Source organism: Cetobacterium sp. NK01, assembly GCF_024506395.1.
Taxonomy (GTDB): domain Bacteria; phylum Fusobacteriota; class Fusobacteriia; order Fusobacteriales; family Fusobacteriaceae; genus Cetobacterium_A; species Cetobacterium_A somerae_A.
The window spans coordinates 1210639-1268309 of sequence record NZ_JANIBO010000001.1 but is presented as its reverse complement, the minus strand read 5'-3'; the positions used below and the strand labels follow the sequence as shown (position 1 = coordinate 1268309).

The window sequence follows — 57671 nt, the reverse complement described above, 5'->3', positions numbered from 1 at the left end:
AGGTTCTCTTCCAACTCTAAATACTTCATCCTTTAAGTGTGGGTTCTCAAATCTAGTAAGTATCTTATTGATATACTTTTCATGAACATCCTTTTCAAAGTTATATCTTTTTATTAAAACCTCCCCACTCTCTTTCATTGCATCTATCACAACCTCTCTAATATCAGGGTTTTCAATACTCTCTTTCACTGTATTATGTCCATTTAATACTCCAAGATAAGCAGTTATAGCGTGCCCTGTATTTAGAGTAAATAGCTTTCTTTCAACAAAAGCCATAAGGTTATTTGTTAGCTCCATTCCCTCAATTTTAGGAATCTCCCCTTTAAAAGCAGCTTGCTGCACTATCCACTCTCTAAACTCCTCAACCTTAACATCTAAGATATTCTCTTTACTATCCATTGGAGGAACTATTCTATCTACAGCAGAGTTAGGAAATCCCACATACTTTTTCATATAACCATCCACTATTTCTTTTGATAGATATTTCTCTATCTCCTCTTTTAAAAATGATGTTCCATTTATCATATTTTCACACGCTATTATATTCAGGTACTCATTTATTCCAGCTGCCTCTCTAGCCTCTATTCCCTTAGCTAAAGTCTTAGCAATTATCTTTAAAACATTTGGTCCAACAGCAGTTGTTATAAGTTCTGACTCTTTTATTTTTTCAATTATCTCATCACCATTTGACATAACACCTAAAACATTTTTCACTTTTACAACTTTCCTATTAGCTCCAACAATCTCAACATTATACTCATGATTTTTATTTAACTCATCTATAATATCCTTTACTACATCTGCAAAACATACCTCATATCCACTTTGAGATAGTATCTTTCCAATAAATCCTCTACCAATATTTCCTGCTCCAAACTGTATCGCTTTTTTCATCTCTATCCCTCCATTAAACATTAAATATCTTATATATTTTTTCAGCTTTTTTCTCATCTTTTAAAACTAAAACCTCATCTTCATCCTCAATTACATCTGCAATTTTAGAGATTATCTCCACATGTTCATCATTTTTTCCAGCTATTCCAATTAGGAAATATGCCTTGTTTCCATTTCCAAAATCTATTCCATTTGGATACTGTAAAATTACAATTCCAGATTTTAGTACCTTTTTTTTCCCTTCTACTGTCCCATGAGGAATAGCCACATAGTTTCCAATATACGTAGTTGAAACCTTCTCTCTCTCCTGCATATATTTCCCATAACCTTTTCCAACATAACCTAACTTCTCTAAGTGTGCTGCTACTTCATCAATAGCTTTCTCTTTACTAACACTCTCTAATCCTATTAAAACCCCATCTTTTCTTAAGATATCAGGATTTACACTACCTTTTTTAACTATTTTTTTCTCATTATTTTCAATTTCAATATGAACATCTTTAAATCTCTCTTTTAAATTTTCAACTAAATGATCATAAAACTTATGATTCATAAAGTTATCTATTGATATATGCATTGGTGAAGACACAGTTTTCTTCGCTCTCTCTGTTAAATCCTTATGAGTTATTACTATATCCATATCCTCTGTTAAATTTGAGATTGAACAGTTTGCAACCTCTATTGGTAAGTTAGCTGCTTCTATCTTCTTTCTTAAAACTCCAGCTCCCATAGCACTTGATCCCATTCCAGCATCACATGCAACTATTATTCTTGATATTGTTTCTAAGGTTTTACTTTCAGCTACAAAACTCTTTATAGATTTCATATCCTCTTCTATCTCTTTTGAACTTTTTAAAACTATTGCTGCTGTTACAAAAGTAACTGCCGTAGCTCCAACCACTGATAAAAGTACTGGTAACATCTCACCCTTTGGTGCTAAAGCCATTATTGCAAAGATACTTCCTGGTGATGGTGGTGCTACTAACCCTCCACCAAATAGAACATTTATAAATACCCCTGTCATTCCTCCAAATACTAGTGATACTATTAGCATTGGTTTCATTAAAATATATGGGAAGTAGATTTCGTGTATCCCTCCAAAGAAGTGTATTATAGCTGCTCCAGAAGCTGAATCTTTCGAAGCTCCCTTACCAAACATCATATAAGCTAAAAGTACTCCTAATCCTGGACCTGGATTTGCTTCAATTAGGAAGAATAGTGATTTTCCTGTTTCTGAAACTTGTTGAATTCCAAGTGGTCCAAATACGCCGTGATTTATAGCATTATTTAAAAATAGAACTTTTGCTGGCTCAACAACTAATGATGTTAATGGTAATAATCCCGCTTGAACTAGTCTATTTACTCCAACTCCAAGAAGTGTATTTAGCTGCTCTACCACTGGTCCTACACCATAGAAAAATATAACTGCTAGGATTAGTCCCACAATTCCTGCTGAGAAGTTATTTACTAACATCTCAAATCCTGACTTTATCTTTCCTTTCATCTTTTCATCAAACTTTTTAATTACATATCCACCAACTGGACCTGCAATCATAGCTCCTATAAACATAGGAATTGATGTTCCACAGATAACTCCCACAGTTGTTATAGCTCCTACAACTGCTCCTCTATCTCCTGCTATTAACTTTCCTCCGTTATACCCTATAAGTAGTGGAAGTATATATGTAATCATTGGTCCTACCATCTTTGCTAACTGCTCATTTGGAAACCAACCTGTTGGTATAAATAGTGCTGTTAAAAGTCCCCAAGCTATAAACACCCCAATGTTTGGCATAACCATTCCACTTAAGAATCTTCCAAAAGCTTGAACTCTCACTTTAAACTCTGAACTTTTCATTTTTTCTCCCTCCTGTTTCTCTTTGATCTTTCTGTCCCAATGATACTAAAAACCTTGAAAACCTTCAAAGTTCAATAGCTTCAAAGAAAATTTACCTCTTAAGTTTCAAAAAAAATGGAAATAAAAAAGCTACCAAAAATTGGTAGCTGAAAAATTCATATTTTTTTACTTTATTTAACACTATTTAAAAACTTCTCTGTATCTAAGTTATCCTTTTCTATATCTTTAAAATATCTATATGTTGAAACTTTTAGTTCACTACAAGCTTCCTCTGTTGCAACTATAATACCCTTTCTATGAAGTTGCAGAGCTGACACTGTCCACATATGGTTTATTCCACACTCAACAGCTTTATGTAAAGCAAGAGCTTTAGCATGAGTATCAACTAAAATCATAACCTCCTCTGAATCTAAAACTGTAGCAACTCCAACTGTCATTGCAACCTTTGGAACTCTATTTATATCCCCACCAAAAAATCTTGAGTTAGCTATAATTGTATCTTGAGTTAGCTCCTTATCTCTAGTTCTTGAACTTAAAGATGATCCTGGTTCATTGAAAGCTAAGTGCCCATCTGGCCCTATTCCTCCAACAAAAAGGTGAATCCCTCCAACTGACTTTATCTTTTCCTCATACCTTTTGGCTTCTGCTTTCAAATCTTCACAAAGTCCATTTAAAATATTTATATTCTCTTTAGGTATATTCACATGATTAAAAAAGTGCTCATGCATATAGTAGTGATAACTTTGCTCATCGTTAGGTCCTAATCCAACATACTCATCCATATTAAATGTAATTACATTTTCAAAAGAGATAACTCCCTCTTTATATAGCTCAACTAATCTTTTATACATCTTCTCTGGTGTACTTCCCGTAGGTAGTCCTAAAACAAATGGTTTCTCCTTTGTTGGATTAAACTCTTTTATCTTTTTCACTACATAAGCTGCTGCCCAATCTCCAATATTTGCTCCTGGAATTATTAATCTCATACAAACACCCCTTTTGAAATTTTATTACTTTTAACTTTAATTGATTTGAATTAAAATATCAAGGTTAAAACCTTTCACTTTTTTTTGAAATAAACAGTCACACTTTTTTTGAAGCAATATGTTAAAATATTTTATAATTTATTTGGAGGTAGCACATTTTGATGATTTATAAAATAGGAAATTTCTTTAGTAAACTTATTTTAAAAAATATATATCTATTTATAGCTCTTGGAATTATCCGTTGGAGCTTATATTATTTTCCAAACTTAGAGTTATATGGAACATATTTTGAAATCTATCTTTTACCTATGGCTCTTGCTTATAGTGCTGGAAACATTTTAGAAAAAAATGGAGGAGGTATTGTAGCTATTATCTCTATGAGCATATCTATATTTTTATATCCAGATTCCACTATTAATCAGGGGATTGTTGTGGGAGTTACATCTGGTTTTTTAATTAAATATCTAAATATATTTATAAAAAAATATGTGTACAGTGGTTTTCAAATGTTTCTTTTTAATTTTTTATACCCTCTAATTGCACTTATTACAGGTGAAGCTTTTTACTTTATTTTAAAGCATGCTAACTACTACCTTGAAACTATCTCTAAGTTTTTAATAGGAGTTGTTCAAAATATTTATGGCTTAATTATTCTTACACCTATTTTAGAGATTGGAAAAGTTTTCTTTTTCAATAACATTATAAACCATGGAATACTTTCTATTTTAGGTTTTAATGATCTGAGTGAAAAGGGAAAATCACTTCTTTTTCTACTAGAAACAAATCCTGGTCCTGGATTAGGAGTTCTTTTAGGACTACTTTTAATAAGATCTAGAACATCTCAAAGAGTAAATCTATTATCAAATATATTTGTTCAAGTTATTGGTGGAATACATGAGGTTTATTTCCCATATATTCTAAAAAATTTAAAGCTTCTTTGGGCTGTATCTCTAGGGGGACTAGTTGGTAATCTGATTTTTTATATTTTTAAAACTGGTCTTATAGGGGTGGCCTCTCCTGGAAGTATTTTAAATCTTATTCTACTTTCAAAGGATAGAGATTATATCTATATACTTTTGGGTTTTGGAGTTTCAACAGGAGTGTCATTTTTTATAACCTATATTATTTTGAAAAAACCTAAAGTAGAGACTACCTCTTTAAAAGTTAAAAAAGAGGTAGATGATATACCAGTACCTAATGTACAAAATATTAAAAAAATAGTTTTTCTATGTGATGCAGGAATGGGATCTAGTGCTATTGGAGCTAATATGTTAAAAACTATTTTTGAAAAAACTAAGTTTAAAGATATAGATATTACTAATAGTTATATAGGTGATAGCCTCTCTGAGGTTGATTTAATTATTACCCATGAAAAACTAAAAAATCGTGTAATTCAAGAGTATCCAAATATACCTAAACTTTATTTAGAGGATTTTTTAGATAAAGAGTTTTATATAGATAGATTTTTAAAAAATGAATGTTTAGAGATGAGGTTAAAACTCTCTTTAAAGTCTACTTCTAAATCTGAAGCTCTTAAAGCTTTAGGGGAGGATCTTGAAAACTTTGGTTTTGTTATGAGTGGTTATAAAGATAGTTTGGTAGAAAGGGAGATAACTTGCTCTACATATATTGGTAATGGTATAGCTATTCCTCACGGTTCACACTCATCTTTAAATCTCATTTGTAAAAATGGAGTGGTTATTCATCACTACCCATATGGAGTTGATTTTGAAAATGGTGAAAAGGTTTATATTTTAATTGGAATCACTATAAAAAATCAAAATCTTCGTTTAGATTATATAGCTAATATTATAAATAGTATTGAAGATGAGGAACTGATTGAAAACCTTATACTTTCAGATTGTGAAGAGGATTTTATAAAAGCGTTTAATGGAGGTATATATGTTAAATAAACGTTGTATTGAAATAATAAAATATTTAATTGATAATGATTTACAGCTTTCTTTAAAAGAGGCTGCTAGTTTTTTTAATATTAGTGAACGTAGTATTAGATATGATATTGATAATATAAACTACCACTTGGAAAAAAGTGGGTATATGGAGATTGAAAAACTTCAAAAGGGCATCTATTCAACAAAAGAGAGTGTTAAAAATCTAGAGCTTTTTTTAGAAGAGATACTACATAGATTCTATGTTTTCACCTCTGATGAAAGACGAGAGTTTTTAAAAATTAAATTTCTTTTTAGTGAAAATAATAGACTTTTAGAAATTGGTGAAGATTTAGATGTAAGTTTGAGCACTATAAAGTTAGATTTAAAAGAGGTTAAAACTTTCTTTGATACTAACTCTTTAGAGTTAAACTTTATCTCTAAACAGGGAGTAGTTTTAGAAGGAAAAGAGGAAAGTATAAGACAACTTCAGCTTAGATATATAACTAGATATGTAGAAATCTATAAAAATAGATATAGATCAAGATACCTTTCAGGTGGAACCTATGGTTTAAACTTTATAGCTGATACTATTATAGAAAGTTTAGACGATTCTATTTTAAGTTTAATTAAGTTCTTTATTAAAAGGATAGAAAAGAAACTTGATATTATAATATCTGATGAAGCTTTTAATATTTTAACATTCTATATAAATCTATGTATTGAAAGAATAAAAAGTAGTCACATTATTGATAACCGTCAACAAAATCGTGAGTTTTTATTAAAAACTAGTGAGTATAGTGTTATATCTCAAGAGATATGTCACCTTGAAAATGAGTTTTCTATAACTTTTAACGAAAGTGAAGTTTTAGTTTTAACAGAGTTATTTTTAGGAAGTCACTCATATAACTTTAACTCCTCTTTTTTAGAGAACTGGATTGAGTTAGAAACTACTGTAGTTGAGATTATTAAAATTATGGGATATCAACTAAATATGGATTTAACAGGAGATAAAACTCTTATAGATGGGCTGCTTAATCATTTAAAACCAGCTTACTATAGAATTAAAAACAATATCTCTTTGGAAAATCCAATAGCTAAAGAGGTGGAAACAACATATTTTGATCTTTACTCAACAGTTAAAAGAGTAAGCAAACCTATTTTAGAAAAATACCTTGGAAAAGATCTTCCAGAGGAGGAGATTGCATATATAACTCTACATTTTAAAACAGCTACAGATAGATATTTAAGTAGTAATAGAAAGACTAAAAATCTACTTTTAGTTTGTGGACTTGGATATGGAAGTTCAAAGATTTTAGCTCATAAGTTAACTGAGTTATATGATGTTAATATAATTGATACTATTCCATATCATAAGTTTTTAGAGTTAAAAAACTTTAAAGATGTAGATATTATAATATCTACAATGGATTTAGAATCACATTTAGATATACATGTACCTATAGTTAAAGTTCACCCAATACTTTCTAAAGAAAACAAGGAGAGACTTCTATCTCTAGGATTAAGTGAGCAAAAGAGAAAGGTATCTTTAAAAAGTGTTCTTGAAACAATTAAAGAGACTTGTAATATCTTAGATGAGGAAAAACTCTTAGCTGGACTAAAAAGAAATCTTAGAAACTTCTATATCAATGATTTTGAAGATAGGAAAAATCCAAATTTGAAAACTCTTTTAAATTTAAAATCTATCTCTTTTTCTGAAAGTGCAAGTAGTTGGGAGGAAGCTATTAAAAAGGCTGGAGCTATTTTAATGAAAAATGGTTCTGTTAATGAGGAGTATATTAAAGATATGATTGAGGTTATCAATAAAAATGGAAGTTATATGATTATGAATAACAAAATTGCCTTTCCTCATGCTAGAGCTAGTCAAGGGGTTTTTAAAACTGATATGAGTTTGGTACGTTTTGATACTCCAATAGAGTTTCCTGGAAATAAGATTGTTAGAGTTATTCTATGTTTTTCAAGTAAGGATAAAAAGGAACATATGGATGCTCTAAATGATTTTATAACTTTAATTGAACGAAAAAATATTCTAGATAAAATAGAGTACTCCACTCAAAGTGAGGTACTTCAAATAATAGATGAGTTTTATAAGGAAAGCTAGGCAACAGTTGCCTAGCTTTTCTCTACAAATTAATACTTTTTAAATACTCTTTTAAATCTTCACTAGTTTCACTATTACGTAATCCAAACTCTATATTAGCTTTTAATAATCCGATTTTATTTCCAATGTCATACCTTGTTCCATCAAAATTATAAGCTAAAACTTTTTTATTGTCATTTATCATAGCTAATATTCCATCTGTAAGTTGAATTTCTCCACCTGCACCTGGAGCAGTGTTTTCTAAGTATTGGAACACATCAGGAGTTAATAGATATCTTCCTAAACAAGCTTTTAATGATGGAGCTTCTTCTAACTTTGGTTTCTCTACAAAGTCACACATAACTACAGTTTTAGAATCTAAATCTTCCACTGGTTTTATAACTCCATATTTTGATACATCTTTTGGTTCAACCTCTTGAACTCCAATTATAGAGTGTCCGTACTCTTCATATTTCTCTATTAATTGCGCAGTTACCTCTTTCTCTGGATTATACATAATGTCATCTCCAAGAGCTATAACAAAAGGATCATCTCCTATAAAAGATTTTGCTTTTAGTATTGCGTGTCCAAGCCCCAATGGGTGATTTTGTCTAACATAGTATATATTTGCCATTCCATGAATAGTTTCTACTTTTTCTAAAAGTTCATCCTTTCCATGTCTCGCTAGCGTATTTTCTAGCTCATAAGAGTGATCAAAGTGATCCTCTATAGAATTTTTATTTCTTCCAGTTACAATTAGTATATCTTCTATTCCTGATTCTACTAACTCCTCTACTATATATTGTAGCGATGGCTTATCAACGATAACTAACATCTCCTTAGGCTGTGCTTTTGTTGCAGGTAAAACTCTAGTTCCTAATCCTGCTGCAGGTATAACTGCTTTAGTTACTTTTTTCATTCTTTTCTCCTCTCTTTACTTTTTATAAATTCTATATAAATTTCATTAATTATTTCTTTATAAAAATATAAAGTTAATATTAATAACACGCATCCATAAATATAACCTTGAAAATTTGATAAATTAAATGATAAATATATTGAATAGAACAAAAGTAATATACTTAAAATCACAAACTTTTTTATATTGTATTTACAATCAAAAGATTTCTTAGAAAAATATGTTCTCAATAAAAAAAATAGAAAAAATGATGTTCCTGTTGAGATTGCAGCACCAATAGCTCCTAAAATAGGAACTAATAAATAATTTCCAATTAAATTAACTATTGTTATCATTACCGATATTATTAAGTGATATTTTGTTTTCTTTTTAAAATTTATTCCTACAACTGTAACTTCAGAAACGGTATTCATTATAGGCATAAAAATTAAAACAGGAAATATTTTCACAGCATCTTCGAATTTTTTACCTAATATCAATATTAAAAGATCCTTTCCTAAGAGAATACAAATACCAACAATTAACATTGCAAAAGATATCAATTTAAATATTTTTTGAAAAAATTCTATATTTTCTTTTTCTTTTTCATATTTTTCAAAAGAAACTGGAATCCAAAATGTATTAAAACCACTTTGAATAATATTTAATAATGCTATTATTTTAAAGGCTGCTGCATATAACCCCAACTCCTCCAAATTACTATAGTATTTTATAAATAGTTTATCTGCTGATTGAAAAAGCCAGCTTACAACAACAGTTATTGCAATAGGATAGCTATATTCTAATAACTCTTTGTACTTTACTTTAGTTTTATTTTCAAAAGAAAACCACATTTTTTTTTCAAAAAATATAGAAACTACAGCTGTTATCATAGTTGAACCTATTAAAGATAATACTAAAACTTTATAATTATCTCCATATATTTTATATATTACTAAAATTAATATAAAATTTCCTATCTGATTTAACACTTGAATAAACGAATATAACTTACCTTTTTGTTGCATTCTTACCGCTAAATTTGAAAATCTATTTAAAATTGAAAATAATAATCCTATAAATATATAAAATATTAAAACTCTTGAATTTTCATTATCAAATATAATCTTTACTAAAAAAATTCTAAAAGTCCATAAAATTGGTAGTAAAATAATTAATATCCCCATTGGAAGTTTGAGCGATTTTTTTAATAATGCACTTTTAGCATTAAATGTATCTTCTTCATAAAAAAATCTAACAAATCCTTGATCTAATCCTAACATAACAACAAACATCAGTATATTTATTGTTAAACTATACATTGAAAAAATTCCATATTCTTCAGGCGAAATCATTCTGGTTATTATTGGAGTTGTCAATAATCCTATTAATAAACTTATATATCCTCCAATAGAAAATGAAAGAAATTTCTTTAATAAGCTCATTATATCTCCTTCATAATTTCAATAAAATTATTATAATAATATTTCTTATTATGCTTTTCTGCATTCTTTCTTGCTTCTTTTCCCATTTCCAAAGATTTATTTTTATTCATTACAAAGTCATTCATAGCTTCATATATTTTTTCAATTATCTCTGTATCTCTTTTTATTATTATTGAAGTATTTTTATTTGCTAATTCCGGTATTCCTCCACTATCCGTTAAAATAACAGGCATTCCAGATGCCTGTGCTTCTAAAACTACTAAACCTGCTGGCTCTTCCCACATAGATGGAACTATAGCTACGTCTGCAATACTATGGTACCTTGCCACATTATCTCTATCAATAAATCCTGTAAAAATTATTTTATCCTTTAAATCAACAGCTAATTCCTCTAGTTCTATTTGAAATTTATTTTTTATATTGCTTCCATACCAACTACTTCCTAATACCAGCAATTTTACACTTTTATCAGTTATATTTTTAAATGCCTTCAACAACTCTTTTATACCTTTTTCTTGTGTCAATCTTCCGCTATATAGAAATACAAAATCTTTTTCACTTATGTTTAATTGTTCTCTTAATTTTGATCTATATACGATATTTTTCTCTTTATTAAATAAATCTGTATCAGTACAATTTATCAATGTTTTTGTTTTAGTATCATTTTTATTTATTGTATACACACATTTTTTTATATAATCACTTACAGTTAAAATTCCATCACAGTTATTATAGACTTCATCAGCTAAAGGATTTTTTATATTTAAATAATCGTTATGTAAATGTAAATATAACTTATCCTTTGTAATTTTTTTTAAATAGTTGATATATGGACTTCTATTTTCTACTATTATTTTATCATAATTATTTTCTTGGACTATTTTTTTTAGTTGAAATAAATAGTCATAATTTTCTATATTTTGAAATCTTTGTAGTTTTATCTTTTTTAATATTCTATCAAACAATCCTAATAATTTTGTTATTTTATTATTTCTTTTTATAAAATAAAAGTTAGTTTTTTTATATTTTTTTGATTTTTCAAAAGATTTTTTATCATAATAACTTATTAAATCAATATCTAACTTCTTCTCTACTTCATTCTCATCAATAATATATTCAACTAATGTTTCTACCGCTCCACCTTTAGTTACTGGAACTGGAAGAACACCTGCTGTTATAAATAATATCTTCATTTATTCTTCTCCTTCAAGTTTATCCCACAAATTATAATAATCAAAAACAGCTTTTAGTTGAATATTATTTTGATTTTCGTTAACATTAACTTTACAAAGAGCAATATCTTGTCCATCTTCTAAATTAATAAATTTTTTATGAAACTCTTTAGTTAATTTTATTTTTTTGCACTTAACTCCATTTTTTAATGTCATAGCTTTAAACCATATATCATCTGCCCTAGGAGCTAACTTCATAAATTGAGATTCATCTAAAATTTCTTTATCAAAACATTTAGGCGGATACAAAACTCCTCCTATTCCTGTAGGTAATGTTAAAAAGGTTTTTTCTTCACCTTGATAATCACCTATCCAATTATCATAAGTATTAATTTTTCTTTTTTTATCAAAAGTCATTTTATGTCCTCTATAAAAATATACACATTCTTTATCTTTTAAATATTCTATATACATATTCTCAAGAAAATCATATGGATAAATAACATCATCATCAACCGTTATCACTATTTGATTTGGATATTTTTTTAAAGTTGGAATAAGCTTTTTATATGACTTTAAATCTTTACAAAACCCTATTTCTAAACCTTTTTTTTGTAGTCTCTTTAACATCTCTGGAATACTATTCTCATTAAATTCATCCTCTGCTAACCAAAGAATTATCTTATTCGGCATAATAGTTTGTCTAAAAAGACTTTCAATTGTCAAATGAACGTCATAAATTCTTTTATTGTAAGTTGTTAAAGAAACTATTATTTGAGGTTCTTTTGTCTCTTCATAGCTGAGAATATTTTTAAAATTATTTTCTAAAATAGCTTTCTCATAATCTATAGTTAATAAATTTTGTTTTATTTTCTGATCAATACTATAAATATTTCTCAATATTGTTTTTAATTTTTTCAGCTTTAAGTAAAGATTTTTCATCTAATCTCTCCCATATAAATCCCTTGTATATATTTTATCTTCTACATCTTTTAACTCATCACTAACTCTATTCGTAACAATAATATCACTTATAGATTTAAACTCTTCAAAGTCCCTTATAACTTTTGAGTTAAAGAAACTTTCCTCTTTTAATACAGGCTCATATATAACTACTTCTACCCCTTTAGCCTTTAATCTTTTCATAACTCCTTGAATAGATGAAGCGCGGAAGTTATCAGAGTTTGTTTTCATAGTTAATCTATATATCCCAACAACCTTTGGCTCTCTTTTTAAAATAGAGTCTGCTATATGGTCCTTTCTTGTTGTATTCGCATCAACTATAGCTCCAATTAGATTATTTGGTACATCTGCATAATTTGCACGTAATTGTTTTGTATCTTTGGGTAAGCAATATCCTCCATAACCAAATGATGGATTGTTGTAATGATTTCCTATTCTTGGATCAAGACTTACTCCTTCTATTATATCTTTTGTATTTAATTCTCTAAGTTCTGCATAAGTATCTAACTCATTAAAATATGCTACTCTTAGCGCTAAATATGTGTTTGAAAATAGTTTTACAGCTTCTGCCTCTGTACTATTCATATAAAGAATTTTAGCATCTTTTTTTATACTACCTTTTAATAATAACTTTGCAAATATTTTTGCTTTTTCTGATTTTTCTCCAACAATTATTCTACTTGGATATAAATTGTCGTAGAGAGCCTTTCCTTCTCTTAAGAATTCTGGTGAAAATATTATATTATGTATTTTAAACTCTTTTTTTATTTTATCTGTATAACCCACTGGTACTGTTGATTTTATTATCATCGTAGCATTAGGGTTAATTGATAAGACATCTTTTATAACCTCCTCAACACTACTTGTATTAAAGTAATTTTTTTCTGGATCATAATCTGTAGGTGTTGCTATTACTACAAATTCTGCTCCTTTATATGCTTCTTCTTTAACTAAAGTTGCTTTCAAGTTAAGTTCTTTAGTACACAAATATTCACTAATTTCTTTATCAACTATCGGTGAAATTTTCTTATTTATCATTTCAACTTTTTCATCTATTATATCTAAGGCTATAACCTCATTATTTTGTGCTAATAATATGGCATTAGATAGCCCTACATATCCTGTTCCCACTATAGCTATTCTCATTTTTTCTTGTATAATAAATATATATAAATACTTATTTATACATCCTCCTTTTTTTAATTTTTTATTTAAACTTATTGTACAATTCTATTATTAAAATTATGAATTTTTATTCTTCTTTATTAAGCTTTCAGCTACTTTTTAAGGAGATTTAGTATTAAGTTAAGTTTTTAAACAAAATTTTACAAATTGTGCAGTTTATTTTTGATAATTAGTTAGAGATAAATAACTTAGTTTTTTCTAAATATGATTATATATACCAGTCTTCTATATGTTTAAATAAATTTTTTTGTTTCTTCAAAAGTCTTTAGTTTACTTTAGTCAATTAACTCTTTTTTCAAAACCAAATAAAAAACCTCGACAGGCATTATCATAAGAATTACCCTTTCTTGATAGCACCTAAGCTTTTAATCTTAGCTATGTATCCTTACTAGTATATTGATACAACTTGTTAAATTATTTTTCGAAAGAGTTTTTTAAAGGATATCTGTTATCATTGTCGTTGAGTTATTTCAACTTTTGATTTTATTTATGCATAAATCTATAAGTGAAGCTAAATATGTCAAATCAAAATTTTTTATGTAAACATATATAGTATACCCTACTATTTTCTCATTTGATGAGACATTAGTAACCCATATATTTTAGAATTTTTCCCATAAATTCTTTTAATTTGAGAAAATAATAATTCGCATCTCTCTTGAATTTTGGTAATAGTTTTATTAAAATTATAACAGTAAATAGCTTTACTAATTTTAAATATTTTTTCTTAGCTACATTTATTTTTTAACTATTTGATAAGGTCAGTTATCTTAGTATCATCTAGTTTTTTATGAATATTTTCAAAGCCTTTTTTAGAATAGCACACTCTTCTTTAGCAGTAACTCATTCTTTTTAAAGTTTCTTAAAGTTATCGAGAGTTACAATTTCATCACTTTGGATATTTATATTATTATATTTTTTCTACAAAGAATAAGATTAGATAAAGAAGGCATACCATATTCACTAGATATTTCTTTAAGATTTAGTTTATATGATTTATTTATTTTATGTTTACAAACTTATTTTAGCGCTATAAACTTCACGAAGTTTAATTGAACAATAAAACAATTCAAAAATTTTAATACTTCATTCTGCAAAATATCTAAAAAAATTATATATCTAAGGTATTCTCCAATTTTTTACTAATAGAATTTAGTTAGAAGTATTAAATAATTTGAAAATTATTACTTAACCAAAATATCTCAACAAAATTTCCATTTATAATGTATTAAAATATATTCCAAAGTTTAATAAGAATTATACTTCTTAAAAGAAATCTTTTTTATTTTAAATCTCGCTATATCCAAGAGTTTCTAAGCTTTAATTTTATAATGTAGAAAACTCTATACAAAACTTATATAAAATTCCTATTATTATTCTCTTTTTATTCTTATTTCATTTCACTTTTTAATAATTTATTTATCTCTCGATTTTACATGCTTATATTCAGATGTTTCTTCATAAGGAATTTTATAAAAAAAAGTTTCTATATAAGAATTATATGGTACTAAACGTCCATCTTTTCTATTAAGATTTTTTATTGTATTTATTTGAAATATTAAAAAAATAATTATCAAAGAAATAAATTTTATTTTCTTTAATTTTATTCTCTCAAATATTTCAGATATTTCAATTCCTAAAAATATAGATAAATATGGTAATATACGATAAATAAAATCTAACCTAAGACTCAAAAAAAATACTATCATAAACATTATATAATTTTTAAATAAAAATATTTCTCTTCTATCTTTGAACTTTGTATTTTTAAAATATGTCAAAATAGAAGCTATCAATAAAATACTATATAAAACTAGATTTAATATTGAAATATTTTTTTTTACTAAATCTTCTTTTATTAACGAAAACATTGTATTAAAAAAATTACTATTCCCAAATAATAAAATAATAATACTAAAAATATATCCTACTACAATTTTTGTTCTACTTATTCTTATTTTTTGAATAAATATCATGACTAACATTAGTAATGCGGATTTATGAAACAATGTTGCTATTAATATACACAGTGTATACTTTTTTACATTATTTTCATATAAAAAATGGTAACTATATATTACTATACTTATAGCTATCGATTGTCTTATAGCTGTTAACCAGAACAAATAATAAGGGCCATAAAAATATAAAAAAGACCAAACATATTTCTGATATTGAGGATATATTGCTTTAATTCCTTTATAAATTAAAATAATATTAACAAAATATAATAACGCTTTAAATTCGTAAAAATTTAAAAACATACTAAAAATTAAATTTATAGATTTATATCCTATTTCAAATCTAGTTTGTTCTATTGAAAAAGAGTTAAAAGAATTGTAAACTCTTTCATATATTGCAAAGTCATTATGAATTTTATATGCAAAAGCTGTTATAAAAAAAATTATTATTATGTTAAAAAATTTTAACTTTCTTTCTGAAAAAATAGTATTTGTACTAATTAGTATTAATCCTATAATATAATAAATTTTCATCATTCATCCTTTTTGATTAAATAAATTTTAAATATTGTTTCAATAATTTTAAATTAAATAATATTTTTTTTATATTAGATATTTGCTTTCTATCTTCATAATATTTATTTTTTATATACAAATGTCCTTTTATAACTTTGTTTCTATTAGTCGAAATACGTTCTCCTAAGTGAATATTATATCTAACTAATTTATCTTTTAATTTTAATACTCTATAACCTGACTTTATTATACGAATATATAAATCCCAATCTTGGCAAGATACTAAATTTATATCAAATCCATGAATTGAATTAAAAACTTCTTTTTTCATTAAAACTAAAGAGGCACCTCCTATAATATTATTAGTTAATATTTGTTCAAATGATACCTCAAAATCTTTAATTTGATCTTTAACATTCAACTTTTTTAATGACTTCCTTTTAAAAATAACTTTTTCCCAATCACAACAAACCATATCAAAATCTTTTTCATTTATTTTTTTCATCATTATTTCTATTCTATTGCTCAAATATTCATCATCATCATCAAGAAAACTAATAAATTTTCCTTGTGCATTTTTTACACCAACATTTCTCGAATAGTTTGCTCCTTTATTATCATAATTTGATATATATTTTATCTCTAAATTTTTATAGATTTCAATTATCTTTTGAATTTCATTAGAAGTTTCCTTTTTTTCTGTAGAGTCCTTTTTATTATCGTCTACTATTATTATTTCTAAATTTTTATAAGTTTGCTCATTCAAATTTTCTATTATTCTTTTTAAAAAAAAAGGTCTTTTATATGTTGGAATTATTATTGAAACTTTTTCATTTTTATAGCTCATTTCTTACCTTTCTATCAATATTTTTTTTACTTTTTCTAAGTATATATTTTTTATTATTTCAATATCATACTTCTTTTTAACTAAGATTCTTGAATTTTTTCCCATTTGTATTCTATTTTTATTGGATAATTTTAAAACTTTTTCTATTTTTTTCTCTAAATCTTCAGCTGATTTTATTTGACACAAATATCCATTATATTCATCTTCAACTACTTCTTTACACCCCACATTATCTGTAGTTATTATTATTTTTTCCATTGAAGCAGCTTCTAATAAAACTCTTGGCATTCCTTCTCTATAAAATGAAGGTAGTATAACACAATCAACATCTTTTATAATTTTTCTCACATCATCTGTAGTTCCTAAATAATTTAAAATTTTATTATCTATATATTTTTTCACCTCTTCTTCTGGAACTCCTAATGGATCCTCGTTTGAGTATCCACCTAATAATTGAAATTCAACATTTTTATATTTTAGCTTTATATTTTTAGCTGCTTCCGCATATTCTTTAAATCCTTTATTCCAAAGTAATCTTGATATCATTAAAAATTTAATTTTATTTTCCTCTTTACTTTTTTCTAGTGCTTTATATTCCTTAGTATTTATTCCTTCCCCAGGTAAAACAAAACTTTTTGTCTCTTTGACTATTCCTAGAGAAATTGCTTTATATTTGTCATCTTCATTTAAAAACCAAACTTCCTCAGAAAAGTTTAATGAAATTTTATACAATTTTCTTGCTATTTTTGATTTAATAGTATTTTCAACAAACATCTGTCCTAATCCTGCCAAACATGCTATAGATTTAACATTATTTAATTTAGCTGCTAAAGTTCCATAAATATTGGGCTTTATCGTGTAATGAAATATTAAATTTGGCTTCTCTTTTCTATATATTCTGAAAATTTCAAAAAAAAACTTTAAATCTTGAACTGGATTTATCCCTCTAGCTTTTAATTCTACTTCTATATGAGGTATTCCAAACTCTTCCAATTTATTTTTAGCATCTCTTGGTGAACAAGTTTTTATTTCATAACCTTCTGCTTTTAAATACTTTATGACTTCTCCTCTAAATATATTTAACCCAAACATATTATTATTAACAAATAATATTTTCATTGTTTCTCCTTATAAAAATTTAATAATTTTTTTATTAAATCAATCGTCTTTTAATTTGAAATGGCCTTTTTATATACAGCTATTGTTTTATCTACCATATGCTTTTCTGTAAATTTACTTATTACATTTTTTTTACCATTTAATGCCACTTCTTTTCTTAAGTCTTCGCTTTCAATAAGAGTTATTAAGATTTTTGCTAATTCATCTATATTCTCATTTTGAAATATAAATCCAGTTTTTTTATCCTCAATCATATCGTAAGCTCCAGATACATTGCTTCTTATTGTACAGCAACCCATCATCATACTTTCTAAAGCTACTAATGGGAATCCTTCATTCCTTGATGGTAAAACAAAAATGTCAAATATGGAATAATAAATAACAGGATCTTGAAATTTTTGAAAAATCACTTTATCTTCTATTTTAAACTCTTTTATAATTTTTTCTAACCATTCAACTTCACCAGCACCCAATAATATTAATTTTATATTCATATTTTTTATTTTAGCCACAGCTTTTAATAATATATCTATTCCTTTTTTATATTGATAAGTTCCTACAAATCCAATTATTATATCCTTTGAATTTATTCCTAATTTTTTTCTCAATTTATTTTTTTCCTCATCTTCTATTTTTTGAGTAAATTTATTTTCTGATATTCCATTAAAAACAAGTTCGACTCTTTCTTTTGGATAACTCCATCTTTCTATTAATTCTTCTTTCATTTCACTACTTATTGCAATAGAAATATTTGCCTGTTTATGTAAAATAGTATTTGGAATTCCTTTTATGTGATAAGTTGTTACAAATGGTATTCTATAAATTTTATTTGCTAACCAAGCCATATATGATGTTATAGGATAATGAACATGAATCACATCTGGATTTATTTCTTTTATTTTTTTCAAAGCTTTTGGAATTACTATAATATAAGTTAAAAATTGCTTTATTTTCGAAAAAAATTTATAATTAAAATAATTTGGAAACTTTATCTCACAATGCTCTACATTCTTGGGAAAATTTTTATTAAAAAACTCTTTAGAACTTTCATCTTGCGCTGCCCCTGCCGACATTATATAAACACCATTATTTTTTTTTGCTACTTCTTCTGCTAAAGTAAAAATGTGTGTACTTGCTCCATCTTTTAAAAAAAATTTTGCCAAAATTAATATTCTCATAATAAATTTACTCCTACTATTTTATTTAAATTATCTATTACTAATTTAGCTTGATATTCATTTTCTTTTGCTAAATCTTTGCTATAAATACCATTTTCTCTAACTATTTGTATTGTTATAATTCCAAGCTTATTAGCCGTTATAAAATCTTTTTTTATATTATCTCCAATATAAACTATATCTTTATATTCACATTTAAATTTATCTTTAATTACTTTGTAAGGTATTTCACTTGGTTTCCAAAATTCTCTTCCCAATTCATCTGTTATAACTATGTGTTTAAAATATTTTTTAATATTTAAAACTTTTATTTTATTTCTCTGTGCTTCTTTATATCCATCTGTTATTATTCCTAATTCATATCCATTTTTTGATAAATACTCTATTATTTCCTTTGCATCATCATATAGTTCTATTGTTGGAATATGATTTCTATAAATAAATACTAATTTTTTTATATAATCTAAATCATATTTAACTTTAAAATAATCTAATATTCTATTAAATAAATTTACACTATTTATATTAAAAAACTCACTCATTTTTTTTTTAATTTTTTCAGAATTTAAATTATAATCTTCTGCTATTTTTTTAGAAATTATGTTAAAACCACTATTTATATAATCTCTTTCTGAAATTAAAGTGTCATCTAAGTCAAACACAATTATTTTTTTAGACATTTTTTATCACATTTCCATTTTCTGATATAAATACAGCTTCATCGTACCTCAAACTCAATAATTTATCTTCATAATTTTCATTATAAAATAATTTTTCATTTAATAATAACTTATATAAATTTTCTGGTGAATCAGCTCCTGCCATTATACTCATAGGAGCTCCACCCCCAAATCTAGGGTTTATTTCTATATATTTTATACCATCCTTTGTTTTCATACATTGAATTGTTATATGTCCTTTTACTTTAAAAACTTTTACTAACTTTTTTATATCCTCTATTATTTCTCTATCTTTACTTATTAAACCTTTTGATATTTCTCCTGATCTTGTTGCTAATCTTTTTCTTGGTACAATTGTTATTGGATTATTTTCAAAATCACAAAATACATCTACAGTAAATTCATCTCCAACTAGACATTCTTGAATTAGTGGATTTGGAACATAATCTTTAAAAAATTCTAATTCTTTTTGTGTATTAATTTTAAAAGTATTAATACTTGAACTCCCATTTAAAGGTTTAATAAAAAGTGGAAAAGTATAATTATTTTCAGCTATCATTTGCTTTGTAATTAATTTAGGAACTCCAAAGCCATTTTTTTCAAAAAATTCTTGTGTTTTATATTTATCTCTACAAATTTCAATAAATTCCAGGTCTGATAAATTTATCTTAACATTCGTCTCTTTTTCTATCCTATCTCTATTTTGTGCTAATATTAAAAGTTCTGTATCTATTGTTGGAATTATTAAATCAATTTTTTCTTGTTTAGAAATTTTAATAATTTCATCTATATAATTTTTATCAGTTATTTTTGGTAGCTGAATTGCTTTATCTACGAAATGCATAGCTGGAGCATTTAAATCCATATCTCCACCTATTATTTTTCCATTTATACTTAGCTTCTTTTTAGCTCTATTAAAAAGTTTAACAAGCTCAACTCTTCTTCCAACACTTAAAATAAAAATATTCTTATTTCTCATTTTTTTATCCTTTCCATAAAATATTTCCATAGTAGCTTCTCCTTGTTGTGAAATTCCCTCTTTCACAAATACTTTTTTTATTGTTAAAAATAGTATTTTAATATCAAGAAAAAAATTATAGTTATCAACATACTCTACATCTAATCTAAATTTTTCATCCCATGATATTGCATTTCGCCCATTTACCTGAGCCCAACCAGTTATACCAGGACATACTTCATGCCTTCTAGCTTGAAACTCATTGTACCTTTCTAAATATTCTACTAAAAGAGGTCTTGGTCCAACTAAACTCATCTCTCCCTTTAGTACATTCCATAACTCTGGTAACTCATCTAAGCTTGTTGCTCTTAGAAGTTTTCCAAACTTAGGTAATCTTTCTGCATCTGATAGTAACTTCCCATTTTTATCTTTAGCATCAGTCATACTACGAAACTTATACATAGTAAAAATTTTCCCATCTTTTCCAGGTCTTGCTTGTTTAAAAATCACAGGACTTCCCAATTTAGTTTTTACTAAATATCCAACTATTAAAAATACCCACCAAAAACATGTAAAAGCTATTAAGGCAGCTAGAATATCTATAAATCTTTTAAAAAAACATCTATACATTATCTTTTAAACTCCTTTAACTTTTCAATTACATATTTTGCATCCTCTTCAGTCAAATTAGATGAACATGGTATATTTAAAACTCTATCATGATACCAAATAGCTTTTTCTATTCCATATGTTTGATGTTTTTGATATGGTTTTTGTTCATGAATTAATCCCCAAATAGGTCTTGTTTGAATATTAGCTTCCACTAATTTTTTTAATAATTCATCTTTATTCATACCATACTTTTCTTCATCTACAACTACTGAATAAAACCAATAATTTGGTCTTATATCTGTATTAAAAGGTAATAGTGTTAACCCATCAATATTTTCTATAGATTCTTTATATAAATTATAATTCTTTATTTTAGTACTTATAAAATTTTCTAATTGATCTATTTGACTTGTTCCCAATGCCGCTTGAAGATTTAGCATTCTATAGTTATATCCTATCTCATCATGAATAAAGTATAGTTGATCTGTTTTAGCTTGAGTTGTTAAAAATCTTATTTCATCTAAGAACTCTTGATTATTAGATACAACCATTCCTCCTCCACCTGTAGTAATTATTTTATTTGCATTAAAAGAATAAACTCCAGCATCTCCTATTGTTCCAGCATATTTCCGAACATATCTTCCCTCTGTATAATAAGTTCCTAAAGCTTCTGTAGCATCTTCTAAAACTTTAAAATTAAACTCTTTAGCTAAATCCATTATTCTTTCCATATTTGCCATGTTTCCAAATACATGAACAACTGCTAAGGCTGCTATTCTAGAATTTGTTTTTTTATTATATGTTTTTCCATCTTTTATAATACACTCTTCTCTTAAAAACTTCTCTAAAAGATTTGGATCCATACAAAGAGTATCATCACACCCTATAAATACAGGAGTTGCTCCATGATATGTTACAGGATTTACAGCTGCTATAAATGTTAGAGTCGGAACTAGTACCTCATCTCCAGGCTCTACTCCTAAAACCCTTAATGCAGTATGTAATCCAGCTGTTCCAGATTGCACTCCTACAGCCTCTTTCACTCCTACATATTTAGCTATTTTTTCTTCAAACTCCCCTATGAACTTTCCACCTGTTGAAACCCACCCTGATTCTATACACTCTCTTAAATTTTGCACAATTGGTTCTACATCTAAATTTGGGATTGATAATCCTATTGTTTTAGCCATTTGTCGCCTCCTTATATGTCACTACAAATTTTTTCATTAACTCTTTTAATTCATTCTGCTTAGGATTTTTTATAGCTTCACCTAGTATTTTTAAATGCTCATCTAAATTCACATCTGTTTCATCTATGTGAGTTATAAATATCTTATTATTCTCTGTTTTTTGAGCTGCATTTACGTCATAAAGAAGTTCTTCATAAAGCTTTTCTCCAGGACGTAATCCTACTATCTCAATATCTACATTAGCATTAGATAACTTTATCATAGTTTTAGCAAGATCTATTATCTTTACAGGTTCTCCCATATCTAATATAAATAGTTCTCCACCTTTTCCTAGCGCTCCAGCTTCTATTACAAGTTGAGCTGCTTCAGGTATAGTCATAAAATATCTTGTTATATCAGGATGTGTTAGTGTTAGATTTTTCCCTTCGCTAATAAGCTTTTTAAATATTGGTATAACTGATCCATTACTTCCAAGTACATTTCCAAAACGTACTGCCATGAATTTTGTACTACCTTTTTTATTCATAGTTTCTACAACTATCTCACAGGCTCTTTTAGTAGCTCCCATAACGTTAGTTGGATTTACAGCTTTGTCTGTAGAAATAAGTACAAATCTATCTACACCATATTTTATAGCCATCTCTGCAACTTTTTTAGTTCCAAAGATATTATTTTTTATAGCTTCCTCTGGATTATGCTCCATTAATGGTACATGTTTATGAGCTGCTGCATGGAACACTATATTTGGTTTATATCTATCAAATAAAAGTTCCACTTTATCCTGCTCTCTAATATTACAAATTTCACTTTGTAAATCAAGATTTTTAAATGTTCTTTTTAGTTCTAACTCTAAAAAATATAAGTCATTTTCATTTACATCTATTGTAACTAGCTTTTTAGGATTATACTTAGCTATTTGACGAGCAAGTTCACTTCCTATGCTTCCAGCTCCACCTGTTACAAATACAGTTTTATTTTCTATTATCTCTTTTATATTATCTCCATTAACAAGTATCTGCTCTCTTCCTAAAAGATCCTCTATACTCACATCACGAACTTGATTAGCTATGTTCTCATCTTGTAGTATCTCATCAAGTCCAGGCAGTATCTTTACTTTTACATTATTACAACACTTAGTTAAATCTATAATCTCTTTTATTCGATCTCTTTTTATAGTAGGAATAGCTATAACTACAGTTTCTATACTTAACTCTTTTATAGCTGTTTCTAAATCATAAAAATCTCCATAAACTTTTACACCATTTATATATGTCCCACGCTTACGTCTATCATCATCTATAATAGCTGTAATATGATATGGATAGTTAGGATTTGTAAGCCCATCACGAATTAAAGCTACTCCTGCTTCTCCCGCTCCATAAACCAATGTATTTGGTTTAGGTTTACTTTTTCCTAATACCACTCTGTACGATCTATTCAATCTAAAGAAAAATCTCCAAAGTAGTTGTAACACAGTTACCAATAAAAATCCTACCAATACAACTGTTCTTGAATAATGCTCTCTACTTACTGCATAGTATGCTAAGGTTATCATTAATGCTACTAAGTTAGTTGCTGTCAAATTTAACACATCTAAGGAGTTTGTATAGCTCCAGCTCTTCATAGAGTTTTTTCTTATAAGATAGAAACACAAAAATGCTACTCCATATACAATGAAATAGCTACTTTCTATGTTATCTTCCCATCTTCCTTCAAATCTTATTAAAAGGCCTAGAAAGATACCAACAATTACTGTTCCTAGGTCTATTATCAACTTCACTATATTCCTTCTATTGGAAAATAGCTCTGTTATCACATTCTCTCTAAACACTTTTTATCCCCCTACTTACTTTTGATATCTTCTTTTATATCCATCTATAAACTCTTTTAAAAATGTAATCATTATTCCTAAAAACAGTCCCATTACTATTCCAACACCTAAAATTAATTTAGCTTTACTTTGACCCTTAACAAAATATATATCTGTTGTTTCTTTAACAGTCTCTAGTTTATCGTTTAATGAATCTAATGTAAGTAACTCATTAACATAAGTATTATAATATTTTTCTTTTTCACTTTTTCTTAAATTTAGTTCTGGATATTTAGAAGCTATATAATATATCTTTTCTTCTGGTTTTAAAACTCTTAAATCACTATCATTTTTAAAAATATTTAAAATTTCATTTTGAATATTTTCAATTTCTATTTTAGTTTTCTCTAAAGAATCGCTTTTTAGCTTTTTCTCTTTTCCTATAACATCTGATAAATTATCCTGTTCTCTTAAAATATCCATATATGTATTTATAATATCTCTACCACTTTTTTCATCAGCTATTATCTCTGTTTTTATAGATATTTCATTCGGATTTTTCTCATTTTTAGATACTGTTATTATATCTTGTAAAAACTTTCTTTCTGATATCATATTTCTCATATTTTCTGAAGTATTTTCTAGATATTTCTGCTTTATTGGTTCTATCTCTAGAATTCTATCAACATTTATATCTTTAAAAAGTATCGAATCTACATCTAATTTATTTACTCCTTTTAATCCATATGTATCTTGTTGAATAAGAATACTTTTTATTAAATAGTTAGGTGTTTTGCTACGCACATAAAGGGCTGCTCCCAGTGATAAAAGTGTACAAATCACTGTAGTTATAACTATACTCCACTTATGCCTAACTAGTATCTCAATTAATTCATAAAGATCAATCTCGTCATCATATTGCTTTGGTTCCATTACTTTTAACTCCTTGCTCATTTTATCCCCCTACATTTTTTTATCCATGTTATTATATCATTTTTTTTATCTAAAAAAAAGTAGAAGTTTTTTTATTTAATTTTATTTTTTCTTCAAAAGTGTTTGTTTTCTATTTTTTTTCTACAAAAACAAAACAAAGTCTAGACAAAAGTCTAGACTTTAATTTAATTGATATTTATCTGTGAGTGAGAAGTGACTTGGGGGATAGCCATCTTTTCAACTTTCACACCTATATTTCTTAAAACGAGGGTATTGTTTCCTGTTACTAAAACTCCTATTAAAGTTAGTACAGTGTAAACTGTTTTTAATATTTTCATCATAGGCCTACGCCTCTGGAGCATTATCCACAAAGTATCTAAAAGCCATAAGTTCTGCCTTTTCGACTAAGATTCTATCTATTGAGTTCTGTCCTGCTTTTATCTCTTTCTCTATCTGCTCTTTCCACTCTGTAAATGAAAGATATGGGCTTCCTGCTGGCAATGGTTCTCCATCTGTTTGTAACTTTTCAATATAAGAAAGTGTTGCTCTATCATCTGCTAACTCCTTCTGATAAGCGTTCTCTCTTTCAATACTCTTTTCCGTTTTTATAATTACTGCTTCTAATGTTGCTTTTGCTCCTCCTACTGTTATACTCATTTTGTTACCTCCTTTTTTATTTTTTATTCTTCTCTCGAGATAGCTTTAGAATATCATAACTAAAAAATAAAAGTTAGCATACTTGTCATACATATTTTTCTTTTTTATTGTCCTATTTGAAACCGTTTAGTCTTGATTTAATTTCATTTTTATTGTATTAGTATAATAATAAAAATTTTCAGGAGGTAATCATGGTAAATGATTTTTTTAAGAACATCTTTAATAGCACAAATAGTTTTATTACAGTGGAGGCTTTAAGCAAAGGGTTATATTTATCTAGAAGAACAATTTATAGACGAATTGCAAAGGGAGATATTAAAACTACTAAAATTTCCGGATGTCATTTTATCAAAATCTCTGATTTAAAAAAATTTATTCAGGAGGTTTAATTTGCTAACAAACTCTATCAATGTAGAACTCCTTTTAAAAAATAACTTAAACATATTTAAAAAGTGTAAAACAAAAAATGAAAAAATGAAAAAATTGACTTTACTTTTGACAAAAAGCTATGGGAAATTTATTCCAATTTCATATATCCCTGAAATTTTTAATATTAAACCACATACTTTAAGATATCATATTGACTCTAAAAGTATAACTACTTTAAAAGCAGGTTTAAAGGTTTTCATTAAAACTTCCGATCTTACAACTTTAATATTCGATAACTACAAAAATTTAATTGAGGTGAAATATGAAAACTAAAAAATACGCTCTTATTGAAAACTATCCCTATGTTAAAGAAATTTACGGCGAAATTATCTCTGTTAAAGATTTAGCTTATATTTGTCGTACCTGTGAGAAAAGCATTCTTCGATACATCATTGATAAAACAATTTTTTCTACCTTTTCATCAAACACTCATATAATCCATGTTGAGAGCTTGATCAACAAAAAGTATATACCACCTCAAATACCAGATTTAGATGAGTCTTTAAGACATTTAGAGTTATACTGCGGAGTTAATCGTGTTAATAAAACAATCAATTTACCTTGGTGTGTTATAAAACAACTAAAAATACACAAGATCGGTTCAAACTATTACTACTCATTGGAAGAATTAAATAAAAAACTAAAAAACTACTATAAGATTTTAAAAACCTCTACAAAAATTCAATAGTTGTTAAAGGAGATTAATTATGACTAAAAATAATTTTATAATAAAAAATCACCACAAAACAAACTATACAGTAATTTATAATAAATTTATTCAAGATAAAAACTTAAATCTAGAGTTAATTGGATTTGGTATCTATCTTCTTTCTAAGCCTAGTAATTGGATTATTAATCCTCACCAAATACGAAGCGATCTAAATATTGGAAAAGATAAAATTGCGAGATTAATAAATACCTTTATTGACCTTGGCTATATGTATCGCCAAAAAAAGGATATAACTTTTACAGCTAAAGGAGAGTTAAAAAATGTGTATTATTTTTGTGACGATAAGGAACTTCTGAATAAGACTACAGAAATTTTTAGAAGTGATGAGACTACTTTTCATCTCCCCTTATCTGAAATTCCGCCACTGCAAATTGCAGTGACGGAAACCCCTACGACGGAACTTCCGCATACGGAAAACCCGCCATATAATAATACTAATGATACAAATGATAATAACAAAAAAAATACTCTACTAACTTCTAGTGTTTCTATAAGAACATATTTAAAAGATATCTTAGATGACTTTACAATTGTTAATCTTCTTTCAGCTAAACCAGATCTTACAATAGATGAGTTTAATAGAGTCTATAACTTAGCTAATTTAGAGTTTAAAAATGGACGATGTAACAATGTAAATGCATGCCTTGTAAAAGCTATTAAAGGTGAGTGGAATTTTCTTCCAATATCTATTTCTGAATCTAAAGAGGATGATAAAATTCATCGTATTTTACATAGTAAGGTCATATATTTCCAAGACCTTTTTAAAAATAGTAGCTTTTCAAAAGATGAGATTTTCTCAAAATTTTTAATTGATTCTCAAAAATATGATGAAAAATTAGTGGCTATTTATTATAAAAATTTAAAAGAAAAGCTAGAGTCTTAATTGACTCTAGCTTCATACACTATCTATTATTATACATCTCTTCATAATATTTTTGATAGTCTCCAGATGCTACTTCCTCTACCCATCCTTGATTATCTAAATACCATCTAATAGTCTTTTCTATCCCTTCTGTAAATGGTGTTTCAGGATACCATCCAAGTTCTGTTACTATCTTAGTTGGATCAATTGCATAACGAGCATCATGGCCTAATCTATCTTGAACGTAAGTTATCAAATCATAATTGATGTTAGCTAAATCTGTGCTCAATACTTTTTGATACTCAGGTTCCTCTTTCATGATTCTAGCTATTGTATCTATAGTAAGTTTCACTATGTTTATGTTTTGCTCCTCGTTAAATCCACCAATGTTATATATTTCATGCGCCTTAGCATTAGATATTACCATATCTATACCTTTACAATGATCCATTACATATAACCAGTCTCTAACATTATCTCCCTTTCCATACACAGGAAGTTTCTTTCCAGCTAAGATATTTTTAATAATTAGTGGAATTAACTTTTCTGGGAAGTGATATGCTCCATAGTTATTTGAACATCTTGTTATATTAAATGGAAACTTATATGTTTCTCCATAAGCAAGCACTATCATATCAGATGCTGTTTTAGATGCTGAATATGGACTTCTTGGATCTAGTGGAGTACTTTCTGTAAACATCTTCTTCCCATAAGTTTGAAGATTAGTTCTTCCAGTTGCAATTTTTGCAACTGCCTCATCTAAAATTAACTCTCTTGGAATATCCCAGTCCTTGCTTAAACTTCCATATACTTCATCTGTTGAAACATGGTGGAATTTCTTTCCCTCTTTATAGATCGGGTATCCATTAGAGTCTTTTCCTGCTGTCCAAAAAGTTTTAGCAACTTCCATTAGATTTTGAGTTCCAAGTATATTTGTCTCTAAGAATATCTGAGGATTTTCAATACTTCTATCCACATGACTTTCTGCTGCAAAGTTTACAACATAATCTATGTCGTGCTGCATAAATATATTTTCAACTAGTTCACGGTTACAAATATCTCCTTTAACAAAAGAAACTCTAGAGTCTTTTAACTCCTCTCTTATTGTTCCAAGATTTCCTGCATAAGTTAGTTTATCTAGTACAACTAATTTTATATCTTCGTGTTTTTCTAACATATATTTAACAAAATTTGCACCAATAAATCCTGCTCCACCTGTTACTAAGTAAGTTTTCACTACAGTTCCCCCTTCTCTCTCATCTCGTTTAGGAATCTATCTATTCCACTTTCCCAAGTTGGAAGTTTTTCTCCTACAACTTCTTCTAACTTGCTACTATCAAGCTTTGAATATTCCGCTCTTTTAGCTGGAAGTATAAAATCACTACTTTTAGCACGATTTAGAGTTCCCTTCCACCCAATAGAATCTAAAACATACTTTGCTTGGTCATATTTTGAAGCTATTCCATTGTTGCTTAGATGATACAATCCATATTTTTTAGTTTCTAACAGTTTTAAAGAGTATAGTGCTAAATCATACGAGTATGTAGGAACAGAGATTTGATCATCAACTATTCCTAGAACATCTCTAGATCTGCTCCAGTTTATAACTTGTCTATTAAAGTTGTTGTTAGCTATTCCAAATACCCATGATGTTCTTATTACAAAACTTCTAGTATAAGTTTCTAATACTAATTTTTCTCCCTCAGCTTTAGCCTGTGAATAAACAGAAAGTGGATTTGGCGAATCTTCTTCTGTATAAGGAGTTTTTTTACTTCCATCAAAAACAAAGTCTGTAGAGTATGTTATATAATCTGCTCCTAACTCTTTAGCAACTAATGCTAAATCTCTTGGTGCTGCAGCGTTTAGCTTATAACACATCTCTATCTCCTCTTCTGCTTTATCCACATTATTGTAAGCTGCACAGTTTATAATAAGATCTATGTTTTTATCTTTTACAAACGCTCTCACTGTATCTATATCTGTTATATCTAACTCTTTATAGTCTGTTGCTATAAAATCTAAATTTTTATCTTTAAATATTCTTTGAAAATCATGCCCTAACTGTCCATTGGCTCCAGTAATTAGTATCATCCTATTACCACACCACTCTCTAAAAACTCTTGCAGAGTTTGTTGCTGTTTATCTTTATCTGATAACAGGATTTCATCTGCTGATAATCCATATTTTTCAAAGTTCCAATCTATAGCTATATCAGAGTCATTCCATAACACTCCTGAATCAAACTCTGGCGCATAATAGTCTGTACATTTATATTGAAACTCAGTATTATCTTCTAAAGTTAAAAATCCATGAGCGAACCCTGGTGGAATATAAAACATCTTTTTATTATCAGCGCTTAATTCTACTAAGTAGTGTTTTCCAAAAGTTGGGCTATCTTTTCTAAGATCCACTGCAACATCTAAAACAGCTCCAGCTGTAACTCTAACTAATTTCCCTTGAACATGTTTTGTTTGAAAATGTAACCCTCTTAATACACCTTTTTTAGATTTAGAGTGATTATCTTGAACAAATTCAACATCTATATCTATTGCCAAGAAATCTTTTTTAGAGTAGCTCTCCATGAAAAACCCTCTGTTATCTCCAAATACAGTTGGCTCTATTACTATTAAATCTTTTATTCCTGTTTCAACTCTTTTAAACTTACTCATAACTACTCCTTTATTAGATTCATTAAATATTCACCATAATGTGATTTTAGTAGTGGTTTTGCTAACTCTTTTACTTTCTCTTTAGATATCCATCCATTTCTATAAGCAATCTCTTCTAGACAGGCAACCATTACACCTTGTCTACTTTGAATTGTTTTTACAAAGTTAGATGCTTCTAAAAGTCCATCATGAGTTCCTGTATCAAGCCACGCCATTCCTCTTCCAAGACTTAGTACATTTAGTGTTCCTTCATTTAGATACATCTCATTTAGCGTTGTTATCTCTAACTCTCCTCTATGAGAGGGCTTCACTTTTTTCGCTTTTTCTACAACAGTGTTATCATAGAAATATAGTCCTGGAATTGCAAAATTAGATTTTGGCTTCTCTGGCTTCTCTTCTAAAGATATAGCTTTACCATTCTCATCAAACTCTACTACTCCAAAAGCTGTAGGATTATTTACATAGTAACCAAATATTGTAGCTCCAGTTTCTCTTTTAGCTGCTTCTTTTACTATTCCTGTAAGTCCATGTCCATAAAACATATTATCTCCAAGAACTAATGCACATGCATCATTTCCTATAAAGTTTTCCCCTATTATAAATGCTTCTGCAAGACCATTTGGATGTTCTTGAATAGCATATTCTATTTTAAGTCCTAAATCACTTCCATTACCTAATAGTTCCTCAAAAGTTCCAATATCTCTAGGAGTAGATATTACTAAAATATCTTTAATTCCTGCTAACATTAAAACAGAAAGAGGATAATAGATAAGTGGCTTATCATAAATTGGTGTTATTTGTTTACTTATTGCTTTTGTAACAGGATATAGTCTAGTTCCTGATCCTCCAGCTAATATTATTCCCTTCATTTTTTCGCTCCTTTTAATAAATAGTAGTTACCGCTTAAAGCTAATCCAAGCATAAAAAATATATACTCACTTGCTCTTTTCCAAACAATAACTGTTTCAAAATTTTCATATATTAGCATTAAAACTATAACTGCTAACATAATCTCACAAATCAGTTTCGAACGAGTTTTCCACAACTTATAAACTATAGCTCCCATCATAGAAAAATATGATAAAAACCCTATTACTCCCATCTCTGTTAACATCTTAAGTGCCATATTATGTGGATGTTGATAATGCGAAGCCTTTTCATAGTAATCTGTAGCTTGAATAAAATTATCAAATCCAATCCCTGTCAATACATTAGCTTTAAAGATTTTGAATGCTGAGGTATATATTTCCATTCTAGCTCCATCCCCATTAGAGATACTTTCAAATCTCTTCACATATGGTGTATTTCTAAATATAGCTAAAACTCCCAATAAAATTATAATTAAAACTCCTAAAATCCTTTTACTAACTTTTATCATAACTAATAAAGAGATTACTATTAAAAATGCTAAATACATCCCTCTCGATTGAGTTAAAATCATTTGAAATAGTCCCATTAATATCATTGGAATTAAGACTATTTTTACTTTTATATCAGTACTTTTATCTATTAGAACCATTATAAAAGCAATAATAGTTCCACCTAAAATTAAGGCTGTCTCTGTCAATGTTGGAAAAATCTCTCTCAGTCTAAAACCACTTCCATAACTTTGCATAAGTTTTAAATTTTCCATTTTAAATATCTCTAAATACCCTATCTCTTTTCCTGAATACATTTTAATATGCTTTATAATGTCAAGAAGACCAAGCTTATACATATAAAGAGTTGTTATAATAACAGATAGAAAAACTATCTTCTCTCTTTTCCTATCTATATTAAACTGTCCAAATATAGTTGGAAAAAATAGCCACTTTATATACGGCATAAATTTATCACTTAAATCTTTTATTGGATAGTTTGTAAAAATCAAACTTATTACAATACTACCTAAAAACACTCCTAAAAATTTCTCATAAAAAGAGATCTTAAATCCATTTTTATATATCTGTATCCCTGTTAAAATAACTAACATTGGAAACAAAACATTTGAGTACATCTTTCTTTCAAATGCAATGCCAAAAGGCATTAAAAATATAACTAAATTAAATATATTCTCCTGCAGATTGTATTTTTTTAAACTATCTAATATTTTCAATTAATCTCTTCACCCACTCTTCATCGCTGTATTTTATATATATATCCTCTGATATATCTTCATATTTATTTTTAAAAAACTCTCTATCTATAGTGTAATCTTTTTCTAAAACTAAGATATTATTAGAGTTATAAAAATCATAATCCTTTATTAAATCATATGTTGTTATTAATTTTTTTCTATTTCCCAGTGCATCTATAGCTCTAAAAGATAATCCACCCTGTTTTTCAGTTGTATTATGACCTATCTCTACAACAGCCCTGCTTTTAGAGTAATACTCATACATTTTTTCCAAAGAGATTACATCCTTTCTAATCTCTACATACTCGCTTTTTATATCTGCTTTAGTTACCACTATAAATTTATAGCTAATATTTTTTTCTTTTAGTTTTTTTGCCAAACTCTCTAACTCTTGAAACCTTTCATCATAACTCATAACTGTAAAAGCGTCATACTCAATCTCTGACTCTTTTTGTAGCTTATCCTTCATATAAAAATTTGGCAAAAACTCCATACTATACTCTTCAGCCTCTTTTTTATCAAAACTATATAAAAAATCAAAATATTTAATATATTTTTCCTGATTTGGCTTATATGATATACTATCCCAAAAATGTAAAACCATGGGCTTTTTCTTCTCTTTTAAAAACTCTATAAATTCAGTTTCATAAAAATCTGGCCTAATAACTACAACACCATTAAAATCTCCAAAATCTTGAACCTTTTTATATAAAATCTCTTTCTCTTTTATCTTTTTTATATTTCTTTTTAAAAAGACCTTACTAAAAAGATTATTATATAATTTTTCAAAAACATTTTTATATTGATATTTAAACTTTTCATGGGGAATATATAGTACTTTACAACTATGTATTTTCTCCATTACATCTTTTATCTTTTCTCCATAACCACTATAAGCGGGACACATTAAAATAATTTTCTTCATTTCTTCTTCACCCTGAATATCTTCTTTATCCAGCTCTCTCCTGAATAATTTTCATATATATCATCTGAATACTCTTTATAGTTGTTTTTCAAAAAAATATCCAGTGCGTCCTTAAAGTTTTCCTCTAATATAAAAACATTATTTTCATTATAAATATCATACTCTTTTATAAAAGAGTAATTTGTTATAATCTTCTGTTTATTTCCTATTGCATCTGCTATTCTAAAAGATGCTCCCCCTTGATATCTCTCATCCATCTCTTTTGTATGACCTATTTCAACTATTCCACTACTTTTACTTAAAAATTCATATGTTTTACTCAAAGGAACATAATCTTTTTGTATATCTACATAGTCACTTTTTATATCTCTATCAGTTATAACTATAAACTTATAATTTATATTTTTTTCTTTTAAACATTTTCCTAATTTTTCCAATAGATCAAACCTTTTATCATATTTCATTATTGTAAAAAACTCATATTCGTAAACTCTGTTTTTACATATCTTATCCTTTAAATAAAAATTAGGAATAAACTCCATATTGTATCTCTTAACTTCCTCTTTATCAAAACTAGAGATATAGTCAAAATACTTTAAAAACTCTATCTGCTTACTAATAAAAGAAAAACTATCCCAGTGGTGAAGATACATCGGTTTATTCTTTCCCTTTATATATTGAAATATTTTATGGGAAAACTTATCAGCTCTAATGGAAAAATAGCAATCTACCTCTCCTATTTTTTCCAACTCTTTTATAACTGTTTTATTAAACATTATATCCTTTAGATTCTTTTTAAATGGCTTATAATATAGATTATTTAAAAGTTTCTCAAATACATTTTTATATTTGTATTCATATTTTAAACCATCTATAAAATAAACTTCAAATCCCATAACATTCTCTAATAGTTTTATAACCTCTTTCTCGTACCCCATAAACTCATAGGATAAGTAGACTATCTTCTTTTTCATAAATTTCCCCTAACTTAGCTATTTATTATTGCGTCATACTCTTTCATAATTTTACTAGCTTCAAAATCCTTTGATCTTTCCTTTGCAACAACTTCATACTTCTCTCTAATATCTTTTTCTTTTAAAAGTTCTGTTAACTCTTCGCCTAACTTTTTATAGTCTCCTACAGAAAATATCTTTCCATATCTACCATTCCCCAATATCTCCTTTGGCCCAACTTTACAATCAGATGATATAATAGCTTTTCCTAAAATAGCAGCTTCTACTATAACTAATCCAAACCCCTCATACTTAGAACTGTGTACAAAAAGTTTGCTGTTTTTCATCCATATATATGGATTAGTAGTTTTTCCAATAAGTATAACTCTATCTTTTAAACCATTTTTTATAATTATCTCCTCTATCTCTTTTCTATTAGGTCCATCTCCCACTATATATAGTTTTTCAGACACGCCATTTTCCATAGCTATTTTATGACCTTTTATTAAAGTATCATAGTCTTTTTGAACTGTATCCAATCTAGAAACTGCTATAATATAGTTATCCTTTAAAAGTCCTTTTTGCTCTTCTGATAAACAGCTATCATCAGTTGATAGATCTATAATTCTTTTAAAGTTAAATGGATTATATGCTCTTTTTATACGATTTTTTAAATGTGGATAGATCTCCTCCATCTCTTTTTTCATATCCTCACATATAGCTACAACTGCATCATACTTTGATAGATTTTTTCCAAATCTAACAATCTTTGACTCCTTTTTTAAAAGTTTTGGAATAGAGTTATGTATCCAAACTATTTTTTTCTTAGCTTTTAATTTCTCAACATATCTTCTAGCTCCCCAATCATAATCTACAAAAACATCTATCTCTCCATATTTTTTCTCAATCTCTCTTAGTACCTCTTGAGTTTTAGATATTACAAAACTATGCTCTTTACTCATTAAAAGATTATACATCAATTTATGGTAGATATTTTTCTTTCTTTCTCTATGATAGTGAGTCTTTTCAATTAAACTTTCAGGTTTTAAAAAATATACATCTATCCCTTTTGGAACTTGATTTAAAAATACATTTTCATTTCCTGAGTCATCCTCTATAATTAATGAGATATTATATAACTCTTTATTTAAGTTTTGTAACATCTCTATTAACACTCTCTCTAAGCCCCCCATTCGAAGGCTTCCACTTCTAACAACTAAGTTCTTTTTCATGTTTTACCTCTTCTAGAGCTTTTTTAAACTCTTCAACTGTTATACTATTTATAATTTCATTTGGATAATCACTATCCTCAACTTGTGGATTAACTCTCTCTGGAGTTAAGATCTTTATCCAAGGTACGTTGTGAACAAATAATCCACCTTTTTCTCTAAATAAAACAATGGCATCTTTTCTTGTAACAAATGAAAAATTATATAATCCCGATTCAAATCCAATAAATAGATAGCTTTTTGAAACTAACTCAAAAACCTCTTTTAATGATGTTTTATCCACTAAGTTTTCTATATTTCCATCTTTTAATATACTTAAGATTTTTTTAGCGTAATTACTTTGTCTCTCTCCATTTCCTACTAATACTATCTTTTTATTAGGATACTTAAGCTGTATCTCTTTTAAGTATTCTGCCATTAGTAACGGTGAACACACTCTCTCTTTTTCTGTAGATCCCACAGCTACAACTATGTTCTCCTCTCCACTTCCAAAAATATTTTTTAAATCTGGAATTAGCTCCTCTGCTTTTATATCTTTATTCAATATCTCTTTTGCCATTTTACTAACTTGTCTCATAACGTAGTCATCTTCTATTACATAGCTTTTTGTGTAGTATTTATTATTTCTCTCCACTTGCCAACTTAAATCAGCTCTTCCAACTCTCTCTGGAATAAATAGATTTCCCACTGTTATATCATTGGTAAATTCTAAATTTATATATTTTGAAAATCCCATGCTATTTAACTCATACATCTTTTTTAATCTTGGAAAAAACTTTTTTCTTTCATCTCTAGAGTATCCTATAGTTTTATATCCTAGCATCTCACCAAGTTTTGTATATTCACTTTTCATTAAAACAGATATATTCTCTTTTCCATACTCTTTCTCTAATAAGCTCATCAATTTCGTTCTAACTAAAATATCTCCAATCCCATCACAACTTTTTATTAAAATCTTTCCTTGAGGCTTAAAACTGCTCTTAAAAAAACTTAGTATAAATCTAATAAAATAAAGATTTATCCCCTCTTTCACATATGATTTTTTAAGATACTTTTTATCCATTAAATTTTCCACCCCTTATTTCGTAATTTAACTTTTAAACCTCTTATTTTTTTTACCACTGAAAGTTTTTTAAAATTTTTTATTATATAAGCTAATCCATACCCAAAATCTCTTTTCACTTTATATTTTTCCTCTACATCATAACCTTTTCCTAAAACTAGAAGATCATTTTTTAAAGTTAAAATATCATAAGCTCTTTTAAAATGCCAAATTTTCTCACTTTTAGCTTGAGTATCTATAATTTTTATTCCATCTTTTGTTTTTATAAAATTCGATGTATTTAGATCACCATGGTATATACCACTTTTATGAATTTTTTCAACTATATCCATAATAACATCTATATCCTCTGTTGTTTCTATAGCCTCTCCCTCTATATAATCCATAAGTATAAAACTCTCTTGTAAAAAAAGGCCTCTTTTAACCATTATAGCTAGTGGCTCTATAAAAAAATCCAACTCCATTTTTTTAGCTCTATCTATATTTATAAAACTCGTAAGTCCCTCTCCTTTTTTAAAAAGTGTTTGAACTTTTCTTTGGGGTATCACTGTTTCAGCTTTAGGAGATTTTAAAACAAAACTTCTCCCATCTATCTCTATTTTAGCAACATAGTTTCTCTCTGTGTTTTTATATTCATCTATAACAGAGTACTCCTCATTTAAAACTTTTTCAGCTAACGCCCTATTCTCATCCTTTTTAAAATAGATTGAAAACTCTTTATATTTAATTTTCTTTATTTTTTCATTCATCTATATTTAATACCTCTAACCCTTCCTGTATTTGAGATAAAGTTATACTATTTAGCAAATCACATCCATATTTGCTCTCTTTATATGGATTCTCTCCCTCTCCTAAAAGAGTCACACACCCTATAAAATCATGTTTCCATGTTTTAAATTTAGTCCAGTGCAGACATATATATTTAGTTTTTAAAGTAAATGCTGCATTGGTCAATCCTGAATCATATCCTATGAAAAACTTAGATTTAGCTATATACTCTAAACTTTCTAAAAGAGATATTTTATCAACTAAATCCACTGTATTTTTAACTTTTATATATTTAGATAACTCTTTTTGATAAAGAACTTGAGTTTTTCCACTTCCTAATAGGATTAACTTTGACTCTGGATATCTCTCTCCTAAATAGTTTATTATCTCTGCCATTTTCACAGCTGGCATAGTCTTAATTCTTGCAGCTGATCCTATTCCAACAGTTATTATATTCTCTTTTTTTAAATTATCAAAGATATATCTTAAATCTGGAACTAACTCCTCTACCTGTATATCTTTATTTAAAATCTCTTTTAAAAAATCTTTATGATACTCTAATATATATTTATCCTCAGCGTTTTTTATTCTATATTCTATTTTATCATATGAGTTTATAAACTCTTCAGATACATTTTTTTGGTCATGTATAAAATATATAACTTTTTTATATTTAAATCTATTTAACTCTCTATATAATCTCATTCTCTCTATAGTATTTTTATATCTATCTACAAATACGTTATATCCTTGCTTTAAATATATATCTTGCCACTTATCTTTGCATAGAATATGTGTGTTATTTTTTCCATAAAACTCAGCTATCTTCTCTATACTTTTTACTTTTAAAAGATTATCTCCTAAAGCATCCATTGTTACTATCAAAACTTTATTCCTGTCATCTTTTTCTGCAACAACTTTTTCACACGCCTTTTTTATAAGCATATCTGATAGATCTCTTCTAAAGTGTGACCATTTAAACGCCATGTTCCCCTCCATTTAAAATTTAACTTGTTAAAACTTCTCTTACAAAACCCTCTATAGAATATCTATCTACTATACTCTTATCCACTTCCTCATAATCACACTGGAAAAACTCTTTAGGAATAGAATCTACATCCTCTATAGAATCTATTATAAATATATTTTTCGGATTATAAAAGTCATAATTTATAATATCTTTATTTTCTGTGATTAACTTTGTGTCACTAGCTAAACACTCAAAAGTTCTAAGAGTTAACCCCCTTTGTGTATAGTAATTAAGCTCTATTACAACTTTAGACTTTCTAACTTTCTCTATATTCTCCCTATAGGTCATCTTTTCAAAAGTTAGTATCTCTTGATCATTGTAGTTATCATTTAAATACTTTTTCTTTATAAAAAGATTAAAATCATAACTCAATTTATTTTTTAAACAATATTTTTTAAAGCTCTCTATAAAATCATATCTTTTCTTCTCTCTCAAAGCTCCTAAGTAATAACAGTCTAGCTCTTTTTTCTCTTCCTTTGTATCATCTACAAAAAAACTTGGTCTAAATTTCAGATTAAACTCTTTAGAATCATCTTTTTCAAAAGTATATATCTCATCATATCTTTCTCGAGCACCTTTTAGATACTCCTCTCCTGTTTTATCAAAAATGTACTTTACACATTTTATAGAGGGTGAGTTTTCTCTTATTCCATTTAAAATATTTTTTGAAAGACACTCTCCACCAATAGATAACAAATAATCATAATTTTTTATTTTATTCAGTTCTTTTTTTATTAGAAAGTTAGATATGTTTTTTCCTAAAAAACCTATTTTTTCAAGATTTTTTATCACAGTATTAGTTAGGTTTTTTTTTACAGGAACTCCATTTCTATTTACAATTAAAACCTCTTTAAAATCCTTTAACAATCTTTTTTCTATAGCCATATAGTACTCTGAAAATATCCTATCTATAGCTATTATTAACTTTTTATTTTTCATTTTCTATTATCTCCATAAATTTCTTTATATCATGGAAATAATAAGCATTTTTTTCTATCCAAGATATATCTTTATTCCACCATTTAAAATCCAACAATTTTTTTATATTCTCTTCTGAAAATCTTTTTTTCAATACCTTTCCTGGAACTCCTCCTATAATAGAGTAAGGTTCAACATCTTTAGTCACCAATGCTCCTGCACCTATAACTGCTCCATCTCCTATTCTTACTCCATTTAATATTTGAACCCCATCTCCTATCCAAACATCATTTCCAATTTCAATTATATACTCCTCATCAACTCTTTTTAACCCCTCTTTTTCAACTATATTTTCATAGTTAAATCCAATGTTTTTTTTAGCTCTACTATGACTAAAAGGGTGAGTTGAAACATACTCTATGGGATGATCTCCTATAACAGCAAGAACTCTTACTCCAATAGAGCAAAATCTTCCTATCTTGCAACTTGGCAGTTTACAATCACTACCTATATAACTTCCTAAACCAATATATGATCTATCTATATTTGTGTTGTCACCTATTGTGTTTTTACCTTCAAATTCAGTTTTTCTAATTTTAACATCTTTATCTAAAAAAACCTCTTTTTTCTGAAGCTTTTTCACTTGTAGCACGTATCTTATTTTTTTCTTAATATTGTTAAAAAACTTCATTATCACTCCCTGAGTTTATAAATAAGTATCTACAAACTCCTTATTTCCTCTTTTTTTATACTTATATGGTAGATACTTTGGTGATATTTTTCTTAAAAAGTCAACTAATGAAGTTTTATCTATTGCCGTTCTTCTAATATCATATAAGTTTTCATCTATAAATCCTGTTCCACTATCTGTTGAAACTGCATATTTATATCCTGCAAGTTCCACAGCTTTTTGTATTCTTTTAGAGTTATGCCCATAGGGATATGCAAAACTTACTAACCTCTCCCCTATTATTTTTTCAATATCTCTTTTATTATTTTCAATCTCTTTTTTCAAATCCTCATCTGATAATTTTACCATACTAGGGTGAGTTAAAGTATGTCCTCCAAACTCTATTAGGCCACTTTTGTGAAGCTCTTGCACCTCTTTTTCTGACATTAGATCAAATCTTTTCTCTCCCATATCATCAGCTGTCCAAGTATTATAATTAACTCCTGTCACATAATATATTACAGCTTTCATATTAAACTTTTTAAGTACTGGGTAAAGAATTGTATAGTTATCCTTATATCCATCATCAACTGTTATTATTATATACTTTTTTTCTCTTCTCTTCTCTAAACCTATTTTTTCTAAATCTCTAAAAGTTATTGTTTCATATCCTAAAAATTTTAAAATCATAAGATGTAGTTCAAAAACTTTTCTGGTTACAAAAAGCTTTATTTTTCCTCCATCCTCTGCCTTTTCAACAAATTGATGATACATTAAAATTGGGATATCTCCATGTTTTCCTATTTTCATCATAAGCTATCTATAAACTCCTCTATTCTCTCTTTTGCTGGGCCTCTAAAAAACTCTTTTCCACCCTCTTTAGATTTTTTTTCATACATACTTTTAAATCCTCTATCTCTTATAAGCTTTAAAAGTATCTTTTCTAAATCTCTTTCTACACTTTTTATTAAAATACCATTCTCTCCATTATTTAAAACTCTTTTTGAACCAATATTCTCTTTAGATATAACAACTTTTCCAAAAACCATAGCTTCAGCTAAAACTAAAGAAAAAGATTCTGCTTTTGAGCTTTGAACATAGTACTCACAACTTTTTATATATGGATATGGATTTCCTTTACTTCCTAATAAAAAAACTCTATCCTCTAGATTTAATCTCTTGATAGTTCTCTCTAGGTTATCTTTCTCTTTTCCATCTCCAATTATAACAAGATTTAATGTACTTTCACTTTTATCTAAAAACTTTTTATAGCCCTTTATTAAAGCTAAAAAATTCTTATTCTCTGTTAGAGATCCCACTGATAGAATATACTGTCCTAGATTTTTTTCTTCAATACTCTCTTCGCTTAGTTTTAAAATATTTTTTTCATCTATAAAGTTTTCTATAGTTTTCATTTTAATATTTAAATGTGAATAATTTTTTTCATAGCCTTTTTTCATCTCATTATTAACTGAAACTATACTATTGTATTTAGCCATATTTCTATGTTTTCTCTTATTTTTTAAAACTCCGCCCTCTCCAGCGTGAGACCATCCTACTACTTTCTTATTTTCTAGATCCAATCGATCAATTTTTCTTAATAGTCCCAAATTATAGTCTATTATTATCTCTTTATCCTCTACTAATCTAGAGAGTTTTCTAATGGCTATCTCTTTTTTTCTTATAAGATCTATTGAGTATAACAACTTTCTAAGAGGATTTTTACTACTCTTATTTTTTTCAATTCTATTCATAATACTTTTAGATGTTAAAAATCTATAATTTACATAATTTGGAATATCTTTTTGAAAAAAATTCTTTTCTCCCTTATTTTCTTCAATAAAAAGTTCTAAATCATATTTTTCTGGAGACAATACTTTTAAAAACTCAATAAGCATTTTCTCCTGACCCCCTACAGAGATATTTCCTGTACAAATCCCTATTTTTTTCTTCAAACTTCATCCCTCTTTCTAAATCTCATCTATATTAAATAGATTAATATCAGTTTCTTCTCCTATCTTTTTATTTAAATCCATAGAAAAAATTTGTTTAGCCTCTTTATAATTAGGAGCCCATAACTCCGAGTTTGTATCCTCTTCACTATCTGCTCTATAAACTGCTGTCATTGGTTTTTTAAACGCCGCTGCTATATGGACAATTGATGTATCTGGTGTTATCACATAATCAGCGTGTTTTATTAACTCTACAACTTCTAAAATTCCAGAAAGAGTTGGATATTTTACCCTTCCTGTATCTCCTAAAGCATCTATAATCTCCTCTATCTCCTGCTTTTTACTAGGTTCACCTATAAAAAGAAGCATACCTTTTGTATCTTTTAAGATCTTGCTACTTATCTCTAAAATTTTCTCCACATTAAAACTTCTATGTTTACTAGCTGCATAAGGGTTAAGTATTGTAAAACTCTCTGGATTTCCAAGTTCACGAAGACGTCTTTTTATCTCATCTTTTACAACTATTCCTGTATATATTTCATAACTTAAATCTGGATTTTCTATTCCTAGAACTCCTAATACATTTTTATACATATCTGTTATATGCTTTCTACTATCTTTTCTATAACTTAAATCAAATAGATTCCATCCATCTTTATCTAACCCTATATTTATCTTAGCTTTACAAAGATTTATAAACTTCATTTGATTAACTCTTAACATCTCAGAAAAATCTACAAGGACATCATAGTTTTCTTTAGCAATCTCATTTGCTAACTCACTTTCCTTGCCTTTTTTATAGTTGTAGATAACTTTCACATGGGGATTAAACTTTATTATATCTGTAGCTGCTCCTCTACTTACAACCCCTATTTTAACCTCTGGATATCTCTTTTGTATCTCCCTAAACATAAGAGTGTTTATAACCATATCCCCTATTTTCCCATCATAACGTAAAAAAAGAATAGACTTTACTCTACTCATGTCAACTCTATTATCTTTTATTAGTTCTAGATGCTTCTCAGTTTTTCTGTCCCAAAGTTTTCTACCTAAATTCAATCTTATTGGCCGCAGAAAATCTTGGATAACTCTATTTAATTTTCGAATCATATTCCCCTCACTAAACTATCTATTTTATTTTAATTATAACACATTTTGACTATTTTTTTTATATTTTAAGAAATTTATGCTATAATAAACGTACTTTTTATTATTTATTGGAGGTTGTATGGAAACAATAGTCACCCACCCTAGAAGTTCAGTTTTTTATGATAAAAATCGTGATATATTTATAAAAAAATTTACTCCTAAGATAAGTAGCAGAATTAAATATTTTTTTAGATTAAGAAAATATCCCGGTGAAAATTTTTATTACATTTCAACTTTTTTAAACTCTTTAAATATAAAGACTCCCACAGTAGTTAAGCATTTAAACTATTCTGTAGAAACTAAGAATATAAAGGGAATCTCTTTAGAGGAGTTTATAAAAAACAATCCCACTGATAAAGATATCATAAATAAATTTACAACATTGGTAATAACTCTAATAGATAACAGTATTTACTGTGGAGATTTAAGTTTAGATAATTTTATGGTTAAAGACAACGAGATCTATGTTCTTGACCTAGAGGATTATCGTCATGTAAAGTTTTTTAAACATAACAAAGATGAATTTTTAAGAAGACTAAAAGGAAAAGTCCCTAGAGAGATTTTTGAAAATATTATAGAGAAGCTATAAACCACTTAATTAATTTTAAGTGGTTTTTTTATTTTATCCATATTTTTTAAATTTTGATGTGTTATTTTTAGTAGTTCGTGTTAGAAAAAATAATTTTTGTATTCTGTATACTAAAATATACTTGAAAGAAAATAACTATAAAATTTAAGGGGGGGTTATGATTAAAAAAGAACTCTTATTTCTGCTTACTTTTGCCTCTACTGGAATCTTTGCACAATCTAACGAGACCTTTAACTTCTCTTTAGGAACTGTTAATGGTAGTGCTAAAGAGTATGTCTATGTCCCTGAAACAGGAGAAAAGGTTAGTTCCTTAGATTGGAAGATTAAAAATATTCCTGTTTTTATACTTAATTACACACACACATTTAATAATATAGAGCTTGGAATGAATCTTAAGAAAAACTTTAACTCTACATCTAGTGGACATATGAAGGATTACGACTGGTATTCATCAGAGGACAGTGAAGATAGTGCTGGAAAACTTTCAAACTTTAGCGATAACAAAAACTATCTAGATGATCTTTTAATGTTTGATACAAAGGTTAAATACTGGTTTTATCACAATGAAAACTTTAAATCTGGACCTATCTTAGGATTTAAATATGATTACTTTAAGTTTTACGCCAAAGGTGGAGATCAATATAACTATAAGTTAGATGGAACAACTTCTATATATAAAGGTAACTTTTCTAAAAAAAGTATTGAATATTCACAGAAGTTTTTCACACCGTATATAGGTTATGCAGCTTCATACAAGTATGAAAAGCTAGTTTTAGATTTAGAAATTAAAGGCAGTTTCTATGGAAAAGCTAAAGCTAAGGATAAACACCTTGAAAGAGGTCCTATGGAAGCTAAAGAGAATTATAAGGATGTTAAAAACTTAGCCTTTAAACTTGCTGCTACATATACTATTACAGAATCTATTGATATAAATGGAAGTTTTGAATATTCAAAACAATTTCAAAATAAAAAATCTACTACTGATTTCATAACTGAAGATGGAGAAAAAATCAGTGGAATTAAAAATTTAGCAGGTATAAAAAATAGCAACTATATAGTATCTTTTGGTGCTACGTATAAGCTTTAAAATTTAGGAGGATTATTTTAATGAAAATTTATAATAAAAAATATCTATTTTTGGGAATATTAGCTTCACTTGTCACAGCATGCGGCAGTGGAGGAGGTGGAGGTGGTAGTAGCTACTCCCCGACAGCTACGCCATCAAAGCCAACTATAAATGTCTCTAAACCTACAACTGACATTGCTGCTCCTATTTTACCTATAATTGTACCCACTTCAAAAGAAAATGTAGAGCATGTTGATAGTTCTGAACAAGATAACATCTTAGAAAGTGAAGACAACTCACAAATTGAAGACTTTCCTCCAATGCCTGAGCCTCCAACTAAAAATGATAAAAATATCTCTCTTGATAGCGAGGGAGAAGTCGGAGTTGTAGCTCTTGATGGTAAAATAGCTACAAATGAGCTTAATGGAGTTATTAACATCAATGCTAAGTATGCCACTGGAGTATTATCAGTGGGAAAAAACTCCCTTGGAGTTAACCACGGAACTATAAATGGTACTCAAATAGATCCCAATACAGATATGAGTTTAATGAAAGGAATCTATGGTGGAAAAATACATAACATCGGTAGTTTAAATGGAACTGGTTCTGCTATTAGTGCAATGTCTAATCGTTCATATCATGGAGAAGAGATTAATGCTATAAATACTGGTGAAATTGTATTAAATGGTATTGAAAATAAAGAGGGCTTATACTTTGCTAGCCTTATTGGTATGGAAGCTATCAAATATATGGAAAAGGATGACGTTGAAGAAAAAGCTACTTTAGTTAACGATGGATATATAGATATTCATTATAATGACTTCCACCGTTTAAATCCAACAGCTGTTTCATCTATGTATATTCAAGGTATGAGTATAACTACTCCAAAAGATTCTACAGTGACAGATGAGTTATTAAATAATAAAAATATCAATGTAAGCGGAAGACACAGTGCTGGTATGGTTGCCAATGGTAAAAATATAACTCTTACTAATAAGGGAACTATTAAAACTGAAGGTGAAGACAGCAATGGTATGAGAGGTGACGGTGAAAATATTAAAGTTATAAATGAAGGTACAATTGACGTTACTGGACCATATTCTCACGGAATCAGCGTAACTGAAGGTGCTGTTGGAATAAACGAAACAACTGGTACTATTAAAATCAACGGACAAAATGCTTTTGCTATGAGTGCTACAAATGGAAGCAAAGTTATAAACAAAGGTAAAATTATACTAAATGGAGAATCTATTGGTATGTACGCTGGAAACGTTGGAGCAAACTCTGACAAATATGAAATTAGTACTATTGTCAACGAAGGAGAGATTATATTTGGAGATTCAAACCCACATAAAATAGCTATTTGGGCTTCTAACAATGGTACATATGTTAACAAAGGTAAAATACTTGGAGAAGATAAAATTGAGATAAAAACAGAGGATAAAGGTAAATTTGTTGTTGGAAAAGAAGCTTCTGGAGACATCTCTAGAGTTAGAGCTAAAAGAAGTTTAAGAATAGATGGAGATGTAGTTGCATCTAAGGATCTTATTGATAGCACTAAGAAAGAGATCACTTATAAAGATGTTTTCTCTGCTCCAAAAATTGAAGTAACTAAAGCTGAAAATTCTAAACCAGTATCACTTTTTTATAACTCTAATCTTAGATTTAATAGATCTGGAAATGTTGATATGATAGTTTCTAGAAATGAAACTACTATTAAAGAAATATATGAAGTTAAAGAGTTTGAATCATTAAATGAATCTTTTGATGAGTATTTAGATGAGGATGATAAAATTTTATCTAATGATGAAAAGTTAGTTGTTGATAAAATATCTAAATCTAATGATGTTAATGAGGTTAAAAAAGTTGTAAAAGATCTATCAGGAGATCTTTATGCTAACCTTCCTAGACAGATATTTGATATTCAAGATAGATTTATTAAAGAGGATGGAAAGTTAATAGAAAATCTAAATGATTTTAGTTATAATTTTAACTTCTTTGGTGATAAATCATCAGTTAAAGATAAAGGGGAGATCTCTGGATATAAAGCTACATCAGAGGGATTTGTAGGAACTAAAAAGTTCGAAAATGATATCTATGCTACTATTGGATATGAAAATAGTAACTTAAAATATAACGAAGGATCAAAAGGATCTATTCAATCTATTCACACAGGAGTTTATAAAAAATTAACAACTGATAGTTTTGATATAAAACTTGGACTAAATGGAGAGTATAATTTCCATGAAACTAATAGGGAGATTGATAACTTTGATAAAAAAGCCAAAGCTAAGTATAACTCATATACTTTAGGAGCTAACGGAGAGATTAGTAAAGTTTATGGAGAATCGTTATATATCAAACCTACTCTTGGGTTAAATTTAGGTTATGGAAAATATGAAAAGTTTAGTGAGAAAAATGCTGGAGAGTTAGGGGTAACAGTTCAGGATGAAAGCTATTTCTCTATTTTACCAAGTGTTGGATTTAAAGTTGGTAAAAACTTTGAATTTGTAAATCTATATTCAAATGTAATCTACTCTTATGAATTAGGAGATTTGAACAAAAAACAAAACATGTCTCTTTTAAGAGATAAAGTTAAATACAGTTTAGATAGTGACAATTTAGAAAATGAAAGTCTAGTTATAAATACTGGAATCTCTACAGAGATTAAAGACTTTAAAGTTACTTTTGAAATTGGAAAAGAGTTTGGAAAAAGAGATAACAACTACCTAGCATTAGGTGTTGGATATAAATTTTAAGTCCCCCCTTAAATAGTAAAAAGCCCACAGAATATCTGTGGGCTTTTTGCTTGGACATTTTTATCAATTATATACAAAATGCTGCGTATAAAGGAACACTTTTTATATTATTTTCAAATCCAAAATTTTTACCAGAAACTCTTATAGAATATACTGGATTATATTTTTTTATAAAACTATTTAAACTGTTTGCTCTTACATTTTCACTAGCTTTAACTTCAATAGGAATAATATTTCCTTCTTTATCTTGAATTACAAAATCTATCTCCATATTTTGATTTCTTTCTAAATAGTATAAGCTATAGTTACTTGATGATAAAGCAACACAAACATAGTTTTCTGTTAAAGCTCCTTTAAATTCATTGAACTTACTATTTCCACTTATTATAAGATTAGCTGGAATCTCTAACTTTGAACATAACAGTCCTGTATCTCCTAAATATAATTTAAACGACGATGGTTCAGAGTAAGCTTTTAATGGAAGTTTCCCTTCATTAATCTTAGTACATCTATTAACTATACCAGATGAAATTAACCATTCTATAGGCACTTCATATTCATGAGCTCTAGCTCCTGTTTTTATAAGTTTATATTGAAATTTTTTATTTTCCTTAGCTAATTGACTGGGAATTGTATTAAATGCGTTTAAAATTTTTATTGTCTCCATTGGAGTAGCATATTTTGCCATATCAGCTATATAGGAATCATTTATTGTTTTTTGAGATGCCAAAACAAAGTTAAAGTCATCTGTTTCTAAGTAATCTAAGATAACTCTAGGCATTCCTCCAATAACCAAATATTTTTTATAATAATCCATTGCTATTTCATGAAGATTAAACATCTCATTGCTTTCATAGTGATCTTTTATAGCTTCAGATAAATCCTTTCTATCTAAAGCCCATAAAAATTCTTCAAAGTCTAATGGAAACATTTTTATCATATCTACTTTTCCCACTGGAAATGAATATTTTTCTCTATTTAAAGCAACTCCTAATAAACTTCCTGCTGCTATTATATGATAATTAGGTTCATTTTCACAGAAGTATTTTAGTGATGTTAAAGCTCTTTCACAAGCTTGAATTTCATCAAAAATTATTAGGGTATCCTCTTTTAAAATTGTTTGTCCTACAAATATTGCAAGCTCTTTTATTATTCTTTCAGGTTCTAAATCTTTATCAAAAATTTTTTGAAGTTCAGTGGAATTTTCAAAATTAAAGTAAACACTATTTTTATAAAACTCTTTTCCAAAAGATAAAGCTATATATGTTTTCCCAACTTGTCTAGCTCCATCTATAATTAAAGGTTTACGATTATTACTATTCTTCCAATTTATAAGATTGGTTTTCATTTTTCTTTCCATATCTTCACTCCTATTAAAAAATGTATTTACAATACATTATTATACATTAAAAAGTGCGTTATGAATACATTTTTTAAATAAAAATATAAAAAATTACGTTGTTTCTCTTTTAATTATTATACTTTCAAATACTGATTGTACCTTTTTTTCCTCTTTTTCCTCTATAATATCAATTAGGTATTTTAAAGCCTCTAAAGTTATTACCTCAAAATTTTCCTTAATAGTTGTTAGCTTAGGGTAAAAATAATCAATTAACTCTAAATTATCATGTCCTACTATTTTCAAATCTTGTGGTATCTTAATATCATATTTTTCAATTAAACTTAATATCCCTAAAGCAACTTTATCTTGTTGGCAATAAATACCATCGTATGTTTTTAAAAAATCTAGATTATTTAAAAGTAAATCTCTTCCATCTTCAAAAGTCATACCACATTTATGAACGTGGACTTCATATCTCAACAAATCATTTTCTTCTAAATAATTATAAAAACCTGTAGTTCTATCCTTGTAATCTGTTAAATTTTCATTATTAGATGTTATTGTCAGCAAATTATAACACCCTTGATCATGCAATAATTTAGCCACACTATAACCACAATCTAAGTTATCACTTTTAAAAACACAGGTATTTTCCTCTAAAACAGTTGGTTTATAAGCCACAAAAGTATGAGGTACTTTATATTTTTTTAAAACCTCTAAATCACTTTTACTAATATCTCTATTAACTATTATAAGACCATCTACATTTCCACTTTTTATTGTTTTTTCTAAAGATTTAGCTCTTATAATAAGTATCTCATATTGAAATTTTTCTGAATTTAGTAAAAAATGCTTTTCAAGTTGAGAAAAGAAATCTCTTTTATTAAATTCATAGAAATCATTTGGAAATATTATCCCAATACGATGACTTCTTTTAGTAGCTAAACTTCTAGCATGTGGATTTATTACAAAGTTATGCTCTTTTGCAACTTTCATAACAAGTTCTCTTGTTTTTTTTGCTATATTTGGATTATTATTTAATGCTCTTGAAACTGTAGATTCACTTAAATCTACAATTTTCGCTATATCTTTTAATGTCATACTTACACACCTTACTCTTATTTTTCTTTAAATTATAGTTCTATATATTTAAAAAGTAAAGAACTAGAACTAAAAAAATAAAGTAAATTAATAATATAGATGAACTCTTTTCAAAATACATCTTTTTCATTATATATCTTCTTTTTTCTTCTTGGTAGTTATCATCACTAAAACTTAAAATATATCCTATTACAATTGTTATTAAAAATCCAACTAAGTTATTCCACATCCAAAAAATATTAAATCTATATGATATAAAAGCTGTTCCTAAAATTCCAAGTATAAATCCTATAAGAACTCCTCTTTCATCTGCTTTTGTTGTGAACATACCAAGAGAAAACACTCCTAACATGGCACCTAATAGATATGATCCATACTTACTTATTATCTCTAAAACAGAGCTATTTGATGCTGATACGTTAAAAGCAAAATAAGCTATTACTATCCCAAAAATACCTGTAATTATTCTAGTTACATTTATCTCTGATAAAGTTTTTATTTTTTCTTGAAAATGAACTTCATATATATCTTTCATGAAAACTGTTGTCATTGAGTTTAGTGACGAATCTATACTACTCATTGTTGCTGCGAAAACTGCCGCTATTATGACTCCTAAGTACCCTTTTGGAATCTCTTCAAGTGCAAATTTTATATAAACCTCATTGGCATTATTAAATGTTTGACCTTTATAAAAAACAAAAAGAACAACTCCTATTATTAAAAATAGAAACATCTGTATAACTGAAAATACTCCACTAAACCAAAGTGAATATTTTGTATTATCTAAAGATTTTGCTGTTAATACCCTTTGAACCTGAGTTTGATCTACTCCAAAATAAGCTATGTGTAGTATTCCCCCTCCAAAAAGTCCAGCCCAAAAAGTATTTGCAGCTTTTAAGTTAGTATTAAAATCCAAAGACATTAACTTTCCACTCTCTTTTGACATTTGAAATATTTCACTTAAACTATAAGGTGTAACTTTAAATACCGTTATAATTGAAATTACAATTCCAATCCAAAGAGCTAACATTTGAAATACATCTGTCCAAATAACAGTTTGAATTCCTCCAAGTACTGTATAAAATATTGAAACTATAACAATTAAAGCTATTGTCATATTTATAGATAACCCTGTAATCTTTGAAAGGATTAAAGAGGGTACATAAACTATTGATCCAACTACAACTAACATTTTTATAATATATGTAAAGACTAATAACAGTCTCATTTTCTTTCCAAATCTTTTTTCAATATATTCATAAACAGAGATTATCTCTAAATTATAAAAAAATGGGATAAATGTTGCACTTAATATCCACATAACTATTGGGATATTTAAATTTAAAACAAGTGGCTTTAAACCTTGTTCATAAGCCCACCCTGGAGCACCAATAAATGTTATTGCACTAATTTGAGTAGCCATTACAGAAAGCCCTATAGCCCACCATTTAAACTCTCTTCCCCCTGAAAAAAACTCTGAAATATCTGTAGTTTTTTTACCTATAATAACTCCTAAACCTATTGTAAACATAAAATAAAATATTAAAACTCCCCAATCTAAATTTGTCATCTAACCTCCTTCTAAAATAGGGTTAGCGCAGTTAAAAAACTGCGCTAAATGAAATTATCTAAAATATGATTTTTTAAATTTTTAATTAAAACTTCGGATTTAAAATATTTGCTGTTCTTTCAAATACATCTAACCCTTGTTGCTTTAACCAGAATGGAATATCAATTAATACCCAGTTTTCAGATAGTTTATCTCCATCTCTATAGTAAACATCTACAACTTGCATGTCTGCTTTTACTTTTCCGCCTGGCAATCCTAACCATCCACCAATTGGTGTGTTAGATAAGTTTGGCCATCCAAAGAAACAAGAGAAGTTTCCTTCAGCAAATCTACATACATGTCCATTAAACACCTTATCTGTTAGACTACTTCTAAATGGAAGTGAATGCTGAGCTATATATCTTGGTATAGTATAGCTTGCTCCTACTCCTGCAGGTCCATACCATATCATATTCTTAGACCATGATGGCTCTAATACATCTGGAGTTATTCCCATAGCTCCACTTCTATTTAATGCTGATAGATCTTCAACCATTTTATTAACAAGAGCTAAAGTTTTTACCCCCTCTTCTGGTGCAGCATCTTCAAACAGTAATCCATCGTGATTTCTTGGTCCTGGATATACAAAATATTTTCCAGTTGATGGTGGTAATGGATAAACTCCAGCTTGATCCATTAATCCTAATAAATCAACGAATAATCCAGTTTTTACTATTTTACCATTTTCTACGCATGAAAACTCAGCATATCTTAAATTTATCATCTTTCCTGTAGGTCTAATTCCTAAATACTCTTCATCAAATAATCCCATGAAGTGTCCCATTGACATAACCCACTGCTCATCACTTTCAACTTCATTTGTTCCAGCAATGAAAACGTCTTGTCTTCTTTGAAGGTGCTTTATTGAAGTCATTAATGGTTTCCAGAAAACTTCTGCAGTTGCAGTTGCTCCATCTTGCTCTCTAAAAGGATAAACTCCTCTCCACTGGTAGTTTTCACCTGTGTATTGCTTTATAACCTCTTCAACTGTTTCTGGTGTTGCATTTTCCATTGCATCAAAATATTCTCTTACTAATTTCTTTATTTCTTGATATTTAGACATAATCGTTACCTTTCCTTTTTATCTCTTAGTTTTTAGTTTTCTTTTTTATATAAAACTCCTGTTTCAAGAGTTTCAGGTAGTGTTAACCAAAGTATTGCTGCTATTGTAAATAATATAGGTGCTCCCCACATTGCTGTTTGTAGTGATGTAGCATTTCTAACTGCTACAACAATACTTGGTGCAAATAACGCTATTATTCTTCCACCGTGGAATAGTGACGCTCCCATTGTTTTTAAATGTCTTGGGAATAGCTCTGTAAAGTATCCTCCCCAAATTGCACTTGAAGCTAATCCAATTCCGTAAACAAATCCACAAATTGAAAGTATTGTTACATTACTTGGTGCCACAAAATACAGACCTATCATTATTGATGACAGTATAAATCCAAAGGCATTTACTTTTCTTCCAAATTTATCTGCTACAAATCCCCATACATAAGCTCCTACTAAAGATCCTGAAGAAGCTGCTGAGAATAATATTCCCATTGTTTTTGCATCAAAGTTTCTAACTTCTCTTAAATAAACTGTAACAAATCCACTAAAGAACTGGTAACCTATAAAATTTAAACCAGATAATAAGATACACGTTATAGATATCTTTGCTAACTTTCCAGAGAACATCTCTTTCCAGCTACCTTTCTTTTCCTCTTCAGCTTTAGTCTCATTATCTCCCTCTTTTTCACTACCAAAAGGAATATATTTCTTTTCACTTGGTACCAAAAAGATCATAGCTATAGCTGCAATTACTGGTGGAAGTCCTCCAATTACCATAAGCATCTCCCAATTGCTTTCCCCTAATAAAGCTCCGTAAGCTCCCATAATTATTAAAGCTATTGAAAATAAACTAGATGCAAATGCAGTAACTTTTGCTCTTACTTTTGCTGTAAATAGTCCTACCATAACCGTTACTGCAACTGTAAAATATCCACCTAAAGAGATTCCAATTATAAATCTCATAATCATCCAAGTTTCAAATGATCTACTTGAAAGATTTACTAAAGTAGCTCCTCCATTAAGTAAAGTTATTAAAATTAAAACTTTCTTTCTTCCAAAATTTTCTGCGAACCATGCACAACTTAAAGCTCCAATTAGTGCTCCTATAGATTGTGCAGTGTAAAATAGTGCTGTTTGTCCTAAAGTTATTCCATAATATTGAACTAAAAATGGTCTTACATAATCAATAACTACAAAGTTATAACAGTAAAAGAAATACCCTACTAAAATTACTAAATATGCCAAAAGACGCTTTGGTAATGATAGTTCACTCATATGCTTTATATTTTCCATATTCTCCCCTTTTTTGTTTATTTCCGTAACTTATATTTTGTTTTAAAACATTTTATATTTTTGCAAGCGCTTGCAAATTAATTTCAAAAGTAATATAACATTAAAAAAATTATTTGTCAAAATATTTTTTCAATAAAAAAAGAATTATCTACCTTTCTCCCTTATTTGAACCTAAAGAGATGCAGAATTGTAAAAAATATGATATACTTTTTTAATGTATAATAGTTAGATTCTAGTATTTAGGAGGTTTTTATGGAGTTTTTAATATATGTTTTTTTAATTGCATGTGTGTATTACAACAAAAAAGGAAACCCATGGTTTTTATATCATCACATTGGAGAAGCTGGAGTTCCCACTCATTGGTTTGAGGAACATCTTAAAAATATCTGGTTTTTAAATATGAGAACAATGACCAATAAAGAGATATTAGAAGCTATGGAAAAAAATGGTAAGTTACCTAAAAATAGTGTGGCACTAACTTTTGATGATGGTTACTATGATAACTATAAAAACGCTTTTCCACTATTAAAAAAGTACAAGATGAAAGCTACTTTATATCTTAATACAGCTTATATTGAAGATGAGAATAGTAGAGAGTTTAAATACCTTAGCTGGAAAGAGATTGAGGAGATGAGTGAATCTGGAGTTTTTGATATTGAACTGCACTCTCATAGACATATGCCTATTTTTGTAAATACATCCTTTGATAGAGTTGTAACTAGTGATGATCTTTTAGATAGAGATATTCAGCACCTTTACCAAGGAAAAGCTGAAATTGGATTTCCTATTTTTGGTAAAAGAGGAGAGTTTTCTAGCGCAGGAGTTATTGTTCCTATAGAAGCTGCTAAAAAATTTAAAAATTACTATGAAAATCTATCTCAAGAGAGTAAAAACAATATAAAGGCTATTCAAGAGTTTATAAATAATGAGCTACATAAAGATCTTATTTTTGAAACTTTAGATGATGCTAAAGCTAGAGTTTTAAACGATTTAAATACTAATATCTCCCTTATTGATGAGCATACAGGACACAGACCAAACTTTTTCTGTTGGCCTTGGGGACATAGATCTCCAGAGTTTATAGCTATTTTAAAAGGAGCTGGAATAAAGGGGTTTGTAACTACTCGTAAGGGAACTAACAGTTTAAAATTAGATTTAGAAAATATTAGAAGAGTTGAGCTTAGAGTATTCTCTCCACTAAAGTTTAAATTAAACTTATTAATTTGTAGAAACTACCTATTAGGGAGAATCTATCAACTACTTTCATAATGATTTACAAGGTAAGACAGGAGGGATTTTTAGATGTTGTCAGTGGGGCTAATAACGTTTAACGAAGAGTTAAGATTAGGAAGAACTTTAAAAGCTATTGAGGGACTGGCAGATGAGATTGTCGTTATTGATAGTTTTAGTTCTGATAAAACTGTGGAAATAGCAGAGTCTTTTGGAGCTAAGGTGTATCAGATACCTTGGCCAGGATACGGAAAACAAAAAAACAATGTTATTGAAAGATGTACAAAGGATTGGATACTACTTATAGATGCTGATGAAGTGGTTATACCGGAACTTGTAAAAGAGATTAAAGATGTTATGGAACATGGTGACTTTTATGTTTATAAGATACCTTTTAACTCTGTTTGTTTTGGAAAACGAATACATTTTGGTGGATGGAGCGGTAGCTCTAGAGTTAGACTTTTTAAAAAAACTAGTGGACACTACTCCTTAGATGAGGTTCATGAACAGTTTTTAACAGGTGATGAGATCGGTGAATTAAAAAATAGAATTGATCACTATACCTATGAGGATTATCAAGATTATCTTCATAAATTTAATAGATATACAACTGAAGGGGCTGCTGTTGCTTTTAAAAAAAATAAAAGTGCTGGATTTTTCAATATCGTTTTAAATCCTATTTTTAAGTTCCTTAGAATGTATGTTTTTAGATTGGGATTTTTAGATGGTGTTGAAGGGCTTGCTCTTTCAATTTTTAGTGCTCTTTATACAAGTGTTAAGTACTTAAAACTTCGGGAGATGAAAAAAAGAAATTATGATATTAATAGTTGAAGATACTGAGAGTTTGCGAAAACTTACAAGAAAAATTTTAGAAAAAGAGGGCTTCTCTGTAGAGGAAGCTGAAAATGGAGAGGTAGCTTTAGAAAAAGTTAGTGGAAGTACTAAGTACACTGTCATACTTTTAGATATTATGATGCCTAAGATGGATGGCATGGAGTTTATTAAAAATTTACGTAAATTTTCTGAAACTCCAGTGGTATTTATAACTGCTCTTTCTGATGAAAGAAGCCAAGTTTTAGCTTATGAAAATGGAGCTGATGGCTATCTTACAAAACCTTTTTCTAAAGCACTTCTTCTATCTATGGTGAAAAGATTTGAACAAAAGTCATGCAAGCCAACTGTATATGAAAATCTAACTTTAATTAAATCTAGTAGAGGTGTTTTCATCAATAATAAAGAGATACATCTTCCTACTAAAGAGCGTGAACTGCTATTTTATCTAGAGGAAAATAGAGGTACTATAAAAACTAGAGAGCAGATTTTAGATGCTATTTGGGGTTATGATTTTTATGGAAATGATAGAGTTGTTGATAAACATATAGCTAAACTTCGTGATAGACTAGGAGATTGTAATAGGTTTATAAAAACTGTTAAAGCTCTTGGCTATAAATTTGAGGTTTAATATGAGACTACGAAATAAACTTATTATAATTTTATCTGTGGCACTTTTAGTTTCACTTTTTCTAGAGGATCTTTTAGGAGATATCTACTTTGAAAAATATTTTAGATACAGTAAAGTTTTACAACTTGAAAAGATAGATTTCATCTCTAATAATAAAATTGATTTTGATAAACTTAAAGACTATGAAAAAAATCAAAATGCTTTAGTTATGATCTATAAAGATGATAAAATTGAAAACTTAGAAAACTTCTATTTTGTTAAAGTGGACACAAAAGACGGAGAAGCTTATGTTTTATTAGATGCCTTTTTAGATAACTTATATTCTAACACACCTTTAAAAATTGAGAATAAAGATTTAGTGGAGATAACAGCTATTAAAGTTTTAGATAACTACTATCTCCCAACTGTTTTAATAAAAAACAACCAAACTTTTGAGGACTATAAGTTTAGTTATACATCTGAAAAAATCTACAATATAAATGGAAGAGTACAAAAGGTAAATACCCCCTATACTCAATCAAATTTAGGAGATGATTTTTTAGAATCACTTTTAACTATAGATGTTTTAAAGCCCCAAAAAGAGGTTTATAAAGATGTTGATGGAGATGATGAGTTTCAACTTATCACACTTGAAAAGTGTGGATACAAAGTTGTTATTTTTTACTCCTATGAAAATATCAATGATATCTTTCCATCTTTAAGACTTTATTTCTATTTAAAGGGTATTTTAATTGTTCTTTTCACTATCTTTATAGGAATTATATTAGAGAGAATAATTGTTAAACCCATTGTTAATATCTCTGAAATAAGTGAAAAGATAGCAAATCTTAATTTTATTAAAGAGATTGA

At 28.0% G+C, this 57671-nt stretch carries 53 protein-coding genes and 1 pseudogene (2 of these 54 only partly in view); 13 read left to right on the top strand and 41 right to left on the bottom strand.

Annotated features, from left to right (window positions below):
- The 3 genes from NON08_RS06290 to nagB form a co-directional block, all read right to left on the bottom strand.
- Positions 1–894 carry the 5' portion of a mannitol-1-phosphate 5-dehydrogenase gene (locus NON08_RS06290; RefSeq protein WP_256690590.1) on the bottom strand. Its footprint begins 255 nt before the window's first position, so 894 of the gene's 1149 nt are visible here — the first part of the coding sequence; it begins with the start codon at positions 892–894; its stop codon lies off the left edge, out of view.
- A 13-nt stretch (positions 895–907) separates the two neighbouring features.
- Positions 908–2752: a PTS mannitol transporter subunit IICBA gene (locus NON08_RS06285; protein WP_256690589.1), complete on the bottom strand. Its 1845-nt coding sequence runs from the start codon at positions 2750–2752 to the stop codon at positions 908–910.
- A gap of 170 nt (positions 2753–2922) precedes the next feature.
- Positions 2923–3738, bottom strand: a complete 816-nt coding sequence (nagB, locus tag NON08_RS06280; protein WP_256690588.1) for a glucosamine-6-phosphate deaminase — start codon at positions 3736–3738, stop codon at positions 2923–2925.
- Positions 3739–3899: 161 nt separating this feature from the next.
- On the opposite strand from nagB, the gene NON08_RS06275 reads away from it, so the two are divergent.
- Together NON08_RS06275 and NON08_RS06270 are read left to right on the top strand one after the other, a co-directional pair.
- Positions 3900–5651 (top strand): PTS sugar transporter subunit IIA, encoded by a 1752-nt coding sequence (locus NON08_RS06275; protein ID WP_256691230.1) that lies wholly within the window; start codon positions 3900–3902, stop codon positions 5649–5651.
- Positions 5641–7749, top strand: a complete 2109-nt coding sequence (locus NON08_RS06270) for a BglG family transcription antiterminator (protein WP_256690586.1) — start codon at positions 5641–5643, stop codon at positions 7747–7749. The genes NON08_RS06275 and NON08_RS06270 overlap by 11 nt, the downstream gene beginning before the upstream one ends.
- A gap of 22 nt (positions 7750–7771) precedes the next feature.
- Here the strand turns inward: NON08_RS06270 and galU are convergent, their stop codons facing one another.
- The 17 genes and pseudogenes from galU to NON08_RS06185 all read right to left on the bottom strand — a co-directional run bounded on the left by galU (position 7772) and on the right by NON08_RS06185 (position 25852).
- The gene (gene galU / locus NON08_RS06265) at positions 7772–8647 is read right to left on the bottom strand and encodes a UTP--glucose-1-phosphate uridylyltransferase GalU (RefSeq protein ID WP_256690585.1); all 876 of its coding nucleotides are present in this window, start codon (positions 8645–8647) and stop codon (positions 7772–7774) included.
- A complete protein-coding gene (locus NON08_RS06260; protein ID WP_256690584.1) occupies positions 8644–10071 on the bottom strand; it encodes an oligosaccharide flippase family protein in 1428 nt (475 codons plus the stop codon). Before NON08_RS06260 ends, galU begins: the two co-directional genes overlap by 4 nt.
- Positions 10071–11264: a glycosyltransferase family 4 protein gene (locus NON08_RS06255; RefSeq protein ID WP_256690583.1), complete on the bottom strand. Its 1194-nt coding sequence runs from the start codon at positions 11262–11264 to the stop codon at positions 10071–10073. The genes NON08_RS06260 and NON08_RS06255 overlap by 1 nt, the downstream gene beginning before the upstream one ends.
- Positions 11265–12185: a hypothetical protein gene (locus NON08_RS06250; protein WP_256690582.1), complete on the bottom strand. Its 921-nt coding sequence runs from the start codon at positions 12183–12185 to the stop codon at positions 11265–11267. It lies immediately after the preceding gene.
- Positions 12186–13352, bottom strand: coding sequence for a nucleotide sugar dehydrogenase (locus NON08_RS06245; protein WP_256690581.1), 1167 nt, complete (start codon positions 13350–13352; stop codon positions 12186–12188).
- A gap of 1454 nt (positions 13353–14806) precedes the next feature.
- The gene (locus NON08_RS06240) at positions 14807–15886 is read right to left on the bottom strand and encodes an EpsG family protein (protein ID WP_256690580.1); all 1080 of its coding nucleotides are present in this window, start codon (positions 15884–15886) and stop codon (positions 14807–14809) included.
- Positions 15887–15902: 16 nt separating this feature from the next.
- Entirely contained in the window at positions 15903–16715 is an 813-nt protein-coding gene (locus tag NON08_RS06235) for a glycosyltransferase family 2 protein (protein ID WP_256690579.1), read from the bottom strand.
- Positions 16716–16718: 3 nt separating this feature from the next.
- Positions 16719–17834 (bottom strand): glycosyltransferase family 4 protein, encoded by a 1116-nt coding sequence (locus tag NON08_RS06230; RefSeq protein WP_256690578.1) that lies wholly within the window; start codon positions 17832–17834, stop codon positions 16719–16721.
- Between the two features lie 50 nt (positions 17835–17884).
- Positions 17885–19012, bottom strand: a complete 1128-nt coding sequence (locus tag NON08_RS06225; protein WP_256690576.1) for a glycosyltransferase family 4 protein — start codon at positions 19010–19012, stop codon at positions 17885–17887.
- A complete protein-coding gene (locus NON08_RS06220) occupies positions 19009–19692 on the bottom strand; it encodes an HAD family hydrolase (RefSeq protein WP_256690574.1) in 684 nt (227 codons plus the stop codon). The genes NON08_RS06225 and NON08_RS06220 overlap by 4 nt, the downstream gene beginning before the upstream one ends.
- Complete coding sequence (locus NON08_RS15110; RefSeq protein ID WP_413774043.1) at positions 19685–20671, bottom strand: ATP-grasp domain-containing protein; 987 nt, start codon at positions 20669–20671, stop codon at positions 19685–19687. Before NON08_RS15110 ends, NON08_RS06220 begins: the two co-directional genes overlap by 8 nt.
- A gap of 12 nt (positions 20672–20683) precedes the next feature.
- Positions 20684–21280, bottom strand: a pseudogene (locus tag NON08_RS15105) (sugar transferase); the annotation flags it as partial.
- The gene (locus NON08_RS06205; protein ID WP_256690573.1) at positions 21280–22452 is read right to left on the bottom strand and encodes a LegC family aminotransferase; all 1173 of its coding nucleotides are present in this window, start codon (positions 22450–22452) and stop codon (positions 21280–21282) included. The gene NON08_RS06205 and the pseudogene NON08_RS15105, both read right to left, overlap by 1 nt.
- Complete coding sequence (locus tag NON08_RS06200) at positions 22445–24283, bottom strand: polysaccharide biosynthesis protein (protein ID WP_256690572.1); 1839 nt, start codon at positions 24281–24283, stop codon at positions 22445–22447. The genes NON08_RS06205 and NON08_RS06200 overlap by 8 nt, the downstream gene beginning before the upstream one ends.
- A gap of 15 nt (positions 24284–24298) precedes the next feature.
- Positions 24299–25216 carry a Wzz/FepE/Etk N-terminal domain-containing protein gene (locus tag NON08_RS06195; RefSeq protein WP_256690571.1) on the bottom strand — a complete coding sequence of 306 codons (918 nt, stop codon included), beginning with the start codon at positions 25214–25216 and terminating at the stop codon, positions 24299–24301.
- A 164-nt stretch (positions 25217–25380) separates the two neighbouring features.
- A complete protein-coding gene (locus NON08_RS06190) occupies positions 25381–25536 on the bottom strand; it encodes a hypothetical protein (RefSeq protein WP_256690570.1) in 156 nt (51 codons plus the stop codon).
- A 4-nt stretch (positions 25537–25540) separates the two neighbouring features.
- Positions 25541–25852 carry a hypothetical protein gene (locus tag NON08_RS06185; RefSeq protein ID WP_256690569.1) on the bottom strand — a complete coding sequence of 104 codons (312 nt, stop codon included), beginning with the start codon at positions 25850–25852 and terminating at the stop codon, positions 25541–25543.
- A gap of 191 nt (positions 25853–26043) precedes the next feature.
- Between NON08_RS06185 and NON08_RS06180 the strand changes: the two genes are divergently transcribed.
- From NON08_RS06180 to NON08_RS06165, 4 genes are read left to right on the top strand one after another with little or no spacing between them, the layout of a single operon-like run.
- Positions 26044–26241 carry a helix-turn-helix domain-containing protein gene (locus NON08_RS06180; protein ID WP_256690568.1) on the top strand — a complete coding sequence of 66 codons (198 nt, stop codon included), beginning with the start codon at positions 26044–26046 and terminating at the stop codon, positions 26239–26241.
- 1 nt (position 26242) lies between these two features.
- The gene (locus NON08_RS06175) at positions 26243–26554 is read left to right on the top strand and encodes a hypothetical protein (protein ID WP_256690567.1); all 312 of its coding nucleotides are present in this window, start codon (positions 26243–26245) and stop codon (positions 26552–26554) included.
- Positions 26544–26969 carry a hypothetical protein gene (locus NON08_RS06170; RefSeq protein ID WP_256690566.1) on the top strand — a complete coding sequence of 142 codons (426 nt, stop codon included), beginning with the start codon at positions 26544–26546 and terminating at the stop codon, positions 26967–26969. The genes NON08_RS06175 and NON08_RS06170 overlap by 11 nt, the downstream gene beginning before the upstream one ends.
- Before the next feature lie 19 nt (positions 26970–26988).
- Positions 26989–27894 (top strand): hypothetical protein, encoded by a 906-nt coding sequence (locus NON08_RS06165; RefSeq protein ID WP_256690564.1) that lies wholly within the window; start codon positions 26989–26991, stop codon positions 27892–27894.
- 19 nt (positions 27895–27913) lie between these two features.
- On the opposite strand, the gene NON08_RS06160 is transcribed toward NON08_RS06165, so the two are convergent.
- From NON08_RS06160 to NON08_RS06085, 16 genes are read right to left on the bottom strand one after another with little or no spacing between them, the layout of a single operon-like run.
- Positions 27914–29110, bottom strand: a complete 1197-nt coding sequence (locus tag NON08_RS06160; protein WP_256690562.1) for a dTDP-glucose 4,6-dehydratase — start codon at positions 29108–29110, stop codon at positions 27914–27916.
- Positions 29110–29964, bottom strand: coding sequence for a dTDP-4-dehydrorhamnose reductase (rfbD, locus tag NON08_RS06155; protein WP_256690560.1), 855 nt, complete (start codon positions 29962–29964; stop codon positions 29110–29112). Before rfbD ends, NON08_RS06160 begins: the two co-directional genes overlap by 1 nt.
- Complete coding sequence (rfbC, locus tag NON08_RS06150) at positions 29961–30542, bottom strand: dTDP-4-dehydrorhamnose 3,5-epimerase (protein ID WP_256690559.1); 582 nt, start codon at positions 30540–30542, stop codon at positions 29961–29963. Before rfbC ends, rfbD begins: the two co-directional genes overlap by 4 nt.
- A gap of 2 nt (positions 30543–30544) precedes the next feature.
- Positions 30545–31411, bottom strand: coding sequence for a glucose-1-phosphate thymidylyltransferase RfbA (rfbA, locus tag NON08_RS06145; protein WP_256690558.1), 867 nt, complete (start codon positions 31409–31411; stop codon positions 30545–30547).
- On the bottom strand, positions 31408–32637 hold the full coding sequence (locus tag NON08_RS06140; RefSeq protein WP_256690557.1) for an O-antigen ligase family protein: 1230 nt from the start codon (positions 32635–32637) through the stop codon (positions 31408–31410). Before NON08_RS06140 ends, rfbA begins: the two co-directional genes overlap by 4 nt.
- Positions 32621–33583, bottom strand: coding sequence for a hypothetical protein (locus NON08_RS06135; protein ID WP_256690556.1), 963 nt, complete (start codon positions 33581–33583; stop codon positions 32621–32623). Before NON08_RS06135 ends, NON08_RS06140 begins: the two co-directional genes overlap by 17 nt.
- Positions 33580–34557, bottom strand: coding sequence for a hypothetical protein (locus NON08_RS06130; RefSeq protein ID WP_256690555.1), 978 nt, complete (start codon positions 34555–34557; stop codon positions 33580–33582). The genes NON08_RS06135 and NON08_RS06130 overlap by 4 nt, the downstream gene beginning before the upstream one ends.
- Positions 34558–34571: 14 nt before the next feature.
- The gene (locus NON08_RS06125) at positions 34572–35768 is read right to left on the bottom strand and encodes a glycosyltransferase (RefSeq protein WP_256690554.1); all 1197 of its coding nucleotides are present in this window, start codon (positions 35766–35768) and stop codon (positions 34572–34574) included.
- Positions 35746–36828, bottom strand: coding sequence for a glycosyltransferase family 9 protein (locus NON08_RS06120; protein WP_256690553.1), 1083 nt, complete (start codon positions 36826–36828; stop codon positions 35746–35748). The genes NON08_RS06125 and NON08_RS06120 overlap by 23 nt, the downstream gene beginning before the upstream one ends.
- Positions 36828–37577 (bottom strand): lipopolysaccharide core heptose(II) kinase RfaY, encoded by a 750-nt coding sequence (locus NON08_RS06115; RefSeq protein ID WP_256690552.1) that lies wholly within the window; start codon positions 37575–37577, stop codon positions 36828–36830. Before NON08_RS06115 ends, NON08_RS06120 begins: the two co-directional genes overlap by 1 nt.
- The gene (locus NON08_RS06110) at positions 37570–38583 is read right to left on the bottom strand and encodes a glycosyltransferase family 9 protein (protein WP_256690551.1); all 1014 of its coding nucleotides are present in this window, start codon (positions 38581–38583) and stop codon (positions 37570–37572) included. The genes NON08_RS06115 and NON08_RS06110 overlap by 8 nt, the downstream gene beginning before the upstream one ends.
- 19 nt (positions 38584–38602) lie before the next feature.
- Complete coding sequence (locus tag NON08_RS06105; protein WP_256690550.1) at positions 38603–39565, bottom strand: hypothetical protein; 963 nt, start codon at positions 39563–39565, stop codon at positions 38603–38605.
- Complete coding sequence (locus tag NON08_RS15100; protein ID WP_413774027.1) at positions 39555–40235, bottom strand: CatB-related O-acetyltransferase; 681 nt, start codon at positions 40233–40235, stop codon at positions 39555–39557. The genes NON08_RS06105 and NON08_RS15100 overlap by 11 nt, the downstream gene beginning before the upstream one ends.
- Before the next feature lie 15 nt (positions 40236–40250).
- Positions 40251–41027 (bottom strand): polysaccharide deacetylase family protein, encoded by a 777-nt coding sequence (locus NON08_RS06095; RefSeq protein WP_256690549.1) that lies wholly within the window; start codon positions 41025–41027, stop codon positions 40251–40253.
- Positions 41024–42169, bottom strand: a complete 1146-nt coding sequence (locus NON08_RS06090) for a glycosyltransferase (RefSeq protein WP_256690548.1) — start codon at positions 42167–42169, stop codon at positions 41024–41026. Before NON08_RS06090 ends, NON08_RS06095 begins: the two co-directional genes overlap by 4 nt.
- A 15-nt stretch (positions 42170–42184) precedes the next feature.
- Positions 42185–43276: a glycosyltransferase family 9 protein gene (locus NON08_RS06085; protein WP_256690547.1), complete on the bottom strand. Its 1092-nt coding sequence runs from the start codon at positions 43274–43276 to the stop codon at positions 42185–42187.
- Positions 43277–43394: 118 nt separating this feature from the next.
- On the opposite strand from NON08_RS06085, the gene NON08_RS06080 reads away from it, so the two are divergent.
- From NON08_RS06080 to NON08_RS06070, 3 genes are all read left to right on the top strand, one after another.
- Positions 43395–43904 (top strand): Mn2+dependent serine/threonine protein kinase, encoded by a 510-nt coding sequence (locus NON08_RS06080; protein ID WP_256690546.1) that lies wholly within the window; start codon positions 43395–43397, stop codon positions 43902–43904.
- A gap of 157 nt (positions 43905–44061) precedes the next feature.
- Positions 44062–44991 (top strand): omptin family outer membrane protease, encoded by a 930-nt coding sequence (locus NON08_RS06075; RefSeq protein ID WP_256690545.1) that lies wholly within the window; start codon positions 44062–44064, stop codon positions 44989–44991.
- A 20-nt stretch (positions 44992–45011) separates the two neighbouring features.
- A complete protein-coding gene (locus NON08_RS06070; protein WP_256690544.1) occupies positions 45012–47729 on the top strand; it encodes an autotransporter domain-containing protein in 2718 nt (905 codons plus the stop codon).
- Positions 47730–47796: 67 nt separating this feature from the next.
- Here NON08_RS06070 and NON08_RS06065 read toward each other — a convergent pair whose 3' ends face one another.
- The 5 genes from NON08_RS06065 to NON08_RS06045 all read right to left on the bottom strand — a co-directional run bounded on the left by NON08_RS06065 (position 47797) and on the right by NON08_RS06045 (position 54130).
- Positions 47797–49089, bottom strand: coding sequence for an ATP-binding protein (locus NON08_RS06065; RefSeq protein ID WP_256690543.1), 1293 nt, complete (start codon positions 49087–49089; stop codon positions 47797–47799).
- A 93-nt stretch (positions 49090–49182) separates the two neighbouring features.
- Complete coding sequence (locus NON08_RS06060) at positions 49183–50172, bottom strand: LacI family DNA-binding transcriptional regulator (protein ID WP_256690542.1); 990 nt, start codon at positions 50170–50172, stop codon at positions 49183–49185.
- A 40-nt stretch (positions 50173–50212) separates the two neighbouring features.
- Positions 50213–51742 (bottom strand): sodium:solute symporter family transporter, encoded by a 1530-nt coding sequence (locus NON08_RS06055; RefSeq protein ID WP_256690541.1) that lies wholly within the window; start codon positions 51740–51742, stop codon positions 50213–50215.
- 85 nt (positions 51743–51827) lie between these two features.
- A complete protein-coding gene (locus tag NON08_RS06050) occupies positions 51828–52844 on the bottom strand; it encodes an ester cyclase (protein WP_256690540.1) in 1017 nt (338 codons plus the stop codon).
- 32 nt (positions 52845–52876) lie between these two features.
- Positions 52877–54130, bottom strand: coding sequence for an MFS transporter (locus NON08_RS06045; RefSeq protein ID WP_256690539.1), 1254 nt, complete (start codon positions 54128–54130; stop codon positions 52877–52879).
- Positions 54131–54382: 252 nt separating this feature from the next.
- On the opposite strand from NON08_RS06045, the gene NON08_RS06040 reads away from it, so the two are divergent.
- The 4 genes in view from NON08_RS06040 to NON08_RS06025 are tightly spaced (at most 33 nt apart) and all read left to right on the top strand, a layout consistent with a single transcriptional unit that may run on beyond the window.
- A complete protein-coding gene (locus NON08_RS06040) occupies positions 54383–55399 on the top strand; it encodes a polysaccharide deacetylase family protein (RefSeq protein ID WP_256690538.1) in 1017 nt (338 codons plus the stop codon).
- A gap of 33 nt (positions 55400–55432) precedes the next feature.
- Positions 55433–56191 carry a glycosyltransferase family 2 protein gene (locus NON08_RS06035; RefSeq protein ID WP_256690537.1) on the top strand — a complete coding sequence of 253 codons (759 nt, stop codon included), beginning with the start codon at positions 55433–55435 and terminating at the stop codon, positions 56189–56191.
- Entirely contained in the window at positions 56175–56822 is a 648-nt protein-coding gene (locus NON08_RS06030) for a response regulator transcription factor (protein WP_256690536.1), read from the top strand. The genes NON08_RS06035 and NON08_RS06030 overlap by 17 nt, the downstream gene beginning before the upstream one ends.
- A gap of 1 nt (position 56823) precedes the next feature.
- Positions 56824–57671, top strand: the 5' portion of a protein-coding gene (locus NON08_RS06025; RefSeq protein WP_256690535.1) for a sensor histidine kinase. 754 nt of this gene lie beyond the right edge of the window; 848 of the gene's 1602 nt are visible here — the first part of the coding sequence; it begins with the start codon at positions 56824–56826; the stop codon falls past the right edge of the window.

Coding starts and splice junctions, on each gene's coding strand:
- NON08_RS06285 (WP_256690589.1), bottom strand. CDS start 2,752: ATGAAAAGTTCAGAGTTTAAAGTGAGAGTTCAAGCTTTTGGAAGATTC.
- nagB (WP_256690588.1), bottom strand. CDS start 3,738: ATGAGATTAATAATTCCAGGAGCAAATATTGGAGATTGGGCAGCAGCT.
- NON08_RS06275 (WP_256691230.1), top strand. CDS start 3,900: ATGATTTATAAAATAGGAAATTTCTTTAGTAAACTTATTTTAAAAAAT.
- NON08_RS06270 (WP_256690586.1), top strand. CDS start 5,641: ATGTTAAATAAACGTTGTATTGAAATAATAAAATATTTAATTGATAAT.
- galU (WP_256690585.1), bottom strand. CDS start 8,647: ATGAAAAAAGTAACTAAAGCAGTTATACCTGCAGCAGGATTAGGAACT.
- NON08_RS06260 (WP_256690584.1), bottom strand. CDS start 10,071: ATGAGCTTATTAAAGAAATTTCTTTCATTTTCTATTGGAGGATATATA.
- NON08_RS06255 (WP_256690583.1), bottom strand. CDS start 11,264: ATGAAGATATTATTTATAACAGCAGGTGTTCTTCCAGTTCCAGTAACT.
- NON08_RS06250 (WP_256690582.1), bottom strand. CDS start 12,185: ATGAAAAATCTTTACTTAAAGCTGAAAAAATTAAAAACAATATTGAGA.
- NON08_RS06245 (WP_256690581.1), bottom strand. CDS start 13,352: ATGAGAATAGCTATAGTGGGAACAGGATATGTAGGGCTATCTAATGCC.
- NON08_RS06240 (WP_256690580.1), bottom strand. CDS start 15,886: ATGAAAATTTATTATATTATAGGATTAATACTAATTAGTACAAATACT.
- NON08_RS06235 (WP_256690579.1), bottom strand. CDS start 16,715: ATGAGCTATAAAAATGAAAAAGTTTCAATAATAATTCCAACATATAAA.
- NON08_RS06230 (WP_256690578.1), bottom strand. CDS start 17,834: ATGAAAATATTATTTGTTAATAATAATATGTTTGGGTTAAATATATTT.
- NON08_RS06225 (WP_256690576.1), bottom strand. CDS start 19,012: ATGAGAATATTAATTTTGGCAAAATTTTTTTTAAAAGATGGAGCAAGT.
- NON08_RS06220 (WP_256690574.1), bottom strand. CDS start 19,692: ATGTCTAAAAAAATAATTGTGTTTGACTTAGATGACACTTTAATTTCA.
- NON08_RS15110 (WP_413774043.1), bottom strand. CDS start 20,671: ATGAGAAATAAGAATATTTTTATTTTAAGTGTTGGAAGAAGAGTTGAG.
- NON08_RS06205 (WP_256690573.1), bottom strand. CDS start 22,452: ATGGCTAAAACAATAGGATTATCAATCCCAAATTTAGATGTAGAACCA.
- NON08_RS06195 (WP_256690571.1), bottom strand. CDS start 25,216: ATGAGCAAGGAGTTAAAAGTAATGGAACCAAAGCAATATGATGACGAG.
- NON08_RS06190 (WP_256690570.1), bottom strand. CDS start 25,536: ATGATGAAAATATTAAAAACAGTTTACACTGTACTAACTTTAATAGGA.
- NON08_RS06185 (WP_256690569.1), bottom strand. CDS start 25,852: ATGAGTATAACAGTAGGAGGAGCAAAAGCAACATTAGAAGCAGTAATT.
- NON08_RS06180 (WP_256690568.1), top strand. CDS start 26,044: ATGGTAAATGATTTTTTTAAGAACATCTTTAATAGCACAAATAGTTTT.
- NON08_RS06170 (WP_256690566.1), top strand. CDS start 26,544: ATGAAAACTAAAAAATACGCTCTTATTGAAAACTATCCCTATGTTAAA.
- NON08_RS06165 (WP_256690564.1), top strand. CDS start 26,989: ATGACTAAAAATAATTTTATAATAAAAAATCACCACAAAACAAACTAT.
- rfbD (WP_256690560.1), bottom strand. CDS start 29,964: ATGATACTAATTACTGGAGCCAATGGACAGTTAGGGCATGATTTTCAA.
- rfbC (WP_256690559.1), bottom strand. CDS start 30,542: ATGAGTAAGTTTAAAAGAGTTGAAACAGGAATAAAAGATTTAATAGTA.
- rfbA (WP_256690558.1), bottom strand. CDS start 31,411: ATGAAGGGAATAATATTAGCTGGAGGATCAGGAACTAGACTATATCCT.
- NON08_RS06135 (WP_256690556.1), bottom strand. CDS start 33,583: ATGAAGAAAATTATTTTAATGTGTCCCGCTTATAGTGGTTATGGAGAA.
- NON08_RS06130 (WP_256690555.1), bottom strand. CDS start 34,557: ATGAAAAAGAAGATAGTCTACTTATCCTATGAGTTTATGGGGTACGAG.
- NON08_RS06125 (WP_256690554.1), bottom strand. CDS start 35,768: ATGAAAAAGAACTTAGTTGTTAGAAGTGGAAGCCTTCGAATGGGGGGC.
- NON08_RS06120 (WP_256690553.1), bottom strand. CDS start 36,828: ATGGATAAAAAGTATCTTAAAAAATCATATGTGAAAGAGGGGATAAAT.
- NON08_RS06115 (WP_256690552.1), bottom strand. CDS start 37,577: ATGAATGAAAAAATAAAGAAAATTAAATATAAAGAGTTTTCAATCTAT.
- NON08_RS06110 (WP_256690551.1), bottom strand. CDS start 38,583: ATGGCGTTTAAATGGTCACACTTTAGAAGAGATCTATCAGATATGCTT.
- NON08_RS06105 (WP_256690550.1), bottom strand. CDS start 39,565: ATGAAAAATAAAAAGTTAATAATAGCTATAGATAGGATATTTTCAGAG.
- NON08_RS15100 (WP_413774027.1), bottom strand. CDS start 40,235: ATGAAGTTTTTTAACAATATTAAGAAAAAAATAAGATACGTGCTACAA.
- NON08_RS06095 (WP_256690549.1), bottom strand. CDS start 41,027: ATGATGAAAATAGGAAAACATGGAGATATCCCAATTTTAATGTATCAT.
- NON08_RS06085 (WP_256690547.1), bottom strand. CDS start 43,276: ATGATTCGAAAATTAAATAGAGTTATCCAAGATTTTCTGCGGCCAATA.
- NON08_RS06080 (WP_256690546.1), top strand. CDS start 43,395: ATGGAAACAATAGTCACCCACCCTAGAAGTTCAGTTTTTTATGATAAA.
- NON08_RS06075 (WP_256690545.1), top strand. CDS start 44,062: ATGATTAAAAAAGAACTCTTATTTCTGCTTACTTTTGCCTCTACTGGA.
- NON08_RS06070 (WP_256690544.1), top strand. CDS start 45,012: ATGAAAATTTATAATAAAAAATATCTATTTTTGGGAATATTAGCTTCA.
- NON08_RS06065 (WP_256690543.1), bottom strand. CDS start 49,089: ATGGAAAGAAAAATGAAAACCAATCTTATAAATTGGAAGAATAGTAAT.
- NON08_RS06060 (WP_256690542.1), bottom strand. CDS start 50,172: ATGACATTAAAAGATATAGCGAAAATTGTAGATTTAAGTGAATCTACA.
- NON08_RS06055 (WP_256690541.1), bottom strand. CDS start 51,742: ATGACAAATTTAGATTGGGGAGTTTTAATATTTTATTTTATGTTTACA.
- NON08_RS06050 (WP_256690540.1), bottom strand. CDS start 52,844: ATGTCTAAATATCAAGAAATAAAGAAATTAGTAAGAGAATATTTTGAT.
- NON08_RS06045 (WP_256690539.1), bottom strand. CDS start 54,130: ATGGAAAATATAAAGCATATGAGTGAACTATCATTACCAAAGCGTCTT.
- NON08_RS06040 (WP_256690538.1), top strand. CDS start 54,383: ATGGAGTTTTTAATATATGTTTTTTTAATTGCATGTGTGTATTACAAC.
- NON08_RS06035 (WP_256690537.1), top strand. CDS start 55,433: ATGTTGTCAGTGGGGCTAATAACGTTTAACGAAGAGTTAAGATTAGGA.
- NON08_RS06030 (WP_256690536.1), top strand. CDS start 56,175: ATGATATTAATAGTTGAAGATACTGAGAGTTTGCGAAAACTTACAAGA.